We start from the raw sequence: 57,671 nt of genomic DNA on the forward strand, positions 1-57,671 counted from the left end.
AGAGAAGATTTTCAGCCTGATACAGATTAAATTAACCGGCGATAAGCGGGTTAATAAACAGAATTTGCCTGGCGGCTGTAGCGCGGTGGTCCCACCTGACCCCATGCCGAACTCAGAAGTGAAACGCCGTAGCGCCGATGGTAGTGTGGGGTTTCCCCATGCGAGAGTAGGGAACTGCCAGGCATCAAATTTAGCGTGCTGATATGGCTCAGTTGGTAGAGCGCACCCTTGGTAAGGGTGAGGTCCCCAGTTCGACTCTGGGTATCAGCACCACTTTTTAGGTTAAAGTTCGGCAGATTAGAAAAGAATTTGTCTGGCGGCAGTAGCGCGGTGGTCCCACCTGACCCCATGCCGAACTCAGAAGTGAAACGCCGTAGCGCCGATGGTAGTGTGGGGTCTCCCCATGCGAGAGTAGGGAACTGCCAGACATCAAATCAAGCGAAAGGCCATCCGAAAGGATGGCCTTTTTGCGTTTCGAATCCATGTACAACTTAATGGATAACCTGCGATAAAAATGCCCTCGTACGCTCCGATTTAGGATGCGCAAAAAATTCATCCGGTGCAGCTTGCTCCACGATTTCTCCGCGATCCATAAAAATCACTCGATCAGCGACAGTTCGCGCAAATCCCATTTCATGTGTTACGCACAGCATCGTCATGCCTGACTGCGCCAGCCCAATCATCGTATCCAGCACTTCTTTTACCATCTCCGGATCGAGCGCCGACGTAGGTTCATCAAACAGCATGATCTTTGGTTTCATACAAAGTGAACGTGCTATGGCAACGCGTTGCTGCTGACCACCAGAAATCTGCCCGGGAAACTTCTGTGCATGTTCGGCAATTCTCACCCGCTCAAGGTAATGCATCGCCAAAGCTTCAGCTTCTTTCTTCGGCATTTTACGCACCCAAATCGGCGCCAGGGTACAGTTCTGTAAAACGGTCAAATGTGGGAATAGATTGAAATGCTGAAAGACCATTCCCACTTCCTGCCTGACGCGCTCAATATTGCGAATATCTTCGTTAAGCTCGATGCCATCCACCACGATCCGTCCCTGTTGGTGTTCTTCCAGATGATTAATACAACGAATGGTTGTCGATTTCCCGGAACCAGAAGGTCCACACAGTACTATTCGTTCTCCCGGTTGCACGGTTAAATTTATATTTTTCAGAACATGGAATTGCCCATACCATTTATTGACGTTTTCCAGCGTAATCATCGCGTTAGCAGGTTGCGGTAAAATTTGGCTCATAGTGTCCTCAATGCGGTGTACGCCCGGTGTTAAAACGTTTTTCCAGATGTTGGCTATAACGTGACATGCTGAAGCAGAAGATCCAGTAGATCAGTGCGGCGAAAACATACCCTTCCGTCGACATACCCAGCCAGGCGGGGTCAACGGTTGCCTGCTGCACGCTACTGAAAAGATCGAACAACCCGATGATGATCACCAGACTTGTGTCTTTGAATAGCGCGATGATGGTATTTACCAGCCCTGGAATCACCAGCTTCAGTGCCTGGGGCAGAATAACCAGCCCTTGAGTTTTCCAGTAACCCAACGCCAGCGACTCTGCCGCTTCGTATTGCCCTTTGGGCAGCGCCTGTAATCCGCCTCGCACGACTTCCGCAACGTATGCTGACTGAAACAGGATCACGCCGACCAACGCACGAATCAGTTTGTCGATACTGGTGCCTTCCGCCATAAAGAGCGGCAGCATGACCGAAGACATAAACAGTACGGTAATCAGCGGTACGCCACGCCAAAACTCGATAAAAATGACCGATAAGATACGCACAATCGGCATATGGGAGCGGCGGCCTAATGCCAGTAATATCCCCCACGGCAGCGCCCCAGCAATCCCAACAGATGCGATAATCAACGTCAGTGTCAGCCCGCCCCATTGCCGGGTTTCAACCCGCTCCAGACCAAGAAAACCGCCATACATCAGCCACCAGACAATCAGTGGGTAGATAACCGCCCATACCGCAATATAGCGACCGCGATGCGGGAGTATTTTCCAGAACATTGGTGCGATAGAAACAAGGCCAATCAGTAATGCCAGGTTAATTCGCCAGCGCTGGTCGTGCGGGTAAAGCCCATACATAAACTGGCCGAATCGTTCGTGGATGAAGACCCAACAGGCACCGGCTTTTGTGCAGTCGGTACGCGTTGAACCAACCCAGTTTGCCTGTAAAAAAGCCCAGTTCAGCAGCGGTGGAATCAGTTCCCACATCAACCATAAGCAGCCAATAGTCAGCAGGCTATTGCTCCAGCTGGAGAACAGGTTTTTGCGCACCCACACCATAGCGCGGCTTGAGTTATGGCTCGCCGGGCGCGGGGGATGAGACAGCAATACTTTTGTCATCATGACTCCTTAGCGTTCAACGATCGCGATACGGCGGTTATAGACATTCATCAGCAGCGAGATAGTCAGGCTGATAATCAGATAGACCGACATCGTCATGGCAATCGTCTCGATGGCTTGCCCCGTCTGGTTCAGCACGGTGCCAGCAAACAGCGAAACCATATCGGGATAGCCGATAGCGGCGGCAAGAGAGGAGTTTTTGACGATGTTGAGATACTGGCTGGTTAACGGCGGAATAATCACTCGCAGCGCCTGGGGAATAATGACCTGGCGTAGCGTAACTGGCTTGGGCAATCCCAGCGAGCGGGCAGCTTCATGTTGACCATAAGGCACTGCCTGGATCCCGGCGCGAATAATCTCGGCGATAAATGCAGATGTATAAACTGAAAGCGCCAACGTTAAAGCTGCCAGCTCAGGGATAAGCACCATCCCGCCGCGGAAGTTAAACCCTTGTAGCGCCGGAACATCCCAGTGCAGTGCCGCACCAAAAAGCCATTGCGCCAGTAAAGGTAAACCAGTGAGCAACACAACGGCGCAAGGCCAGGTACGGCGCAGTTGTCCGGTCTTTATCTGGTGCGTTTTATTAAAACGGAATAGTCCAACAGAAATGGCTATAGCAATAACAACAGTCAGGATAAACGCAATAAATCCATCTCCCAGCTGCGGCGACGGAATATAGAGCCCACGATTGCTCAAAAAGGCGAGATCAAACGCACTCACTGCCTGCCGCGGTCCGGGCAAATTGCGCAACACGGCAAAGTACCAGAAGAAGATTTGCAGTAGCGGGGGAATATTACGGAAGATCTCAATATAAATTGTGGAAAGCTTTCGTAGCAGCCAGTTATCCGAAAGTCGCGCCAGACCGATAAAGAAGCCCAGGACAGATGCGAATACGATACACAATGCTGAAACCAGTAGCGTATTGAGTAAGCCGACAATAAAAACGCGTCCGTAGGTATCGCCCTGCTGGTAATCGATCAAATGCTGGACGATCCCGAAGCCTGCGCCGCGATCCAGAAAGGCAAATCCTGATGTAATGCCGCGATTGTTTAGATTCGTCACGGTGTTGTGAAATAACCAACCAACAATGCCGACGACGGCAACAACGGCGAGGATCTGGAATAACCAGGCGCGAACCGTAGGGTTGGTAAAGGAGAGTGAGCCTTTAACGGTTGAGCGGCGATGGGGCATATAAACCTCGGAAACCATAACGCTGAAGAGAGCGCCGCCGTAGCGACGCCCGTTACCTCACACCGACTTAACGCACGGGCGGCGCGTACTGAATACCGCCGTTATTCCAGAGATTATTTTGCCCACGTTTAATTTTCAGCGGGCTTTCTGAACCTACATTACGCTCAAAAATTTCCGAGTAGTTACCCACCTGTTTGATGATGTTGTAAGCCCATTTATTATCCAGCTTCAGATCCTTGCCGTAATCGCCCTCTTTACCCAGCAGATGCGCCATATCAGGCGTAGCTGGATTAGCCGCTTTTTCATCAACGTTTTGCGAGTTAACGCCCATCTCTTCAGCATTCAGCATGGCGAAAAGCGTCCAGCGCACAATAGAGAACCATTCATCATCGCCACGACGGACTACCGGACCAAGCGGTTCTTTAGAGATAACTTCTGGCAGGACAATCCATTCGGCAGGATTACTTAATTTGATCCGCAGGGCATACAGTTGCGACTGATCCGAGGCCAGCGTATCGCAGCGGCCAGATTCCAGAGCCTTCGCTGATTCGTCTGAGCGATCGAAGGTTACTGGCGTGTACTTCATATTGTTTGCCTTGAAGTAATCGGCGACGTTAAGTTCGGTATCAGTCCCCGCCTGAATACAGACGGTTGCGCCATCCAGTTCTTTCGCGCTTTTTAATCCCGCTTTATCGTGCGTCAGGAAGCCAATGCCGTCGTAATAAGTGACGCCAGTAAATACCATTCCCATTCCTGCGTCGCGGGATGAAGTCCAGGTCGTATTACGGGAGAGCAAATCCACTTCTCCTGACTGTAAAGCGGTGAAGCGTTCTTTTGCTGTGAGTGGGGTATATTTCACTTTCGTGTCGTCGCCAAATACAGCAGCGGCAACACCACGACAAACATCTACATCAATACCTGAAAACTTACCGTCTGCATCGGCATAAGAGAACCCAGGTAATCCGTCACTGATCCCACATTGAACAAACCCTTTATTCTTTACGGCATCAAGTGTCGCGCCAGCATGCGCCTGATTTGCAACGGCAAGCAGCACGCTGGCGGCAGCCAGTGTGGCTATCATCATCTTTTTCATAATGCTTCCTGTGAGGCGAAAATTATCGTTATAGGACGTTTGGGAAACGTCTTTTACCTGTCTGTGGCCATCCTTTTATAAGCAAAAGTAGTGCCAGTTTTTGCGCACGATTCCGTGTCGCAATAAGCTGAGTGTAGACAGGAAATAATAAAAACATCGCCCCGCAATGGTGCGAAAATGAAACATACGCCACATTTTAGCGCAAAATATTTATTCGCATTTTACTAAGCAGGATAATGATTGTTAGCGTGAGCATGTGTTTTAAATGAGGGGAAAAACTAATGGATGTGTTATTTCGACGGTTCGAAATAAAATGCTAAATTAAAAGGGAATAAGCTAGCCGAATATAGTTGTATTTTATCTTACGGTGAGATTCTGTACCGTTAAACAGAGCGCGGAACTCCGCGCTCTGTTCAGTTATTTCGACAGAGCGATGATCCCCATCGTCAGGCCAGCAACAGCCGCTGCCCCGCCAGCAATAGCCCCGGCAGTTTCCCAGTTATCCTGAGTCGTACCTTTCATACAGGTATTGGTGTGAACCAGACGGCCCTGATCGTCATAAACCGGAACGCAGGGTGAATCGTGAGCGCAGCCCGCCAGCAATGCGGTGAGCAATGCGACAGGAATTAATCTTTTCATGGTGTTACCTCAGTAATAACGCTACCGCTTAATAAGCTAACTTTCTTATTAACGTACTGAATTCCATTTTATCACCGGGAGTTATAATTCTTGCGAGATGAATAATGACAAATTATGTTAATTGTAAAAATAATGAAGGGAGAAAGAATGAATGCACTCAATTCAAAAGTTAGTGAATCATTAACTCATTAATTTTTATAGTTTTAACTGCAAATTAAAAAGGCGTCCGAAGACGCCTTTGTGTTTTAAATTTACCCTTTAAAGCAACGGCGGATCACCACAAAGAACACAGGGACGAAGAAGATTGCCAGTAATGTTGCGGAAATCATGCCGCCCATGACTCCAATCCCTACCGCGTTCTGCGCGCCGCTTCCCGCACCATTACTGATAGCCAGCGGCAATACGCCGAGAATAAAGGCGAGTGATGTCATCAGAATCGGACGAAGACGCATACGTACGGCCATCAGCGTTGCTTCAATAACACCTTTCCCCTCTTTCTCCATCAGGTCTTTGGCGAACTCAACAATCAAAATAGCGTTTTTAGCTGATAAGCCAATTGTCGTTAACAAGCCCACCATAAAATAAACGTCATTTTTTTGATTAAAGAGTGTCGCCGCCAGCAGCACGCCGACAATCCCTAACGGCACGACCAACATAACCGAGACAGGAATTGACCAGCTTTCATAGAGCGCTGCAAGGCACAGGAAAACGACCACGAATGAAATGGCTACCAGAGCAGGGGCCTGGTTGCCTGACAAGCGTTCCTGATACGACATCCCCGTCCAGTCATAACCGATTCCGTTAGGTAGTTGTGAGGCGAGGCTTTCCATTAGAGACATCGCATCGCCGGAACTGGTGCCTGGCGCAGCTTCCCCCTGAATCTCCATCGAGGGTAGACCGTTGTAGCGTTCCAGACGCGGAGAACCATATACCCAATGTGAAGTGGTAAAGGTGGAGAATGGCACCATTTCGCCGTTGGCACTGCGGACATAAAGTTTATCGACATCTTCTGGCAGCATACGGAATTTGGCATCCGCCTGAACATATACTTTTTTCACGCGGCCACGGTCGATGAAGTCGTTGACATACGTCCCGCCTAACGCCGTAGAAATGGTCTGATTAATGTCAGAAAGCGAAACGCCTAATGCCTGTGCTTTTTCCTGGTCAACTTCAAGTTTGAACTGCGCAGTATCTTCCAGGCCATTGGGGCGCACACTGACTAAGCTTTCAGGATGTTGCGCCGCCATGCCAAGCAATTGGTTGCGGGCATGGGTTAAGGCATCGTGACCAAGACCCGCCTGATCGATTAACTCAAAGTCGAAACCTGTTGCCGTACCCAGTTCAACAATGGCTGGCATATTGAATGGAATGACAAAACCGTCGCGGATTTTACTCAGTTCCATTTTGGCACGTTGGATTACCGCTTCCGCGCTATTTTCTTCGCCACTGCGCTCTTCCCACGGTTTAAGGCTGACAAAGGCCATCCCGGCGTTTTGCGCCTGACCGCTGAAGCTAAATCCATTGACTGTAAAGACACTTTCAACGTTCGCCTTCTCGTTCTTCAGATAGTAATCCGTCACTTCATCCAGTACTTTTTGTGTCCGCTCTTGCGTCGCTCCAGCGGGCAGTTGGATCATGGTCAGGAAGACACCCTGATCTTCTTCCGGCAAGAAAGAAGAAGGGAGGCGTAAAAACAGCACTACCATTCCGGCGACAATCAGCGCATAGATCAGTAAATATCGCCCTGTGGAACCGAGGATTTTGCCAACGCTATTGGTGTAGTGATTAACGCTATGATCGAAAGTGGTGTTAAACCAGCCGAAGAAACCACCCTTATTTTCGTGATGCTCGGCAGAGACTGGTTTCAGCAATGTTGCACATAACGCGGGGGTGAGAATCAGCGCAACCAGTACTGAAAGCGCCATTGCTGAAACAATAGTGATAGAGAACTGTCGATAAATTGCCCCTGTTGAGCCACCGAAGAATGCCATCGGAATAAACACCGCCGACAGTACCATCGCGATACCTACCAGCGCACCCTGGATTTGCGACATCGATTTTTCCGTCGCTTCTCTGGGGGGGAGTTTATCCTCCATCATTACGCGCTCGACGTTCTCTACAACGACTATCGCATCATCAACAAGAAGCCCGATGGCAAGTACCATCCCGAACATCGTTAGCGTATTGATGGAGTAACCAAAAGCGGCGAGTATGGCAAACGTCCCTAACAACACGACAGGTACAGCAATGGTGGGTATCAATGTCGCCCGCATGTTCTGCAAGAACAGATACATCACCAGGAATACCAGGATAATGGCTTCGAACAGCGTTTTCACCACTTCCTGGATAGAAAGCTGGACGAAAGGCGTGGTGTCATAAGGGTAAAGAACCTTCATTCCCTGTGGGAAGAACGGCTGCAATTCTGCCAGTTTGGCCTTGATGGCTTTTGCGGTATCAAGTGCGTTAGCTCCCGTTGCCAGTTTAATACCGAGGCCAGCCGCGGGTTTGCCGTTGATACGGGCGATAACGTTATAGTTTTCACCACCGAGTTCAATCCGTGCGACATCTTTCAGCCGCACTACCGAACCGTCGCTGTTCACGCGCAGGGTGACTTTGCCGAACTCTTCCGGATCTTTTAACCGTGTCTGGGCAATAATCGACGCGTTTAGCTGCTGTCCTGGTAATGCCGGCGTGCCGCCTAACTGACCGGCCGCAATCTGGTCGTTCTGTACTTTCAACTGGTTAATAACATCAACCGATGTGAGTTTATATTTGTTCAGCAGATCGGCATCGAGCCAGATACGCATAGCGTACTGAGCACCGAACAGTTGTACGTCGCCAACGCCGTTCAGACGGCTAATGGTATCTTTGACGTTAGAGGCGATGTAGTCGGAAATATCGTCTTGTGTGGTACTTGGGTTATCAGAAACAAAACCAGCCACCATCAAAAAGCTGCTACTTGATTTCTCGACACTTATCCCCTGTTGCTGGACTTCCTGCGGCAGCAACGGTGTGGCGAGTTGAAGTTTGTTTTGTACCTGCACTTGCGCGATGTCTGGATCGGTCCCGGACTGGAAGGTGAGGGTAATTGTCACGCTACCGGCAGAATCGCTGGTGGAGGACATATACATCAGATTATCGATGCCGTTCATATTCTGTTCGATAACCTGTGTCACCGTATCCTGCACGGTTTGCGCATCAGCGCCCGGATAGTTTGCCGACACAGAAACAGCAGGCGGGGCAATGGTTGGATACTGGGCGACGGGCAATTGTAGGATCGCCAGTACGCCCGCCATCATCAGAATAATGGCCAGCACCCATGCAAATATTGGTCGTCGAATAAAAAAGTTTGCCATATCAGATTGCCTTACTTCGACGCAGTATCTGCGGGGGTATCGGTAGTGGCTTTAACCTGCTCTCCCGGGCGTGCTTTTTGCAGGCCGCTGACAATGACCTGATCACCCGCTTTTAGTCCTTCGCTAATCAGCCATTTATCGCCAATGGCCAGGCTGGCGACAACAGGACGCGCCTCTACCTGGCTTTTATCATTAACAATCATGACGGTAGCGTCACCACGCGGCGTGCGGCTAACTCCCTGTTGCGGGATAAGAATAGCGTCAGGTTGTACACCTTCATCAATCCGTGCGCGCACAAACATACCTGGCAGAAGCGTGTGTTGCGGGTTAGGGAAAACCGCGCGCAGGGTAATGGAGCCGGTGCTTTCATCAACGGTTACATCAGAGAATTGCAGCGTGCCTTTCAGGGGATAGGTTTGACCGTTTTCCATGACCAGCTCTACGTTGCTGGTGGCGTTTTCCTTATGCAAACTACCTTGCTCTACGGACTGCTTGAGTCTCATGAAGTCGTTGCTGGATTGGGTCACATCGACATAGATAGGATCGAGTTGCTGGACAGTCGCCAGTTCGGTCGTTTGCCCGTTAGTGACGAGAGCACCTTCGGTCACCGAAGATTTGCCGATACGCCCGCTAATTGGCGCAGTCACTTTGGTATAAGCGAGATTGATGCGGGCGCTTTCGACCGTGGCTTTTGCGGCTATGACGGTAGCATCGGCCTGACGAGCATCAGCAATCGCCTGATCGTACTCCTGCTGGCTGATGTATTTCGTACCCACAAGCGGAACATAACGTTTTACCGTCAAATGCGCGATGGATGCGGCAGCTTCGCTTTTCGCCAGGTCGCCTTTCGCGCTGTCATAACTTGCCTGATAAGTGGCTGGATCGATCTGGTACAGGGACTGGCCAGCTTGCACATCGCTGCCTTCAGTGAAATTACGATTCAGCACTATCCCGCTAACCTGTGGGCGAACCTCGGCAATACGGAAAGTATTAGTACGGCCTGGTAATTCAGTTTTAACTTCTAACGGGGCAGTATTCACAACATGAACGGTAACCTGCGGTTCACCGACGTGAGCTTTCTCTTCTCCCTTATCGTTACAACCCGCAATTAACGCTGCGGAGATCATGATAAAGGAGGGCAGGAGGAAAAACCTGGCATGTTTCGTCATTACTATTCCTCAAAAAACCAAAAGCGCGTTATTAGCCAGAAAAAGGCAACGCGTTAACTCGCAGAAATAAAAATACAGTTCGCTATCCTACAAATTATCGTCCTGCGATGTAAGGAATAGTTATGAATAGTCGCTATTCAAGGCACGTAAACACAAAAATAGATTAATATTCTAATGTTCTCATTTGATGTGAGTTGAAAAGAATGGAAGCATTTTAACGCAAAGTGAAATATACATTTATTAAGTAAATGTATTATCGTCAAACAATAGACTTTGATTATTTGACGATTGATAGCAGACGGGAATTGGTTTCTCGTATAAATAAAAATTAGGTGATACATTACTTCTCGTTGTTTCCCTTATGTCGAATATATTTATTCCCTGAATGATTAATCATGGCAAAAAGAACCAAAGCTGAAGCCCTGAAGACCAGGCAAGAACTGATTGAAACCGCCATCGCCCAGTTTGCGCAGTATGGCGTAAGCAAGACGACGCTCAATGACATCGCCGACGCCGCCAACGTCACGCGTGGCGCAATCTACTGGCACTTCGAAAACAAGGCTCAACTGTTTAACGAGATGTGGCTGCAACAGCCTTCATTGCGTGAGTTAATCCAGGAACGTTTAACGGAAGGGTTAGAACATGATCCTTTCCTGCAATTGCGTGAAAAACTGATTGTTGGCTTGCAATATATTGCCGAAATTCCCCGCCAGCAGGCGTTACTGCAAATCTTATATCACAAGTGTGAATTTAGTGATGAAATGCTGGCCGAGGCAGTAATACGGGAAAAGATGGGCTTTAATCCACAGATTTTGCGTGAAGTATTACAAGCATGTCAGCAACAGGGGGATATAGCTAAAAGCCTCGACTTAGACGTCGTAATGATTATTATTGATGGCGCCTTCAGCGGTATTGTTCAAAACTGGTTAATGAATATAGCGGGTTACGATCTTTATAAACAAGCACCCGCATTAGTCGATAATGTATTAAGAATGTTTATGCCAGATGAAAACATAACGAAATTAATTCATAAAACAAATGAATTAGGTATCGTATAAAGTTACATTCTATTGTGAAAATCCAGTTCGTCACAGTTAACCAGTTTTAGCGGATTAACCGAGTTCATATTGCGACATTTGTCTGTTTCTGTTGCCAGTAGTTCAATCCACTGCATCAGTAAGGTATCAAACAGAAAAACGGAGACAGCGAAAACGACGAGCCACCAATACTTGCGAATCATTACCTGAGCCTGTGCATGTTTAACCAAGTCTGGCAGGAAATATACACGAAATGAATAATCTGAAAACCAGGCTTACACTTCCTTTACTTTGCAATGAGATCGGGGTCAACTTCGCTGATCCGGCTTCGTTTTGACAGGTTGCCGGTCTTTCTTTTTTTCACTTTCGCCAGCTCTTCCATGGAGTAATGTGACGCGACTTCCAGTCGGCGTAGCCCCATCTTGATGTACTCGCTGTTAATCTCAATACCAATGAATTTTCGCCCGGTCGCGATGGCGACGGCTCCGGTGGTGAAGCTACCAGCAAACGGATCGAGAACGACATCGCCAGGGTTAGAAGAGGCGAGAATAATGCGCTTCAGTAAAGCTTCAGGCTTTTGCGTCGGATGGTTTTCATATTCATCCATCAAATAACGTACGCGTGGAAAATCCCAGACGTTACCTGGCACTTTTTGATGATTGTAAGGTTGTGGGGGATTTTTGCGATAGTCGATTAATGCACGCTGTGCTCCGGTTTTGGCTTCTACCAGAATAGCATCGCTGTTAAATGTGTAGTTCTTTGCGTCTTTCACCATCATCAGGATGGGTTCATACATGGAGCCGTAATATTTTTTTGCCTGAACGCCGGAGCTGTCATACGACCAGACGATGCGACTTTTGATGGTAAAAAGCTGGCGGCACTGGAGGTCAATAAAGGGCATGTTTTCCGTGCTGTTCATGATGTACATGCTGCCCTGTTTTTTCAGAACGCGGTGGCACTCTGTAATCACTTCAAATAGCCAGTTAATAAACAGATCTTCTTTCCACGCTTCGATCAGGCCATCGAAATTTTTACCGATGTTATAAGGCGGGTCAGCAAAGATTAGATCGACACTTTCTGCGGGTATCTTTTTAAGTTCAGCTAATGCATCACCGTGGATAATGGTCTTTGTATTGTCGCCAAACCTGGTGGGTTCACATCCTGTTCTCATGGTCACTCCCTTTGCGACACCTATAAAAAAGGCGCTTCCCCATGCCGAGTAGCGCCTTTTAATCAAGCAATTAGCTAACCTGAATTAGTTCATGCCGTACTTTTTCAATTTTTTACGCAGCGTACCACGGTTGATGCCCATCATCAGCGCAGCACGGGTCTGGTTACCACGGGTGTATTGCATCACCATGTCCAACAGGGGCTGTTCTACTTCAGCCAGTACCAGCTCATAGAGGTCATTAACATCCTGACCGTTCAGTTGAGCAAAATAGTTCTTCAGTGCCTGTTTAACCGAGTCACGCAGGGGTTTTTGGGTTACCTGATCCTGAGAGTTAACGGTAGAAACGGTCAGTACGTCAGAATTTACGCGTTGTTCGAACATAGTTCTGTCAGCTCTTTATTTCTGTTTACGCAAAATTTTCGAAGTATGCCTCCAACGCCTCCAGCTGTTCGCTGGCATCCTCAATGGCGTTGAATGTGCGCCGAAACTGGTCATTTGGAGCGTGTTCCTGGAGATACCAGGAAACGTGTTTACGTGCAATTCGGTACCCTTTTGCCGGACCATAAAAGTCATGCAGTTCCCGAACGTGCGCGCAAAGCAAGCGCTTAACCTCTGCCAAAGGCAGCGGGGGCAGCAACTCCCCAGTGTCCAGATAATGCTGGATTTCCCGAAAGATCCAGGGTCTTCCCTGAGCTGCGCGGCCTATCATCAGAGCATCCGCCCCTGTATAGTCGAGCACAGCTCTGGCTTTAAGCGGGTCAGTAATGTCGCCATTCGCGATAACCGGAATGGAAACTTTCTGCTTAACTGCCCGAATACTGTCGTATTCAGCTTCTCCATTGAACAAACAGGCGCGTGTACGGCCATGAATGGTCAGAGCCTGAATGCCACAGTCTTCAGCCAGTTGGGCAATCTCTTCGCAGTTACGGTGTTCCGGCGCCCAGCCTGTGCGAATCTTCAGGGTAACAGGAACGTCCACTGCATTAACGACCTCGGTAAGGATCGATTTAACGACATCCGGGTACTGCAAGAGGGCTGAACCTGCAAGCTTGCGATTCACTTTTTTAGCCGGGCAACCCATATTGATATCAATAATCTGGGCACCGCTTTCCACGTTAATACGTGCTGCATCTGCCATTTCTTTCGGATCGCTACCGGCAATTTGCACGGTGCGAATACCGGGTTCATCAATGTGCACCATCCGTAAACGAGATTTGTCGCTTTCCCAAACCTGAGGGTTAGAAGACATCATCTCGGATACTGTCAATCCGGCTCCCATCTCGTAGCACAACGTCCGAAAAGGTCTGTCTGTAATGCCAGCCATGGGCGCTGCGATCAGGCGATTTCTGAGCTGATATTGTCCGATGCGCATGAGTTAAGAAATGACCATACTGTGACTGCAAGGCGGCGTATATTACGCATTTTTTGCACGAGATGAAAGGCCAAACTTTGACCAATCCTCTGAGATGGATCAAAGAATTGCATTTAAAATGAACTCGGCGGAATAATTAATCATAAAAATCATCACATTAGAAATAAGTGATTAAAATTCGCACTCAAAGAAATTTGAGTAAGTTCTCAATTTTTCTTTATGAATGAAAATTTTGGCACGCAAATTTGCCTAAATAATCAGCAAAATTACGTGCCTTTTGTGACGTTGCTCGCAATTCTCTCTACATCACTATGCCGCATTCTGGCGGTTAATTCTTACGACCAGTAATGCGACACCACTCTTCTTTTTCCACGACCGGGTCCAGAACGAAGCTGTCGGCATAAGCTTCACAAACGCTCTCCGCCTGGCTTGCCAGAATACCGGAAAGGCCCAGCAAGCCGCCTGAAACCGGCAGGACGCTGATTAACGGTGCCAGTTCACGTAACGGGCCTGCGAGGATGTTAGCGACCACCACGTCGGCTTTCATCGCTTCAGGCTGATCTTTGGGTAAGTAGAGTTCCAGACGCTCAGAAACGCCATTACGTTCGGCGTTGTCGCGGCTGGCCTGAATGGCCTGCGGATCGATATCAATACCAATGGCTTTTGCTGCGCCCAGTTTCAGCGCCGCGATTGCCAGAATGCCGGATCCACAGCCAAAATCGATGACCGTTTTACCGGTTAAATCGAGGCTGTCGAGCCATTGCAGGCACAGAGAGGTGGTTGGATGAGTCCCCGTACCAAACGCCAGGCCCGGGTCTAACATCACGTTGACGGCGTTTTCGTCTGGCACATCACGCCAGCTTGGGCAGATCCACAGACGTTCGCCAAAGCGCATTGGGTGGAAATTATCCATCCATTCGCGCTCCCAGTCTTTATCTTCCAGTTGTTCGATTTTGTGCGCGAAGCCTGCGCCGAGCAGCGGATGATCCTCCAGAATCGCCACGACTTCATTCATGTCGGTTTCAGCATCGAACAGACCAATCACATCGGTGTCGCCCCACAGGCGCGTTTCGCCCGGCAGCGGCTCAAACACCGGCGTATCGTGGGTATCCTGAAAAGTAATGGACACGGCACCCGCTTCCATCAGCGCATCGCTAAGATCTTCAGCGTTCGCGCCGGTGGTGTTCAGTTTCAGTTGGATCCAAGGCATGGCAAAACTCTTTATTTATCAGTAGTCAAAACGGTAGCTTGCGAGACGGAAGTACCGAAACGGTTTCCGACCAGGAAAGCCAGCAAACTTAGCAGTAACGAGGGCACGATAGGGTGGAAGCCCAGGTACTGAATATTCAGGGTCGCGAGCACGGCATACAGCACGCCGCCAACGATCATCGCACTTAGCGCACCTTTGGCGTTGGCGCGTTCCCAGTAAAGACCCAGCACCAGCGGCCACAGGAAAACGGCTTCCAGCCCACCGAAGGCCAGCAAATTCAGCCAGATGATCATTTCTGGCGGCTTCCAGGCGGCAAGCAGCAGCAACGCGCCGAGAATCAACGTAATCACCGCCGACATCCGCTTCAGACGCGTCTCGTTTTGCATTTGATCCGGACGGATATTCAGATAGAGATCTTTAATGATCGTAGCGGAACTTTGCAGCAACTGGGCGTTGATCGTCGACATGATCGCGGCCATCGGTGCAGCCAGGAAGATCCCGGCTGCAAACGGTGGCAGCACTTTTACCATTAACGTCGGGATCACCAGATCCGGTACGGTGAGATCGGGGAGCACCGCCCGACCTAACGCTCCGGCCAGGTGCATACCGAACATCAGGACTGCGACTACAATCGTCCCGATGATGATCCCCCGATGCACTGCTTTGCTGTCTTTATAAGAGATACAGCGCACCGCAGTATGCGGCAGGCCAATAACGCCAAAGCACACCAGTACCCAGAACGATGTCATAAAGGCAGGTGACAGAATATCGTCAGCACCTTGTGGCGTAACCAGCTGTGGATCGATGGTTTGCAGCGTCTCTACCGCGTTGCTTAAGCCGCCAGCGGCATGTACCACGCCGACCAGCAGCACAATGGTGCCAACCAGCATCACCAGACCTTGCATGGTGTCGTTCAGCACACTGGCGCGAAAGCCGCCAAAGGCGGTATATAACGCAATACTGATACCGAAAATCAGCAGCCCGGTTTCATAAGGAATACCCGCCGCGGTTTCCAGCAGACGCGCACCGCCGATAAACTGCACGGTCATCGCACCAACGAACGCAACCAGCAAACTCAAACTCGCCAGCCACACCAGAAGACGACTCTGGTAGCGGGCAAACAGCATATCGTTCAGCGTCACCGCATTGTAGCGGCGCGCAAGAATCGCGAACTTCTTGCCGAGTATACCGAGCGAAAGCCAGACTGCAGGCAGCTGAATCATCGCCAGCAATACCCAACCCAGGCCGTATTTATAAGCAGCGCCTGGCCCGCCGATAAACGAACTGGCACTGATATAGGTCGCGGTGAGCGTCATCGCCAGCACAATACCGCCCATGGAACGGCTGCCGAGGAAATACTCATTGAGGAAGGTGCCGGTGCTCCGTTTACGCATCGCATAAACAGAGATACCGAACACCACCACCAGATAGGCGACCAGCGGTAGAATCACTTCAAGCTGCATCGTCATCCTCCAACGGGATATCGCGATAGATAAATTTCACCATCGCCCAGCACAGTCCAATAAACAGCAGCGGCGTCAGGATGCAGGCCATCTCAAACCAGCGCGGAAAACCGGTAAAACCGGGGGCAACGCCAGGTAAGTAAGCAGCTACTAACCATACCGCCAGATACAAAAGGGTCAGCCCCAGCGCCCAGCGCGCCTCTTTATGGGCCTGAACAAAACGAGTGTCCATTTTTTGTCCCTGATGGGTGAAGAAAGCGGGGATTGTACCTTATGGGGGTTGTCGATCCCCAGTAATAAAAAAGGCCGGAAAATCCGGCCTTTTGACGCTTTTGCAGTCTTATTTTTCCTGAAGACCGAGTTTTTTCTCCAGATAGTGGATGTTAGTGCCACCATGCTGGAAGTTCTCGTCATTCATGATGCGGATCTGCAGATCAACGTTGGTTTTGATACCATCGATGATCAGCTCCTGCAACGCATTCTTCATGCGTGCAATTGCCACGTCACGGTTTTCACCGTAGCAAATCAGCTTACCGATCATTGAGTCATAGTACGGCGGCACGGTGTAGCCCGCGTAGATATGAGACTCCCAACGTACGCCAAAACCGCCTGGTGCGTGGAAACGGGTGATTTTGCCCGGGCTTGGCAGGAAGGTGTTCGGATCTTCGGCGTTAATACGGCATTCCACCGCATGGCCGCGAACGTGAACTTCTTCTTGCTTGATCGACAGCGGTTGACCGGCAGCGATACGCAGCTGTTCTTTGATCAGGTCAACGCCGGTGATCATTTCGGTAACCGGGTGTTCTACCTGAATACGGGTGTTCATTTCGATGAAATAGAACTCGCCGTTTTCGAACAGGAACTCGAATGTACCTGCACCGCGATAGCCGATATCAACACACGCTTTAGCGCAACGTTCGCCGATGTAGCGACGCAGTTCCGGGGTAATGCCCGGTGCTGGCGCTTCTTCGACCACTTTCTGGTGGCGGCGCTGCATGGAGCAGTCACGTTCCGCCAGATAGATAGCGTTGCCCTGACCGTCAGCCAGCACCTGAATCTCGACGTGGCGAGGATTTTCCAGGTATTTCTCCATGTAAACCATATCGTTGCTGAAAGCAGCTTTCGCTTCCGCACGAGTCATGGAGATAGATTGCGCCAGTTCAGCATCGCCGCGCACTACGCGCATACCACGACCACCGCCGCCGCCGGAGGCTTTGATAATTACCGGATAACCAATGCGTTTAGCAATGGCACGGTTTTTATCCATATCGTCGCCCAGCGGACCGTCAGAACCCGGTACGCAAGGAACGCCAGCTTTTTTCATCGCGGCGATTGCGGATACTTTGTCGCCCATCAGGCGAATGGTTTCTGCTTTCGGGCCGATGAAGATAAAGCCGGAGCGTTCAACCTGCTCGGCAAAGTTGGCGTTCTCGGAAAGGAAGCCGTAACCCGGATGGATTGCTACTGCGCCGGTGATTTCAGCGGCGCTGATGATTGCCGGGATGTTCAGATAACTTTTTACTGACGGAGCAGGACCGATACAGACCGTTTCATCTGCCAGTAATACGTGTTTTAGATCGCGATCCGCGCTGGAGTGCACAGCGACAGTCTTGATGCCCAGTTCTTTACAGGCACGAAGAATACGCAATGCAATCTCGCCGCGGTTGGCAATAACAATTTTATCCAGCATGTTCGCCTCGTTACTCGATGACGACCAGCGGCTCGTCAAATTCTACCGGTTGTCCACTTTCGACCAGAATTGCTTTCACAGTACCGGATTTGTCTGCTTCGATCTGGTTCATCATTTTCATGGCTTCAACGATGCACAGGGTATCGCCCACGTTCACTTTCTGACCCACTTCGATGAACGCTTTCGCGTCCGGGCTTGGGGTGCGGTAGAAAGTACCAACCATTGGGGAACGTACGATGTGACCACTGATTTCCGCTGCTGCTGGCGCTTCCATGGAAGGAACGGTCGCCGGAGCGGCTGCGTTAGATTGAGCTGGCTGCTGCATCATTGGTGCAGCGTAAGCTTGTTGCATCATCGGGAAACTTGCGGCAGGTGCTGCACGGCTGATGCGTACTGACTCTTCGCCTTCAGAAATTTCCAGTTCAGAGATGCCTGATTCTTCAACCAGCTCGATCAGTTTTTTAATCTTACGAATATCCATGAGTGGGTTCCGTACTCTTTGTTTAGTGTGATTGTGACAGGCGTTTCACCGCCGTCTGTAAAGCGTATGCCCCGACAGCTGTATGCATAGCGGTAAATTCCAGCAGGCCGGGACGCCGGTCTATTTTGCCCCAGAGTGTCAATGTGAGACTTGACGGACATTGTGCAGCGATTTGCTGCTATCCTCCGGCAAAAAACAAAATATACCTTCGTTGCGCCATTGTCACCTTTTCAGCAGTTTAAAAGCTGCCTCAGGGAGAACGAGGTCGCACATTATAACGATTTCGTAGCAAATGGCAGCTAAATACTGGTCTTATCAGGGAAGATAATCAACAGCTAACATGTAAATAACTTTCAACGTCGCGTAATTTGCAATAAGCCGCACAGTTCACGAAATTAACGCCACCATTGACGGAACTTCTTATAACGTAAGGCTAAAAGCAATAATGCCAGCCCGGCGTAGATGAGCGGCTGCGGTGAGATAACCTTCACTGACCACAGATAATGTATGGGGGCCAGGATCGCGACAAGATAGACGAAGTTATGCAACTGTTGCCAGTGTTTGCCTAGTTTTCGCTGCATCGCTTGTGTAGACGTGAATGCTAAAGCAAGCAAAATCAACCAACTGATAATACCCAGGGTTAAATAAGGTCGGGTGATTAATTCCTGACCGAATAGCGCCAGGTTGTTCACGCCAAGTTCCAGTAATGCATAACTGGTTAAGTGCAGCGTCGCCCAGGTGAAACACCATAAACCTAACAGGCGGCGGGTGCGTATCAATAATGGCTGCTTAGCGTAGCGCGCCAGCGGGGTAATTAACAACGTCGCCAATAAAAATTTCAGCGCAGTCCGACCGGTAAAATGCTGAATATCTTTCACCGGGTCGGCACTTAGCCCGCCATGATTGATTGCCCAAACCAGCCAGACAAACGGCAAAAATCCGGCAAGATGCAGGCAAAATTTCAGCCAGGTAACCTGTTTTGCAGTCAAACGCACTTAGAAGTTCTCCCGTAGATCCAGTCCGCGATAAAGTGACGCGACTTCATCGGCGTAGCCGTTAAATAGCAGTGTCGGCTGGCGTTGCACATCCAGGATGCCACCTGAACCAATAAATCGCTCAGTGGCCTGCGACCAGCGAGGGTGATCAACATGCGGATTAACGTTGGCGTAAAAGCCGTATTCGTTGGGGGCCGAAAGATTCCAGGTGGTTGGTGGGCGTTCTCGGGTCAGCTTAATGCTCACTATCGACTTGATGCCTTTAAAGCCATATTTCCATGGCACAATCAGGCGTATCGGCGCGCCATTTTGCGGCGGTAGCGCCTTGCCGTAGACGCCGACGGTCATCAGTGTGAGCGGATGCATTGCTTCGTCGAGACGTAATCCTTCTACATAGGGATATTTCAGACCGCCGCCGATAAACCTGTCCTGCTGGCCGGGCATTTGTTCCGGTGCATAAATTGTTTCGAAAGCGACGTACTTCGCGTTGCTGGTCGGCTCTGCCAGCGCCAGCAGTTTATGCAGCGGAAAACCAATCCACGGCACCACCATCGACCACGCTTCCACGCAGCGCATCCGGTAAATCCGCTCTTCTAACGGGAATCGACGGGTTAGCGCATCGTGGTCGAGGGTTAACGGTTTACTGACTTCACCACTGATTTTCAACGTCCACGGATCGGTTTTCAGGCTGCCAGCATTCGCGGCGGGATCTGCTTTATCCAACCCAAATTCATAGAAATTGTTGTAGCCGGAAACTTTATCTTCCGGTGTCAGTGGCAGGTTATTTTGCCAGGCAGCAGGCTTGCTGAACTCCAGGGGTTTTCCGGCAGGCGCGGGCGGGCGATCGTTCCCTTTGAACCAGCCAAGTAAATCCGCGTGGGCGGCATTTGGTATAGAGAGGGCGGCGGCGCTGATGCCTAATGCTTTCAGGATCTGGCGCCGTTGCATAAAAAAAGCCGATTCGGCAGTGACATCGGCTTCTGTAAGTTGACGAATTTTTTTCATAACAGACTCCCGGTATGCTCATGATTACTATGGCAGGGAGAATGTCAAAGTGCTGCTAAAATTCGTTAACGATATGTAAATTATTTTATGCTAACGCTTAGTTAATTTTTACCAGCGTACGGCCCTGGATCTGATTGTTAATAATGGCCTCGGCAAATTTTGGTGCGTCAGCCAGTGAAATCTCTTTTGCCGCCTGGGTATAGAATGATTCCGGTAAATCGGCAACCAGACGCTGCCAGGCTTGTGCGCGGCGTGCTGGTGGCGTCATCACCGAATCCACGCCCTGCAGGCGAACATTACGCAGAATAAATGGCATGACCGTGGTTGGCAGAGTAAAACCACCCGCCAGACCACAGGCCGCCACGCAGCCGCCGTAATTCATTTGCGCCAGCACTTTCGCCAGCACTTTGTCGCCCACAGTGTCTATCGCCCCGGCCCAAAGCTGTTTTTCAAGTGGACGGGATTCAGCAAATTCATCACGCGGCAGAATTCGGCTGGCACCTAAACTGTTCAGATATTCATGGGTACTTTCGCGACCGGAAACAGCAACCACCTGATAACCTAACTTATGCAACAGCGCCACGGCAGTGCTACCAACGCCGCCGCTGGCGCCCGTTACCACAATTTCGCCATCTTGTGGACGAATACCGGCATCTTCCAGGGCCAGCACGCACAGCATGGCGGTAAACCCAGCAGTACCAATAATCATCGCTTTACGCGCGTCCAGACCTTGCGGCATGGCAACCAACCAGTCGCCTTTTACGCGCGCTTGTTCTGCCAGCCCGCCCCAATGATTTTCACCAACACCCCAGCCCGTGAGTAACACTTCTTGACCAGCATGAAAACGAGGATCTTCACTGTCGCGTACGGTTCCGGCGAAGTCGATGCCAGGAATCATCGGAAAATTGCGGATTATTTTTCCTTTACCGGTTATTGCCAGCGCATCTTTATAATTCAGGCTCGACCAGTGGACATCGACCGTCACATCGCCTTCCGGCAGGCGACTTGCGTCCAGAGTCTGTACAGATGCGAGGGTTTTGCCGTCCTGCTGTTCTAAAAGTAACGCCTGCATAAGAAGTCCTCATGTGCATGATGGATTGGAAAATAATTTCTGAAGACTATACTCGCTAATTGAAAAGCAAAGTCGATGAAGCGCAATAAATTGCGAGATAAATCTGATTTGCTAGTATGCCCGCTTCCTCACTATCGGAGTTAACACAAGGATGAGATTAACGACGAAATTTTCGGCCTTTGTCACGCTGCTCACCGGGTTAACGATCTTTGTGACTTTGATGGGCTGCTCGTTAAGTTTCTATAACGCGATTCAGTATAAGTTTAGCCATCGCGTTCAGGCGGTGGCGACGGCGATCGATACGCATCTGGTGTCGTCTGATTTCAGCTCGCTGAGGCCACAAATCAGTGAACTGATGATGTCAGCAGATATCGTTCGCGTGGACCTGTTACACAATAACAAACAGGTTTATACCCTTTCCCGCCAGGGGAGTTACCGCCCTGTTGGCACCAGCGATCTGTTTCGCGAACTAACCGTTCCGTTAGTTAAACATCCAGGAATGTCGCTACATCTGGTTTATCAGGACCCGATGGGAAACTATTTTCACTCGCTGATGACCACCGCGCCGCTCACTGGGGCAATTGGTTTTATTATTATTATGCTCTTCCTTGCAGTACGCTGGTTGCAGCGGCAACTTGCCGGGCAAGAACTACTGGAAACTCGCTCGGCGCGTATCTTAAACGGGGAGCGTGGGCCGAATGTGCTTGGCTCCATCTATGAATGGCCGCCAGGAACCAGCAGTGCGCTGGATATGCTGCTTTCAGAAATTCAGAATGCGCGTGAACAGCACAGCCGTCTTGATACGCTGATTCGCTCTTACGCCGCGCAGGACATCAAAACCGGCCTCAATAACCGTCTCTTTTTCGACAACCAGTTGGCTACATTGCTGGAAGATCAAGAGAAGGTAGGGACTCACGGGATCGTGATGATGATCCGTCTACCTGATTTCAATATGTTGAGCGACACGTGGGGACACAGCCAGGCCGAAGAACAATTCTTCACTCTGACGAATCTGCTGTCGACATTTATGATGCGCTATCCAGGTGCACTGCTGGCGCGCTATCACCGTAGCGATTTTGCCGCGCTGTTGCCGCATCGGACTTTAAAAGAGGCGGAGAGCATTGCCGGGCAGTTGATCAAAGCGGTTGATACCTTACCGAGCAATAAAATGCTCGATCGTGAAGATATGATTCATATCGGCATCTGTGCCTGGCGTAGCGGCCAGGAAACAGAACAAGTGATGGACCATGCCGAATCCGCCACGCGTAATGCGGGATTACAGGGGGGTAATAGCTGGGCGATTTACGATGACTCATTACCAGAAAAAGGGCGCGGCAACGTTCGCTGGCGTACGCTAATCGAACAAATGTTGAGTCGTGGCGGTCCCAGGCTTTATCAAAAACCTGCGGTCACCCGGGAAGGGCAGGTTCATCATCGCGAAATTATGTGTCGCATCTTTGATGGTAATGAAGAGGTAAGCTCGGCGGAATATATGCCGATGGTGTTGCAGTTTGGTTTATCGGAAGAGTATGACCGCCTGCAAATCAGTCGTCTCATCCCGCTGTTACGCTATTGGCCGCAAGAAAATCTGGCGATTCAGGTGACCGTTGAGTCGTTGATCCGCCCGCGTTTCCAGCGTTGGCTGCGCGATACGTTGATGCAGTGTGAAAAATCACAACGAAAACGCATAATTATTGAACTTGCAGAGGCTGATGTTGGTCAACATATCGGTCGCTTGCAATCTGTCATTCGTTTGGTGAATGCTTTAGGGGTTCGAGTTGCCGTTAACCAGGCTGGATTGACGCTGGTAAGTACCAGTTGGATCAAAGAACTGAATGTCGAATTACTCAAGCTTCATCCGGGGCTGGTAAGAAATATTGAGAAGCGAACGGAAAACCAATTGTTGGTTCAGAGCATGGTAGAAGCCTGTTCCGGGACCAACACCCAGGTTTACGCGACTGGCGTACGTTCGCGAAGCGAGTGGCAGACCCTGATTCAGCGCGGGGTTTTGGGTGGCCAGGGGGATTTTTTCGCGTCCTCACAGCCACTTGATACTAACGTGAAAAAATATTCACAAAGATACTCGGTTTAACCTGCCGTTTGATCCGTTTTCACGTAGAATAACGCGCGCTGCGTTTCGTGGGAGTGTGCTTATCTGCTCGCCAGATTGTTGCAGCACATATGCAGATGAATGACCTTACGCAGTTGCAAACAGGCGAGGAATGCTGTTGACGCATTTAGCCTTATCTGGACTCAGGCAGAGATTTGTAACAAAGGAAACGAACTGCACTAATTTTCACCGTAGCAGATGATTTTTGCGCCTTGTCGCTGCTGCGTGTGGTTGGTAAAGTAAGCGGATTTTCTTTTCCGCCCCAGCTTTCAGGATTATCCCTTAGTATGTTGAAAAAATTTCGTGGCATGTTTTCCAATGACTTGTCCATTGACTTGGGTACTGCGAATACCCTCATTTATGTAAAAGGACAAGGCATCGTATTGAATGAGCCTTCCGTTGTGGCCATTCGTCAGGATCGTGCCGGTTCACCAAAAAGCGTGGCTGCAGTAGGTCATGACGCGAAGCAGATGCTGGGCCGTACGCCGGGCAATATTGCTGCTATTCGCCCAATGAAAGATGGCGTAATCGCTGACTTCTTCGTGACTGAAAAAATGCTCCAGCACTTCATTAAGCAAGTGCACAGCAACAGCTTTATGCGTCCAAGCCCGCGCGTTCTGGTCTGTGTGCCGGTTGGCGCAACCCAGGTTGAACGCCGCGCAATTCGTGAATCCGCGCAGGGCGCTGGCGCCCGTGAAGTGTTCCTGATTGAAGAGCCGATGGCCGCGGCAATTGGCGCCGGTCTGCCGGTTTCTGAAGCGACCGGTTCCATGGTGGTTGATATCGGCGGTGGTACTACTGAAGTTGCCGTAATCTCGCTGAATGGCGTGGTTTACTCCTCTTCTGTACGCATCGGCGGTGACCGCTTCGACGAAGCCATTATCAACTATGTTCGTCGTAACTACGGTTCCTTGATCGGTGAAGCGACAGCAGAGCGTATTAAACACGAAATCGGTTCGGCTTATCCGGGCGATGAAGTGCGTGAAATTGAAGTTCGTGGTCGTAACCTGGCTGAAGGTGTTCCACGCGGCTTTACGCTGAACTCCAACGAAATCCTCGAAGCGCTACAAGAGCCGCTGACCGGCATCGTTAGCGCAGTGATGGTTGCGCTGGAACAGTGTCCGCCGGAACTGGCTTCCGACATCTCTGAGCGCGGAATGGTGCTCACTGGCGGTGGCGCATTGCTGCGTAACCTTGACCGTTTATTAATGGAAGAAACCGGCATTCCAGTCGTTGTTGCTGAAGATCCGCTGACCTGTGTGGCGCGCGGTGGCGGCAAGGCGCTGGAAATGATCGACATGCACGGCGGCGACCTGTTCAGCGAAGAGTAATCGGATGCAGGCAGGGGAAGCGTTTGTTTATCCTGCCTGGTCTGATACGAGAATACGCATAACTTATGAAGCCAATTTTTAGCCGTGGCCCGTCGCTACAGATTCGCCTTATTCTGGCGGTGCTGGTGGCGCTCGGCATTATTATTGCCGACAGCCGCCTGGGGACTTTCAGTCAAATCCGTACCTATATGGATACCGCTGTCAGTCCTTTCTACTTTATTTCCAATGCTCCTCGTGAATTGCTGGATGGCGTATCGCAGACGCTGGCCTCGCGTGACCAACTAGAACTTGAAAACCGGGCGTTACGTCAGGAGTTGCTGCTGAAAAACAGCGATCTGCTGATGCTGGGACAATATAAACAGGAGAACGCGCGCTTGCGTGAGCTTCTGGGTTCTCCGCTGCGTCAGGACGAACAGAAGATGGTGACCCAGGTTATCTCTACTGTTAACGATCCGTACAGCGATCAGGTTGTTATTGACAAAGGCAGTGTCAACGGTGTTTACGAAGGCCAGCCAGTCATTAGCGATAAAGGTGTGGTCGGCCAGGTGGTGGCGGTCGCAAAATTGACCAGCCGCGTACTGCTGATCTGCGACGCGACCCATGCGCTGCCGATTCAGGTGCTGCGTAATGATATCCGCGTTATCGCGGCGGGTAATGGCTGTACTGATGATTTACAGCTTGAGCACCTACCGGCGAATACTGACATTCGTGTTGGTGATGTATTGGTGACTTCAGGTCTGGGCGGTCGTTTCCCGGAAGGTTATCCGGTGGCGGTTGTCTCTTCCGTGAAACTCGATACCCAGCGCGCATATACCGTGATTCAGGCGCGTCCGACTGCGGGACTGCAACGTTTACGTTATCTGCTTCTGTTGTGGGGGGCGGATCGTAACGGGGCCAACCCGATGACGCCGGAAGAGGTGCATCGCGTTGCTAATGAACGCCTGATGCAAATGATGCCGCAGGTGTTGCCTTCGCCAGATGCAATGGGGCCAAAACTGCCTGAACCGGCAACGGGAATTACCCAGCCAAGCCCGCAGCAACCTGCAACAGGTACTGCCGCTGACCGCTCTCCACAAAGGGCTACGCCGCCGCAGAGTGGTACTCAACCACCTGCGCGTACGCCAGGAGGGCAATAGTGGCGAGCTATCGTAGCCAGGGGCGCTGGGTTATCTGGCTCTCTTTCCTCATTGCGTTATTACTGCAAATTATGCCCTGGCCGGATAATCTTATCGTTTTCCGGCCTAACTGGGTTTTGCTCATCTTATTGTATTGGAGCCTCGCCTTGCCCCATCGCGTAAATGTGGGCACAGGTTTTGTGATGGGTGCCATACTGGATCTGATCAGTGGCTCCACGCTCGGTGTACGGGCGTTGTCGATGAGTATCATTGCTTATCTGGTCGCGCTGAAATTCCAGCTTTTCCGTAATCTGGCATTGTGGCAGCAGGCGCTGGTCGTCATGTTGCTTTCGTTGGTTGTGGATATTATTGTTTTCTGGGCAGAGTTTTTAGTGATCAACGTCTCTTTCAGACCGGAAGTGTTCTGGAGTAGTGTTGTCAATGGCGTGCTCTGGCCGTGGATTTTCATGCTGATGCGCAAAATTCGTCAGCAGTTTGCAGTGCAATAAAGGTTTCTATGACTTCTCTGTATTTAGCTTCCGGTTCTCCGCGTCGGCAGGAGTTACTTGCGCAACTTGGCGTTTCCTTTGAACGTATCGTTACGGGCATTGAGGAGCAACGCTTTCCGCAGGAGAGCGCGCAGCAATACGTTGTGCGTCTGGCGCGCGAGAAAGCTCAGGCGGGCGTCGCGCAAGCCGCGCAGGATCTCCCGGTGCTGGGTGCGGATACCATTGTGATTCTGAACGGCGAAGTACTGGAGAAACCGCGCGATGCCGATCATGCGGTGCAGATGTTGCGCAAATTATCGGGGCAGACCCATCAGGTAATGACGGCAGTGGCGATGGCCGACAGCCAGTACATTCTCGATTGCCTGGTGGTGACCGATGTGACTTTCAGAACGTTAACAGATGAAGATATCGCGGGCTATGTCGCCAGCGGTGAACCGTTAGATAAAGCAGGTGCATACGGTATTCAGGGGCTTGGTGGTTGTTTTGTCAGGAAGATAAATGGCAGCTATCACGCCGTAGTCGGCTTACCGCTGGTTGAAACGTGTGAATTATTGAGTAATTTTAACGCACTGCGTGAGAAAAGGGATAAACATGACGGCTGAATTGTTGGTAAACGTAACGCCTTCGGAAACACGAGTGGCGTATATTGATGGTGGTATTCTGCAGGAAATTCATATTGAACGTGAGGCGCGACGCGGAATAGTAGGCAATATCTACAAGGGTCGTGTAAGCCGCGTACTTCCGGGTATGCAGGCGGCTTTTGTAGATATTGGGCTGGATAAAGCTGCGTTTCTACACGCTTCTGACATCATGCCGCACACCGAATGTGTGGCAGGTGAGGAACAAAAACAATTTACGGTGCGTGACATCTCGGAACTGGTCCGTCAGGGGCAAGATCTGATGGTACAGGTGGTGAAAGATCCGCTTGGTACCAAAGGCGCGCGCCTGACCACGGATATCACGCTGCCATCTCGCTATCTGGTGTTTATGCCAGGAGCGTCTCATGTTGGGGTTTCCCAACGTATCGAAAGTGAATCCGAACGTGAACGCCTGAAAAAAGTGGTCGCCGAGTATTGCGACGAGCAGGGCGGATTTATCATCCGTACCGCGGCAGAAGGTGTAGGCGAAGCTGAACTAGCTTCCGATGCCGCTTATCTGAAGCGTGTCTGGACCAAAGTCATGGAGCGTAAAAAGCGCCCACAGACGCGTTATCAACTGTACGGTGAACTGGCGCTGGCGCAGCGTGTGCTGCGTGATTTTGCCGATGCCGAGTTGGACCGCATTCGCGTTGATTCACGGCTGACTTACGAAGCATTACTTGAGTTCACCTCGGAATACATCCCCGAGATGACCAGCAAGCTGGAGCATTACACGGGGCGCCAGCCGATTTTCGATCTCTTTGACGTCGAAAACGAGATTCAGCGAGCGTTGGAACGCAAAGTTGAGTTGAAGTCTGGCGGTTATCTGATTATCGACCAGACCGAAGCGATGACCACCGTGGACATCAATACCGGGGCGTTTGTCGGTCATCGCAATCTGGACGACACCATCTTCAATACTAATATTGAAGCGACGCAGGCCATTGCTCGCCAGTTACGGTTGCGTAACCTGGGCGGAATTATCATCATTGATTTCATCGACATGAATAATGAGGATCACCGTCGCCGCGTACTGCATTCGCTGGAACAGGCGCTGAGCAAAGACCGGGTGAAAACCAGCGTTAACGGCTTCTCGGCGCTGGGGCTGGTGGAAATGACGCGTAAACGCACCCGCGAAAGCATTGAGCACGTACTGTGTAACGAATGCCCAACTTGCCACGGTCGCGGAACGGTGAAAACCGTGGAAACAGTATGCTATGAAATCATGCGCGAGATTGTTCGCGTGCACCATGCTTACGACTCCGACCGTTTCCTGGTCTATGCTTCTCCGGCAGTTGCCGAGGCCTTGAAAGGTGAAGAGTCGCACTCGCTGGCGGAAGTGGAAATTTTTGTGGGTAAGCAGGTTAAAGTACAAATCGAACCGCTCTACAACCAGGAGCAGTTTGACGTCGTCATGATGTAAACAAATGCTGGGCCGCCATCCGGCAAAGTTTTTTGAGTCACATTTTTAGCAGACAAGGAGTGACGGGTGAGGCGATTGCCGGGGATTTTACTGCTTACTGGAGCCGCGCTCGTTGTGATCGCTGCGCTGCTGGTCAGCGGCCTGCGTATTGCTTTGCCGCATCTTGATGCCTGGCGTCCAGAAATCCTCAATAAAATTGAATCTGCTACCGGCATGCCGGTAGAAGCCAGCCAGCTTTCCGCCAGCTGGCAGAATTTTGGCCCCACGCTTGAAGCGCGCGACATTCGCGCGGAGCTGAAAGATGGCGGTGAGTTTTCTGTCAAACGCGTTACTCTGGCGCTGGATGTCTGGCAGAGCCTGCTGCATATGCGCTGGCAGTTTCGCGATCTGACTTTCTGGCAACTGCGTTTCCGCACCAATACGCCCATCACCAGCGGTGGTGGTAATGATGGTCTGGAAGCCAGCCACATCAGCGACCTGTTTCTTCGTCAGTTTGATCACTTCGATCTCCGCGACAGCGAAGTCAGTTTCCTCACGCCATCCGGTCAGCGCGCCGAACTGGCGATCCCGCAACTCACCTGGCTTAACAATCCGCGTCGACACCGTGCGGAAGGCCAGGTAAGTCTCTCCAGCCTCACCGGGCAGCACGGCGTGATGCAAGTTCGCATGGATTTGCGTGATGACGAAGGGCTGTTAAGCAACGGTCGCGTCTGGTTGCAGGCTGATGATATTGACCTGAAGCCGTGGCTGGGCAAATGGATGCAGGACAACATTGCGCTGGAAACGGCGCAGTTCTCCCTCGAAGGCTGGATGACGATCGACAAAGGCGATGTAACCGGCGGTGACGTCTGGCTGAAACAGGGCGGTGCCAGCTGGTTGGGCGAGAAGCAAACGCATTCACTGGCGGTCGATAATCTCACCGCACACATTACGCGTGAACATCCCGGCTGGCAGTTTTCTATTCCTGATACCCGCATCACGATGGATGGCAAACGCTGGCCGAGTGGGGCATTGACGCTGGCCTGGATACCGGAACAGGATGTTGGTGGAAAGAATAATAAACGCAGTGACGAACTGCGGATTCGCGCCAGCAATCTGGAACTGGCGGGGCTGGAAGGTATTCGTCCGCTGGCAGCAAAACTTTCACCTGCGCTGGGCGACATCTGGCGGTCTACGCAACCGAGCGGCAAGATCAACACCCTGGCGCTGGATATCCCGCTTCAGGCAGCAGACAAGACTCGCTTTCAGGCATCGTGGAGCGATCTGGCCTGGAAGCAATGGAAATTACTGCCGGGCGCGGAACATTTCTCCGGGACGCTTTCCGGTAGTGTAGAAAATGGTTTACTGACCGCGTCCATGAAACAGGCGAAAATGCCTTACGAAACAGTTTTCCGCGCACCGCTGGAAATTGCTGACGGTAAGGCGACCCTAAGCTGGCTGAATAACGACAAAGGTTTCCAGCTTGATGGCCGCAATATTGATGTTAAAGCCAAAGCCGTCCATGCACGCGGCGGTTTCCGCTACCTGCAACCGACTAATGATGAACCCTGGCTGGGCATTCTGGCGGGTATCAGTACCGATGATGGTTCACAAGCGTGGCGCTATTTCCCAGAAAATCTGATGGGGAAAGAGTTAGTCGATTACTTAAGTGGCGCAATTCAGGGCGGTGAAGCGGATAACGCGACGCTGGTTTATGGCGGCAATCCGCAACTCTTCCCCTATAAACACAACGAAGGTCAGTTTGAGGTGCTGGTGCCGCTGCGTAACGCGAAGTTTGCCTTCCAGCCGGACTGGCCTGCGTTAACTAACCTCGATATTGAACTGGACTTCATAAACGACGGTTTATGGATGAAAACCGATGGCGTAAATCTGGGCGGCGTGCGCGCGAGTAATCTCACCGCAGTGATCCCTGACTACTCGAAAGAAAAATTGCTGATTGATGCTGACATTAAAGGTCCGGGCAAAGCGGTTGGTCCTTACTTTGATGAGACGCCGCTGAAAGACTCTCTGGGAGCAACCCTGCAAGAACTCCAGCTCGACGGCGATGTGAATGCTCGCTTACATCTCGATATCCCATTGAACGGCGAACTGGTTACAGCGAAAGGCGAAGTGACGCTGCGTAATAACAGTCTGTTTATCAAACCACTTGATAGCACACTGAAAAATTTGAGCGGTAAATTCAGCTTTATCAATGGCGATCTGCAAAGCGAACCACTGACAGCAAGTTGGTTTAATCAGCCACTGAACGTGGATTTTTCCACCAAAGAAGGGGCGAAAGCCTACCAGGTCGCGGTGAATCTCAACGGTAACTGGCAGCCAGCGAAAACTGACGTTCTGCCTGAAGCGGTGAATGAAGCGTTAAGCGGCAGCGTGGCCTGGGATGGCAAAGTGGGCATTGAGCTGCCTTATCATGCTGGCGCAACGTATAACGTAGAACTGAACGGTGATCTGAAGAATGTGAGCAGTCACTTACCATCGCCGTTAGCCAAACCCGCTGGCGAATCGCTGCCGGTTAACATTAAGGTCGATGGCAACCTCAATAGCTTTGAATTAACCGGACAGGCTGGCGCGGATAACCATTTCAACAGCCGCTGGTTGCTCGGTCAAAAGCTGACGCTCGATCGCGCTATCTGGGCGGCAGACAGTAAAACGCTTCCGCCGTTACCGGAACAAAGCGGTGTTGAGTTAAATATGCCATCGATGGATGGTGCCGAGTGGCTGGCGCTTTTCCAGAAAGGCGCGACGGATAAAGTCGGTAGTGCGGTGAGTTTTCCCCAGCACATTACGTTGCGTACGCCAGCGTTGTCGTTGGGAAATCAGCAATGGAATAACCTGAGTATTGTTTCGCAACCGATGGCAAATGGCACTCAGGTCGAGGCGCAAGGACGTGAAATCAACGCTACGCTGGCAATGCGCAATAACGCGCCGTGGCTGGCGACGATTAAATATCTCTATTACAACCCCAGCGTGGCGAAAACCAGTGGTGACTCCACGCCGTCGTCACCTTTCCCAACTACGGAGCGCATTAGCTTCCGTGGTTGGCCGGATGCGCAAATACGTTGCGCAGAGTGCTGGTTCTGGGGGCAAAAATTCGGTCGCATCGACAGCGATATCACCATTTCTGGCGATACGTTAACGCTGGCTAATGGACTGATTGATACCGGTTTCTCGCGGCTTACTGCCGAGGGTGAATGGGTTAACAATCCGGGGAATGAACGTACCTCGCTGAAAGGAAAATTACGCGGGCAGAAAATTGATGCCGCTGCTGAATTTTTTGGTGTCACGACGCCAATACGCCAGTCGTCATTTAATGTGGATTACGATTTACACTGGCGGAAAACGCCGTGGCAGCCGGATGAGGCAACGTTGAATGGCATCATCCATACTCAACTGGGCAAAGGTGAAATTACCGACATCAGCACTGGACATGCCGGGCAATTGCTGCGCTTATTGAGCGTCGATGCTCTGATGCGAAAGCTGCGCTTTGATTTCAGGGATACCTTTGGCGAAGGTTTCTATTTTGACTCCATTCGCAGCACGGCGTGGATTAAAGACGGTGTTATGCACACTGATGACACGCTGGTGGATGGCCTGGAAGCGGATATCGCCATGAAAGGGTCGGTAAATCTGGTACGCCGCGATCTGAATATGGAGGCGGTTGTCGCACCAGAAATTTCCGCGACGGTGGGTGTGGCTGCGGCCTTTGCGGTTAACCCCATTGTCGGTGCGGCGGTGTTTGCTGCCAGTAAAGTGCTGGGGCCGCTGTGGAGCAAAGTCTCCATTTTGCGCTACCACATTTCTGGTCCGCTGGACGCTCCGCAAATCAACGAAGTATTGCGCCAACCGCGTAAAGAAAAAGCGCAATGATTTGACGATGGCGCGTAATTGCCCCAATCTCATTAGATAATCGTTGCCAAAGGCCAACGAGCCGGAACATAACCGCAGGTCGGATAAGGCGTTCACGCCGCATCCGACAGCCGTAAAAAATCCTCTACCGAAGTAACTAACGAGTAACAAAAACGATGAGTCTGAACCTGGTAAGTGAACAATTGCTAGCGGCGAACGGCCTGAAACATCAGGATTTGTTCGCGATTCTCGGTCAACTGGCCGAACGTCGCCTCGATTACGGCGATCTCTATTTTCAGTCGAGCTATCACGAATCCTGGGTTTTAGAAGACCGCATTATCAAAGATGGTTCTTACAACATCGATCAGGGCGTTGGCGTGCGTGCAGTCAGCGGTGAAAAAACCGGTTTTGCTTACGCCGACCAAATCAGCCTGCTGGCCCTGGAACAGAGCGCACAAGCGGCGCGTACCATTGTCCGTGACAGTGGTGATGGCAAAGTACAGACGTTGGGCGCGGTAGAGCATAGCCCGCTGTATACCTCGCTTGATCCGCTGCAAAGCATGAGCCGCGAGGAGAAACTGGATATTTTACGTCGCGTCGATAAAGTTGCCCGTGAAGCCGACAAACGCGTACAGGAAGTGACTGCCAGCCTCAGTGGCGTCTATGAATTAATTCTGGTTGCGGCCACCGACGGCACCCTGGCGGCAGATGTCCGCCCACTGGTGCGCCTCTCAGTAAGCGTTCTGGTCGAAGAAGACGGTAAACGCGAACGCGGCGCCAGCGGCGGCGGCGGTCGTTTTGGTTATGAATTTTTCCTTGCCGATCTCGACGGTGAAGTCCGTGCGGATGCATGGGCGAAAGAAGCTGTGCGTATGGCGCTGGTCAATCTTTCTGCCGTTGCCGCGCCTGCGGGCACCATGCCGGTAGTACTTGGCGCAGGCTGGCCGGGCGTGCTGTTACATGAAGCGGTAGGTCACGGTCTGGAAGGCGACTTTAACCGCCGTGGCACTTCGGTCTTTAGTGGCCAGGTCGGCGAACTGGTAGCATCTGAACTGTGTACGGTAGTGGATGATGGCACGATGGTTGATCGCCGTGGTTCGGTGGCGATTGATGACGAAGGTACGCCGGGTCAGTACAACGTGCTGATTGAAAATGGGATCCTGAAAGGTTACATGCAGGATAAACTCAACGCTCGCTTAATGGGTATGGCGCCGACCGGTAATGGTCGTCGTGAATCCTATGCACACCTGCCCATGCCGCGTATGACCAACACCTACATGCTGCCGGGTAAATCGACGCCGCAGGAAATCATTGAATCCGTCGAGTATGGCATCTATGCGCCAAACTTCGGCGGCGGTCAGGTGGATATCACCTCCGGCAAATTTGTCTTCTCCACCTCAGAAGCGTATCTGATTGAAAACGGCAAAGTGACGAAACCGGTGAAAGGCGCAACGCTGATTGGTTCCGGTATCGAAACCATGCAGCAAATTTCGATGGTGGGCAACGACCTGAAACTGGATAACGGCGTGGGTGTCTGTGGTAAAGAAGGGCAGAGTTTGCCAGTTGGCGTGGGCCAGCCGACGCTCAAAGTCGACAACCTGACCGTTGGCGGTACCGCGTAATCTATCCTGGCCGGTAAGCGTCGCATCAGGCATTGGTTGCCGGATGCGGCGTAAACGCCTTATCCGGCACGCACATGAATTACTTCTCTTTCCCGCGCCCGTGCATCTCCTGAAACAACTTACCGACCTCGACAAAATAATCCGTCAGTGAGTTGATCACGACCTGCACCTTCAGTGGCAGCTTATCTTTTTCGGTATACAGTGCATAAACCGGGCGTGGATCCGACTGATAACGCGGCAGCAGGATCTCCAGCTCCCCACGATTGATCTCATTGATCACCCACATCAGCGGTACATACGCGATCCCAGCGCCTGCCGTTAACCAGCGCACCAGCGTCATTGGATCATTAGTGACAAACCGTCCTTGTGGGATGAGGCGAGTCGAGATCCCTTCTGGCGCGATCAGTTCAAATTCATTGTCCGGACGCACGCTGTACTCAAGCCATGAATGGCTACTTAGATCGGCGGGTTTTTCCGGTACGCCATACTGTGTGAGATAGCTTTTAGCGGCGCACACCACCATCGGCATCGCCCCCAGACGGCGGGAAAATAGGCTGGAATCCTGCAACGCGCCGACGCGGATCACGACATCCAGACCGTCGGCAATCAGGTCGGGTGCAGGAATTCCGGTAACCAGATTGACGCTTAAACCAGGGTACTCTTTCAACATTTTTGCCGTCAGCCCAGCGAGAACATTTTGAGCCATAGTTGAAGAACAGCCAATGCGCAGCGTCCCGATAGGCGTGTTATTGAAGGCGTACAGTTGCTCATGGACATCCTGCACTTCATGGAGCATCCGACGGCAGCCCTGGTAGTAAATTCTACCTGCTTCGGTCAGGCCAATGCTGCGTGTGCTGCGGTTTAACAACTTTACCTGCAACTCATCTTCCAGTTTAGACACCGTCTGACTGATGGATGAAACGCTCATTTGAAGCTGTCTGGCGGCGGCGGTAAACGAACCAAATTCAACCACTTTGGCGAAAACCGACATGCGTTTTAGTCGTTCCATTATTCACTCTGACTTAAAAGTGATTTAGATCACATAATATAGATAACAGCATAACAGTTACGCTAATATATTAAATATCAATCTACAGCAATGTTGCTCTCGCCCGGCTTTCTATGCCCTTCTCTGCGGCGACAGATGCTGAAAATAATAACACCTGCTCTCTCTATACAACCAAGGTCAACATGAGTCTGTTTCCCGTTATCGTGGTGTTTGGGCTGTCCTTCCCACCGATATTTTTCGAATTGCTTTTATCACTGGCGATTTTCTGGCTGGTGCGCCGGGTCCTTGTGCCAACAGGTATCTACGACTTCGTCTGGCATCCGGCGCTGTTCAACACCGCGCTCTATTGCTGTTTGTTTTATTTGATATCGCGACTGTTCGTTTGAGGTTGAAGTGAAAACACTAATAAGAAAATTCTCCCGTACGGCCATCACGGTCGTATTAGTCATTCTGGCCTTCATCGCAATTTTTAATGCCTGGGTCTATTACACCGAATCTCCGTGGACCCGTGACGCGCGCTTTAGCGCCGATGTGGTCGCGATTGCGCCGGATGTCTCCGGACTCATCACCCAAGTGAATGTTCATGATAACCAGCTGGTGAAAAAAGGACAGGTACTGTTCACCATCGACCAGCCACGCTACCAAAAGGCCCTCGAAGAAGCGGAAGCTGATGTTGCCTATTATCAGGTACTGGCGCAGGAAAAACGCCAGGAAGCTGGACGTCGCAACCGTCTCGGCATACAGGCGATGTCTCGCGAAGAGATAGACCAGGCCAATAACGTTCTGCAAACGGTCCTGCATCAGTTAGCGAAAGCTCAGGCAACCCGCGATCTGGCAAAACTGGATCTTGAACGTACCGTGATCCGCGCGCCAGCAGATGGCTGGGTGACCAACCTCAACGTCTATACCGGTGAATTTATTACGCGTGGTTCAACGGCTGTAGCGCTGGTGAAACAGAACTCCTTCTATGTGCTGGCCTATATGGAAGAAACCAAGCTGGAAGGGGTACGTTCTGGGTATCGCGCAGAAATTACGCCGCTTGGTAGCAATAAAGTGCTGAAAGGGACTGTCGATAGTGTTGCCGCTGGGGTCACTAACGCCAGCAGTACGCGTGACGACAAAGGGATGGCGACCATCGATTCCAACCTTGAATGGGTGCGTCTGGCGCAACGTGTCCCGGTACGTATTCGTCTCGACAACCAGCAAGATAACATCTGGCCTGCGGGGACTACCGCTACTGTGGTGGTTACGGGTAAACAAGATCGCGATGAAAGTCAGGATTCGTTCTTCCGTAAAATGGCCCATCGCCTGCGTGAGTTTGGTTAATCACGATGGGTATTTTCTCCATTGCTAACCAACATATTCGCTTCGCGGTAAAACTGGCGACCGCCATTGTGCTGGCGCTGTTTGTTGGCTTTCATTTTCAGCTTGAAACACCACGCTGGGCTGTTCTGACTGCGGCGATTGTTGCCGCCGGTCCTGCCTTTGCCGCCGGTGGCGAACCGTACTCTGGTGCCATCCGCTATCGCGGCTTTTTGCGCATCATCGGTACATTTATCGGTTGTATTGCCGGGCTGGTGATCATTATTGCGATGATCCGTGCACCATTGTTGATGATTCTGGTGTGCTGTATCTGGGCCGGTTTTTGTACCTGGCTCTCCTCGCTGGTACGAGTAGAGAACTCCTATGCGTGGGGGCTTGCCGGTTATACAGCGCTGATAATTGTGATCACCATTCAGCCAGAACCGCTGCTGACGCCGCAGTTTGCCGTTGAACGTTGTAGTGAAATCGTCATTGGTATTGTGTGTGCTATTGTGGCGGATCTGCTCTTTTCTCCACGATCGATCAAACAAGAAGTGGATCGAGAGCTGGAAAGTTTGCTGGTGGCGCAATATCAACTAATGCAATTATGCATCAAACATGGTGATGGCGAGATTGTTGATAAGGCCTGGGGCGACCTGGTTCGCCGCACCACGGCGCTGCAAGGGATGCGTAGCAATCTGAACATGGAATCTTCCCGCTGGGCGCGTGCCAATCGGCGTTTAAAAGCGATCAACACGTTGTCGCTGACGCTGGTAACCCAGTCCTGCGAAACTTATCTTATTCAGAATACGCGCCCGGAATTGATCACTGATACTTTCCGCGAATTTTTTGACACGCCGGTAGAAACTGCGCAGGACGTCCACAAGCAGCTCAAACGCCTGCGGAGAGTTATCGCCTGGACCGGGGAACGGGAAACGCCTGTCACCATTTATAGCTGGGTCGCGGCGGCAACGCGTTATCAGCTTCTCAAGCGCGGCGTTATCAGTAACACAAAAATCAACGCCACCGAAGAAGAGATCCTGCAAGGCGAACCGGAAGTAAAAGTAGAGTCAGCCGAACGTCATCATGCAATGGTTAACTTCTGGCGAACCACACTTTCTTGCATTCTGGGCACGCTTTTCTGGCTGTGGACCGGATGGACCTCCGGCAGTGGCGCAATGGTGATGATTGCCGTCGTAACGTCGCTGGCAATGCGTTTACCTAATCCACGCATGGTGGCGATCGACTTTATCTACGGCACGGTAGCTGCGCTACCGTTAGGACTGCTCTATTTTTTGGTGATTATCCCCAATACCCAACAGAGTATGTTGCTGCTGTGCCTTAGCCTGGCGGTGCTGGGATTTTTCCTTGGTATTGAAGTGCAGAAACGGCGGTTGGGATCGATGGGCGCGCTGGCCAGTACGATTAATATTATCGTGTTGGATAACCCGATGACCTTTCAGTTCAGTCAGTTTCTCGATAGCGCGCTGGGGCAAATCGTGGGCTGTGTGCTGGCGTTCATCGTCATTCTACTGGTGCGGGATAAATCGCGCGACAGGACAGGACGCGTGCTGCTTAATCAGTTTGTTTCTGCCGCTGTTTCCGCGATGACCACCAATGTCGCCCGGCGTAAAGAGAACCATCTGCCAGCGCTTTATCAGCAGTTGTTTTTGCTGATGAATAAATTTCCCGGCGATTTGCCGAAGTTTCGCCTGGCGTTAACGATGATTATCGCTCACCAGCGATTGCGTGATGCGCCGATACCCGTGAATGATGATTTATCGGCATTTCACCGACAAATGCGCCGCACAGCGGACCATGTGATTTCTGCCCGCAGCGATGACAAACGCCGTCGTTACTTCGGTCAGTTGCTGGAAGAACTGGATATCTACCAGGAAAAACTACGCATCTGGCAAGCGCCGCCGCAGGTCACGGAACCGGTGCATCGGCTTACCGGTATGCTGCATAAATACCAGCACGCGCTAACCGATAATTAAGTCAAAGCCGACGCCTAAAGGTGTCGGTTGAGATTGCTGACATACTCCAAATTGTCTGATGCGCTACGCTTATCAGGCCTATATTGAATTTGCACCCCTTGGTAGGCCGAATAAGGCGTTCACGCCGCATCCGGCATGAACAAAGTGCACTTTGTCAGTAATCAGAAACCGATGCCAAAAGCGTCGATTTTTTCATGTCTATACTTAGCGATGAACGGCAGAACTCGCCGCGAAACGTGACGGTGGCAACAGATGAATATCTATAGCTTTGATTTTGATGAGATTGAGAGTCAGGAGGACTTTTATCGCGACTTTCGCCAAACCTTTGGTCTGGCGAAAGATAAGGTGCGCGATCTCGACTCACTGTGGGATGTATTAATGAACGATGTTCTGCCGCTACCGCTGGAGATCGAATTTGTTCATCTGGGAGAAAAAACGCGTCGGCGTTTTGGCGCGTTAATATTGCTGTTTGATGAGGCGGAGGAAGAGCTGGAAGGGCATTTGCGTTTTAATGTTCGTCACTAGCGCAAAAAAGCCCCCAAACCGGGGGCAATGTCGTCGGACAAGACGATGAGGGTTTATTTGTACAGTTCAGCTGTGGCGTGCCAGGTATCGCCGCTACGCGCTTCGGTAATCTGGTAAGCAGTCGCGCCTTTCTCTTCCGCTTTTTTGTTCAGCATTTCACGCATATCCATTGGAGAAGATGCTACACCGCTGACGGACACGGTGCCGATGGCTTCACGATTTTGTGCTTGTGCAGCATCAATGGAATCGGCAGCGAAAGCACCGAAAGAGAGAACAGAGAGCACACTTAATGCAGCAACAGTGGTTTTGATTTTCATGATTTTTACCTCGACATAATCTTTTAGCTGGGCCTTTGTTTCGTGACCCATATCACAAAATTAAGTATACACTAATTATTGAGCTAATTAATACCACGCTAACTGTTTCTATTGAGGGAGAATTGTTAAAAAGATTAATTTTTATAACAAAAGTGAATTAAAAATACGGGTGTTTAGTGGAAATTGCATTTATTTCAATAAGATATGTGTTTTTGCAAAATGTGCGTTTTTTGCTCTGTGTATTCTCTGTGTATTCGTTGTGTGAATGTTTTGTCGCTATAAAACGCACTATTCGTTAAATGAATGGCATGGGGAAGCAGGGCGATGAATGGAGAATGCAATATTTTCCCCGCCGCCAGAAGCGACGGGGCAGAGATTAAAGCTCCTGGTCGAACAGCTCTAAAATCGCTTCGTACAGGTCTTTGACGGTGAAACCTTTAGCAGGGGTGGTAAAGATGGTGTCATCACCTGCGATGGTGCCAAGAATACCTTCTGCTTTGCCCAGAGAGTCCAGCAGACGCGCAATCAACTGCGCCGCGCCAGGACTGGTATGTATTACAACAACAGCGTCGTTGTAGTCGATATCCAGCACCAGATTCTTCAACGGACTGGAGGTGGTTGGTACGCCCAGTTCAGCTGGCAGGCAGTAAACCATTTCCATCTTTGCATTGCGGGTACGTACAGCACCAAATTTGGTCAACATCCGCGAGACTTTAGACTGATTAATATTGTCAAAGCCTTGCTCCTGCAATGCGGCGACGATTTCGCCCTGGGAGCTAAATTTCTCTTCTTTAAGTAACGCTTTAAACGCTTTAACTAATTCTTCTTGCTTAGACGAGCTTCGCATAAGTCACCCGATATGGTGGTTGATACAACATTATTGTGCATACAGATGAATTTTTATGCAAACAGTCTGCCCTGGAGAAGGCTGAAATAATGTTATGAAAGAGCGGGATTTTATCAAATTTCGTGATTGAGAAACATGCCTGCGTCACGGCGCGCAAATTCCGCTTAAAAGTAAATTAATTGTTATCAAATTGATGTTGTTTTGGCTGAACGGTAGGGTATATTGTCACCACCTGTTGGAATGTTGCTCTGATGCATAAGCGGCTGTTAATTACGTAAGTTAGGTTCCTGATTACGTCAATTAAATGCATAAACGCCAAATTTGCGTGACTACACATTCTTGAGAAGTGGTCATTGTAAACTGTTAATTTGTGGATTAAGGTCGCGGCAGCGGAGCAACATATCTTAGTTTATCAATATAATAAGGAGTTTAGGATGAAAGTCGCAGTCCTCGGCGCTGCTGGCGGTATTGGCCAGGCGCTTGCATTACTGTTAAAAACCCAACTGCCTTCAGGTTCAGAACTCTCCCTGTATGATATCGCTCCAGTCACTCCCGGTGTGGCCGTCGACCTGAGCCATATCCCTACTGCTGTGAAAATCAAAGGTTTTTCTGGTGAAGATGCGACCCCTGCGTTGGAAGGCGCTGATGTGGTTCTAATCTCCGCAGGTGTAGCGCGTAAACCCGGGATGGATCGTTCCGACCTGTTTAACGTTAACGCCGGTATCGTGAAGAATCTGGTACAGCAAATTGCGACAACCTGCCCGAAAGCGTGCATCGGTATCATTACAAACCCGGTAAACACCACGGTAGCAATCGCTGCGGAAGTGCTGAAGAAAGCGGGTGTGTATGACAAGAATAAACTGTTTGGCGTCACCACGCTGGATATCATCCGTTCTAATACGTTTGTCGCTGAACTGAAAGGCAAACAGCCGGGTGAAGTTGAAGTTCCGGTTATTGGCGGTCACTCTGGCGTTACCATTCTGCCGCTGCTGTCTCAAGTTCCTGGCGTAAGCTTTACCGAGCAGGAAGTTGCTGATCTGACCAAACGTATCCAGAACGCGGGTACGGAAGTGGTTGAAGCGAAAGCCGGTGGCGGGTCTGCAACCCTGTCCATGGGCCAGGCAGCTGCACGCTTCGGCCTGTCTCTGGTTCGTGCGTTGCAAGGCGAAAAAGGTGTCGTTGAATGTGCCTACGTTGAAGGTGACGGCCAGTATGCTCGTTTCTTCTCTCAACCGCTTCTGCTGGGTAAAAATGGCGTAGAAGAGCGTAAATCCATCGGTACTCTGAGCGCATTTGAACAGAACGCGCTGGAAGGAATGCTGGATACGCTGAAGAAAGATATCGCCCTGGGCGAAGAGTTCGTTAATAAGTAATTGATTAACGAATAATAAAAAACCGGAGCAACGTCTCCGGTTTTTTGTTTTGAGCGCACGACTTAATTGGTCGCTGGATATTCCTGAATAGTGACCTGCAATGTCAGTTTTTTATCGTCACGCATCACCACCACCGGAATCACCGAACCTGGTCGAATTTCTGCCACTTGATCCATTGTCTCCAGAGCGGAGATTGCAGGTTTGTTGTCCACCGAGATAATCAGATCGTTGACTTGGATACCGGCATTAGCCGCCGGGCCATCAGGTGACACTTCATTAACCACAATCCCTTGCAGTTGATCGATACCACCACCTTGCGCGTGTAATGGTGCGATTTCGCGGCCGCCAATACCGATATAGCCACGAATAACACGTCCATCGCGGATTAGCTTATCCATAATTTTGGTTGCCAACTGGAAGGGAATGGCAAAACCGATGCCTTCTGGAGTTTCGCCATCGTTACTCTTATCAAACGACAGTGTGTTGATGCCCATCAGTTCGCCCAGCGAGTTCACCAGTGCACCGCCGGAGTTGCCGTGGTTAATGGATGCATCGGTTTGCAGAAAGTTTTGCCGCCCGGTCGGGTTCAGGCCGATGCGACCCGTGGCGCTGATAATCCCCTGGGTAATAGTTTGCCCGAGGTTGTACGGGTTACCGATCGCCAGCACTACATCGCCAATGTGCGGTATGCGACGAGAATTGATTGGAATGGTGGGTAAACCGCCAGTGGCATTAATTTTGAGCACCGCCAGATCGGTCAGTGAATCAGAGCCAACCAGCAGCGCTTCAAATACACGACCATCCTGTAAGGCGACTATGATCTGATCGGCGTCGTTGATTACATGTTTATTGGTAATGATATAACCACGTTGATCCATGATCACACCTGACCCTAGCGTACGGATCTCAAGCTGGTTGTGTGAGGATGTGTTCAAACCACGGTTATAGACATTTACCACCGCTGGCGCGGCGCGGCGGACCGCCAGATTATAACTGGCAGGCGTCTCGTCGGCACTGTCGAATTGCGGTGTGGAAAGCGGGTTAATGCTGCGCAGCGAAGGCATGGCAACCAGCAAAATAGCGCCGACAATTAATCCAATCGCAACGGATCGTAAGAGCTTCACAAACATGATGGAGGCGTCATTAAAAAAGGGAACGGCAGCAGCATATCACGAGTTAACCGGACATCACACGTCAGCCTGATGCCCGGTTTATGACATTAACGCATTAGCAGGTAAATGCTCTCATTACCGCGCATGATTTGCAGGGCAATAATTGCCGGTTTGGTTGCCAGTACTTTGCGCATCTCAGCAATCGAGTTCACCCGATTGCGGTTCACGCCAATAATTACATCATCTTTCTGTAAACCTGCCTGAGCGGCGGGGCTGTCTTTGACAACTTCGTCGATCTTAATGCCTTTTCCGCCATCTTTTAGCTGACTGTCACTCAACGTTGCGCCTTCCAGCGCCGGTGTAATCATCTCTGCACTGGCTGAAGACGATGTGCTGGTATCAAGCGTCACTTCCACTTCCAGCGGCTTGCCGTTACGTAACAGGCCAAGCTTCACTTTAGTACCAGGTTCAGTGGTGGCGATGCGGGAACGCAATTCGGCGAAGCTATTGAGCGGTTTACCGTTGAGGCTGGTAATAATATCGCCTGCTTTTACGCCCGCTTTCGCCGAGCCAGAACCAGGCAGTACTTCACTGACAAACGCGCCACGTTGCACATCTAAATTAAACGCTTTGGCGATATCGGCACTCATTTCGGTACCTTTAATGCCTAACAGACCGCGTTTAATTTCACCAAAGTCGATAAGTTGCTGCGCCAGGGTACGCGCCATATTGCTGGGGATAGCAAAGCCAATCCCGACGCTACCGCCGCCAGGGGCAAGAATTGCGGTGTTAATACCAATCAACTCGCCGTTAAGGTTTAACAGCGCACCGCCGGAGTTACCCCGGTTAATGGAAGCATCGGTCTGGATAAAGTTTTCCAGACCTTCGAGATTTAACCCGCTGCGACCTAATGCGGAAACAATGCCTGAAGTCGCGGTTTGCCCAAGGCCAAACGGGTTACCGACCGCGACGGCAAAATCACCGACGCGTAGTTTGTCGGAGTCGGCAATGGCGATTTGCGTTAATTTGCTCGGATTCTGAATTTGTAGCAGGGCGATATCGCTCTGGTCGTCGCTGCCAATCAACTTCGCATCAAACTCGCGTCCGTCATTGAGCTGAATACTGATTTTCTGTGCCTGATTGATGACGTGATTGTTGGTCAGCACATAACCTTTATTGGCATTGATGATGACACCGGAGCCTAAACCTTCAAAGGGTTGCGCAGGTTGATCCGGTAAATCATCGCCAAAAAATTTTTTGAATTCTTCCGGGATTTTCTGTTCCTGGCTGGCAGTCCCTTCAACTCGCACGCTTACCACCGCGGGAAGCACTTTTTCCAGCATCGGGGCCAGGCTGGGCAATGGCGCCTGACCGGCAACCTGGCCGGGAATCGACGCGACAGCCTGAAATGGCGCCGAGAGAGTTAACCCGACACTTAACGCTAATGCACTCAACAGCTGGGTTTGTTTTTTCATTATTCCTGCTCTCGTACCTGAATGATAAGAAAAAGAGATTCAAAACAGTTTGATGTTATTGAATTTTCAGACGGCTAACAATGAGACACCAGATTAAATGATAGTCGGGGAGGGAGAGAAGAGGAGGGCGCAATGGCTGCGCCCGCAAAATAAATTAGTCGCGCTTTGCGCCAGTGCGCAGCAGGCCAGATGCGCCTTCAGAATAGTCGCGTGGCATCTGCACCGGTGCCTGATCGTTGCTGGCTTCAGACTCAGCCAGACGATTACGGAACGGGTTTGCTTCTGCGGACAGTTCCGGCAGCAGGCTGCTGGAGCTTTTCGCCATGTGTTGATACAACTGGCGATAGTCATGCGCCATGGTATCCAGTAATTCCGCGCTGCGGGCAAAGTGGTTAACCAACTCTTCGCGATACTCGTCCAGTTCAGCTTTATTTTTTTCCAGTTCGTACTGCAACGCCTGTTGCTGGCGTAGTTTACGATTACCAAAACGCATGGCCACAGCACCAATAATGATGCCGACGACTAACCCAATTAGCGCATATTCCCAGGTCATGAACATCTCCCGTTGTCTTTTGTTTCCGTAGGGTGTTGGCTTCAGGCTCCATGCCTGCGGCTGATTATGCCACTATAACCGTTAATTCCACAGAAGTGGAATCCCGACTGCATATCGCGTAGTGTAGAACGGCCTTTTTTTCGTCAACCGTGAACAACGGCACACCGATTATTCAAGGAATAACAAGAACATCATGCAAAGCGTTACCCCGACATCGCAATACCTGAAGGCGCTCAATGAGGGCAGCCATCAACCTGACGACGTACAAAAAGAGGCCGTCAGTCGGCTGGAGATTATCTACCAGGAATTAATCAACAGCACGCCGCCCACTGCGAGGGCGAGTGGGTTAATGGCGCGAGTCGGTAAACTGTGGGGTAAGCGCGAAGAGGCAAGCAGTGCGCCGGTGCGTGGCTTATATATGTGGGGCGGTGTAGGACGCGGGAAAACCTGGCTGATGGACCTTTTCTATCAAAGTTTGCCGGGTGAGCGGAAACAGCGCCTGCACTTTCACCGTTTTATGCTGCGCGTGCATGAAGAACTGACTGCATTACAGGGGCAGACTGACCCGCTGGAAATTATTGCCGATCGCTTCAAAGCAGAAACCGATGTCCTCTGTTTTGATGAATTTTTTGTTTCGGATATTACCGATGCCATGTTGCTTGGCGGTTTAATGAAAGCCCTGTTCGCTCGCGGAATAACGCTGGTCGCAACGTCAAATATTCCGCCTGATGAGCTTTATCGTAATGGCCTGCAACGAGCGCGTTTTCTACCGGCTATCGACGCCATTAAACAGTATTGCGATGTAATGAATGTCGATGCAGGCGTCGATTATCGACTACGAACGCTTACCCAGGCGCATTTATGGCTGTCGCCGCTCAACGATGAAACCCGTGCGCAAATGGATAAACTTTGGTTGGTGCTGGCGGGGGCGAAACGAGAAAATTCACCGACGTTAGAAATCAACCATCGCCCGCTGGCGACAATGGGCGTTGAGAATCAGACGCTTGCCGTCTCTTTTACCACCTTGTGTGTCGATGCCCGCAGCCAGCATGACTATATAGCGCTCTCACGCCTCTTTCACACAGTGATGTTGTTTGATGTGCCAGTCATGACGCGGTTGATGGAGAGCGAAGCGCGACGTTTTATTGCGCTGGTGGATGAGTTTTACGAGCGCCATGTCAAATTAGTGGTGAGCGCAGAAGTGCCTTTGTATGAAATTTATCAGGGCGAGCGACTGAAGTTTGAGTTCCAGCGTTGCCTGTCACGTCTACAAGAGATGCAGAGCGAAGAGTATTTGAAGCGCGAGCATTTGGCGGGGTAAAACCTGCCATAAATCACAAAAAGGGGTCGATCTTTGACCCCGACTTCTCTATAATCCTGCGACCCCACGTTACAAGAAAGTTTTTTTTCCCGAAACTTTTTGTGTGCTGGCATAGGCTATTCGAAGGGGTAGGTTTGCCGGACTTTGTCGTGTGAACCTCAACAATTGAAGACGTTTGGGTGTTCACCAACGTGTAACTATTTATTGGGTAAGCTTTTAATGAAAACTTTTACAGCTAAACCAGAAACCGTAAAACGCGACTGGTATGTTGTTGACGCGACCGGTAAAACTCTGGGCCGTCTGGCTACTGAACTGGCTCGTCGCCTGCGCGGTAAGCACAAAGCGGAATACACTCCGCACGTAGATACCGGTGATTACATCATCGTTCTGAACGCTGACAAAGTTGCTGTAACCGGCAACAAGCGTACTGACAAAGTGTACTATCACCACACCGGTCACATCGGTGGTATCAAACAAGCGACCTTTGAAGAGATGATTGCTCGCCGTCCTGAGCGTGTGATTGAAATCGCGGTTAAAGGCATGTTGCCAAAAGGCCCGCTGGGTCGTGCTATGTTCCGTAAACTGAAAGTTTACGCGGGTAACGAGCACAACCACGCGGCACAGCAACCGCAAGTTCTTGACATCTAATCGGGATTATAGGCAATGGCTGAAAATCAATACTACGGCACTGGTCGCCGCAAAAGTTCCGCAGCTCGCGTTTTCATCAAACCGGGCAACGGTAAAATCGTTATCAACCAACGTTCTCTGGAACAGTACTTCGGTCGTGAAACTGCCCGCATGGTAGTTCGTCAGCCGCTGGAACTGGTCGACATGGTTGAGAAACTGGATCTGTACATCACTGTTAAAGGTGGTGGTATCTCTGGTCAGGCTGGTGCGATCCGTCACGGTATCACCCGCGCTCTGATGGAGTACGACGAATCCCTGCGTTCTGAACTGCGTAAAGCTGGCTTCGTTACTCGTGACGCTCGTCAGGTTGAACGTAAGAAAGTCGGTCTGCGTAAAGCACGTCGTCGTCCGCAGTTCTCCAAACGTTAATTGCTTTCTGCTTCGGCAGAATACAATTTGCGAAAAAAACCCGCTTCGGCGGGTTTTTTTATGGCTAAAGTCCGATTCCAGCCTCTTTTCCCTCTCTCTTCAGCATTATTCTCTTTTTAATAGTATTTTCCACGTACTGTAGAAAAGGATATCGCGATGGGATTATTTAATGCATTGTTTAACAAGAAAGAATCTTTAACGTTGTCGAATAAATGGGAGTTCTTTATTACAACAGTGGATGACCATGTCACGGGCATACGTGTTGATATCGGCGCCGTTCAGGATGAAAGATTTGATCGACTTAACCACACATGGTTCTTTCGTGTGCGTTATACCCATTGTTATGAAAACGGTTTACCGCAGCCTGATGAAACACAACGTTTAAATCGTATAGAGGACTGGCTTGAGGAGAGGGGCAAGGCATTACCGATTTGGTTGGTGGGGGTGGTAACACAAGAGGGCTGGCGCGATTTTGTTTTCCAGTCGGAAAAAGATCTGGACTGGGAAAGAACGCTGGATAAATTGCTCGCGGGTGGCCCGGAAGTCTCTTGCAGCTATAGTATGAGTAAAAACGATAACGGAAATTACTATCGCCAGTTCCTGTACCCGTCGAAATATGACTGGAACTGGATACACGATTCCCGCGTATGCCGTGGGCTGCTGGAACATGGTGACGATTTGACTCTTCCACGCACCATTGATTACTACGCGACATTGCCGACAGAAGCTGCTGCCCGTGCCTTTGCGGAGGACGTGACGGAATTGCCATATGGCATTGCGCTGGTGAGCATTCGGATGAACGACCAACAACCAGGGTATATGGCGTCATTTACGAACACTGATGCTCCTGAACAATGGCAGATGACCGAAATTACATGTCAGCTTACCGATTTGGCTGAAAAGCATGGCGGTAGTTTTGATGGCTGGGGCGCACCGATAGCAACGGCGTAAAAGAGATAGACAACATTTCTGGTGGGGATTAAGTCAAGCATTTCAGACTAAGGAACATCTCTTTTTCCCCATTTCCGGCATCGACTCACCACAAAGGTCGCAAAATCTGGTAAACTATCATCCAATTTTCTGCCCAAATGTCGGGTATTGCTCATTTTTTGTTTGTTTTTCGAACAAAGAGAGTCGTTCCTTACTGGGTAACACAACTTCTGACTGGCCACCTGGTGGCTGGTAGCAGTAAAAATTCTGACTATACCTGGAGGTTTTCATGGCTGTCGCTGCCAACAAACGTTCGGTAATGACGCTGTTTTCCGGTCCTACTGACATCTATAGCCATCAGGTCCGCATCGTGCTGGCTGAAAAAGGTGTAAGTTTCGAGATCGAACACGTGGAAAAGGACAATCCGCCTCAGGATCTGATTGACCTCAACCCGAATCAGAGCGTTCCGACCCTGGTGGATCGTGAGCTGACCCTGTGGGAATCTCGCATCATTATGGAATACCTGGATGAGCGTTTCCCGCATCCGCCACTGATGCCTGTTTACCCGGTAGCTCGCGGTGAAAGCCGCCTGTACATGCACCGCATCGAAAAAGACTGGTACACGCTGATGAACACCATCATCAACGGTTCAGCCTCTGAAGCGGATGCCGCTCGTAAGCAACTGCGCGAAGAACTGCTGGCTATTGCGCCGGTCTTCGGTCAGAAGCCGTACTTCCTGAGCGATGAGTTCAGCCTGGTCGATTGCTACCTTGCTCCGCTGCTGTGGCGTCTGCCGCAACTGGGCATCGAGTTCAGCGGCCCGGGTGCGAAAGAGCTGAAAGGCTATATGACCCGCGTCTTTGAGCGTGACTCTTTCCTTGCTTCCTTAACCGAAGCTGAACGTGAAATGCGTCTGGGCCGGAGTTAATCTGTATGGATTTGTCACAGCTAACACCACGTCGTCCCTATCTGCTGCGTGCATTCTATGAGTGGTTGCTGGATAACCAGCTCACGCCGCACCTGGTGGTGGATGTGACGCTCCCTGGCGTGCAGGTTCCTATGGAATATGCACGTGACGGGCAAATCGTACTCAACATTGCTCCGCGTGCGGTCGGCAACCTGGAACTGGCGAATGATGAAGTGCGCTTTAACGCGCGCTTTGGCGGTATCCCGCGGCAAGTTTCAGTACCGCTGGCTGCTGTGCTGGCTATCTACGCCCGTGAAAATGGCGCAGGCACGATGTTCGAGCCTGAAGCTGCTTACGACGAAGATGCCAGCATCATGAATGATGAAGATGTATCGGCAGATAATGAAACCGTTATGTCGGTCATTGATGGCGATAAGCCAGATCGCGATGATGATAATCATCCTGATGATGAACCGCCGCAACCGCCACGTGGTGGTCGCCCGGCATTACGCGTTGTGAAGTAAAACAAAAACAGGCCCAGGTGGCCTGTTTTGTCGTTTTAAGGGCTTAATAAAATAGCGTAATTGTGGCAATCATATTCACCACGAATCCGACTGCCATTGGGATCGCAGTCCGCTTCACCACTTCAAAGGGCGAAACGCCTGCTATTCCTGAAGTTACTACCACTACCGCAGTAATCGGCGAAACCGCACGCGCCAGCGTTGTGGCAAAGTGCATCGGCATAATCATCACTACCGCAGGTACGTGCAGTCCAGCAGCGATATTCGGAATAAGGCTGGCAAATGACATAAATGGCGCATTGCCGGAGCCCATCACAATGGCACAAATGGCAATTACCAGCGCCATAATAATCATCACGCCAATGCCACCAAGGCCAGAATGCTCTGCGCCTTTGATAACCGCATCAACGGTGCCAATCGTCGTTAAGCCTTTCGCAAATATTTCACCCGCGACCACCAGCGTTACCACGTTGGCAAACTGCGTACCCATGCCGTCAAAAAACGCCTGCACATCGTCCATTGTTTCGCGCAAGTTATGCTTGCGGAAGAACTCAACAAACATCGTCACCGTCAAACTCAGTAACATCACCACTACCAGATGCAGTTCTGACTGCATCAGCCCGACGTGGGCGAGGAACAGCGAGCCGAGCATCAGGATTAACGGCATCACCGGTAAAATGGCGTAATAGAGCGGTGGAACATTGTTGAGATCCTTTTGCTCCGCCTGTTCGTGATTGATATTTTTATCTTTTTTGTCAAAAGCGCGTTGCACGAAAAAGTGGGAGATTGCCACTGAGAGAATGACACAAGAGGCGACCGGTAGCTGATAGTGGAAGAAGTAAGTGGCGATTTTCATTCCCGCTACCTGGGAGGCAAAAATGGAGTTCGTTTCCAGAATTCCCCATTCAATAGACATGGTGGTCGCGATAACCGCCACCGCAGAGAGGCGACTTACTCCCAGACTCACCAGCGTCGGAAATAACGTGACCATCAGCAACATACCCAGACCGGAGGCGCTGGTAATAAACTGCGCCATGATTTGACCGATGACGTAAGTTGCCGACAGTATGAGATACGGTGAGCGAATGAGCTTTAACGGGCGGCTTAACAAGCTCACCATCGCCCGACTGGCTCCTATGCGCTCCATATAGCGGGCATAACCGCCCACCGCCATAATCGACAGCCCCAACCCGGCAATGCGGTTGGACAGCATGCGCAGGATTTCATTATAAATATCAACAATCAAATAGCCGCTGCTTTTGGCGGGGTCGAGTACACCCCCAAACCCTAACCAGGCACCACACATCATCAGGAAGATACCCGCTGTGGCCAGCACCACCTGTGGTTTGTAATTTTTAAGGATCAAATAGCCCATCGTTATTAACACGATGACAGAAATAATTATGCCGAACATTGTTCAACTCCGTGTCAAAAGAATATGGTCAATCCCAGTAACGGCAGATTGAAAACAATGATGTTATATTTTTTACAAGGCTATTTATGGTGTTGGTGTCGAATTTTTTAATCGTAATAAAGAGGATTTTTCATTATAAAATATACATTTATGATTATTTCGCAAGAACACATTCATAATATTCATAATGTCTATGAATATTCTTGTAAATAATTTGGCTGGGATGTTTTTATCTGCGTTATATTTATTTTTCGCAAAAATTAATTATTAAATTAATTACGATAATGATGGTGTACGAAGAGTAAAACCCTTCGTTTCACCCTGCTTTCATTCCTGTGATAGGATGTCATTGATGATGTTAATCACACTGACCTTAAAGAATGGGCCTTATGAACGCATTTGATTCGCAAAACGAAGATTCTTCACCTGCAATTGGTCGCAACTTGCGTAGCCGTCCGCTGGCGCGTAAAAAACTCTCCGAAATGGTGGAAGAAGAGCTGGAGCAGATGATCCGCCGCCGCGAGTTTGGCGAAGGGGAGCAGTTGCCGTCTGAGCGCGAACTCATGGCGTTCTTTAACGTCGGGCGTCCTTCGGTGCGTGAAGCGCTGGCGGCGTTAAAGCGTAAAGGTCTGGTGCAAATAAATAACGGTGAGCGCGCTCGCGTCTCGCGTCCTTCTGCGGACACTATCATCGGCGAGCTGTCCGGTATGGCGAAAGATTTCCTTTCTCATCCAGGAGGGATAGCCCATTTCGAACAGTTACGTCTGTTCTTTGAGTCCAGCCTGGTGCGCTATGCGGCTGAACATGCCACCGATGAACAAATTGATTTGCTGGCAAAAGCCCTGGAAATCAACAGTCAGTCGCTGGATAACAATGCCGCGTTCATTCGTTCAGACGTTGATTTCCACCGCGTACTGGCGGAGATCCCGGGTAATCCGATCTTTAAGGCAATCCACGTTGCCTTGCTCGACTGGTTGATCGCCGCGCGCCCAACGGTCGCCGATCAGGCATTGCATGAGCATAATAACGTCAGCTATCAACAACATATTGCGATCGTTGACGCGATCCGCCGCCACGATCCCGACGAAGCCGATCGCGCGTTGCAATCGCATCTCAACAGCGTTTCTGCCACCTGGCACGCCTTCGGCCAAACCATCCACAAAAAGAAATAATGCCACTTTAGTGAAGCAGATCGCATTATAAGCGTTCTGTATGATGTGTTGCTTATTTGATCTGGTATAACAGGTATAAAGGTATATCGTTTCAACAGACAAGCATCACTTCAGAGGTATTTATGGCAACGAATTTACGTGGCGTGATGGCCGCACTCCTGACTCCTTTTGACCAACAACAAGCACTGGACAAAGCGAGTCTGCGCCGCCTGGTTCAGTTCAATATTCAGCAGGGCATCGACGGTTTGTACGTGGGGGGGTCGACAGGCGAAGCCTTTGTGCAGAGCATTTCCGAGCGTGAACAGGTACTGGAAATCGTCGCCGAAGAGGCGAAAGGCAAGATTAAATTAATCGCTCACGTAGGTTGCGTCAGTACTGCTGAAAGCCAACAGCTTGCGGCTTCAGCCAAACGTTATGGCTTCGATGCCGTCTCCGCCGTTACGCCGTTCTACTATCCTTTCAGCTTTGAAGAACACTGCGATCACTATCGGGCAATCATTGACTCGGCGGATGGTTTGCCGATGGTGGTGTACAACATTCCGGCATTGAGCGGGGTAAAACTGACTCTGGATCAGATCAATACACTGGTTACGTTACCTGGCGTAGGTGCACTGAAACAGACCTCTGGCGATCTCTATCAGATGGAGCAGATCCGTCGCGAGCATCCGGATCTGGTGCTCTATAACGGTTACGACGAAATCTTCGCTTCCGGCCTGCTGGCGGGCGCAGACGGCGGTATCGGCAGTACTTACAACATTATGGGCTGGCGCTATCAGGGTATCGTGAAGGCGCTGAAAGAAGGTGATATCCAGACCGCGCAGAAACTGCAAACTGAGTGCAACAAAGTCATTGATTTGCTGATTAAAACTGGCGTATTCCGTGGCCTGAAAACCGTCCTGCACTATATGGATGTGGTGTCTGTTCCGCTGTGCCGTAAACCGTTTGGTCCGGTTGATGAAAAATATCTGCCAGAACTGAAGGCGCTTGCCCAGCAGTTGATGCAAGAGCGCGGGTGAGTTCTTTCCCCTCGCTCGCCCCTACCGGGTGAGGGGAAATAAGCGCATCTGTACCCTACAATTTTCATACCAAAGCGTGTGGGCATCGCCCACCGCGGGAGACTCACAATGAGTACTACAACCCAGAATATCCCGTGGTATCGCCATCTCAATCGTGCGCAATGGCGGGCATTTTCCGCTGCCTGGTTGGGATATCTGCTTGATGGTTTTGATTTCGTTTTAATTGCCCTGGTACTCACTGAAGTACAAGGTGAATTCGGGCTGACAACGGTACAGGCGGCAAGTCTGATCTCCGCAGCCTTCATCTCTCGTTGGTTCGGCGGCCTGATGCTTGGCGCTATGGGCGACCGCTACGGGCGTCGTCTGGCAATGGTCACCAGTATCGTTCTCTTCTCGGTCGGGACGCTGGCCTGCGGCTTCGCGCCTGGCTACATCACTATGTTTATCGCTCGTCTGGTGATAGGCATGGGAATGGCGGGTGAGTACGGTTCCAGCGCCACCTATGTCATTGAAAGCTGGCCAAAACACTTGCGTAATAAAGCCAGTGGTTTTCTGATTTCCGGCTTCTCTGTGGGGGCTGTCGTTGCCGCCCAGGTCTATAGTCTGGTAGTCCCGGTCTGGGGCTGGCGTGCACTGTTCTTTATCGGCATCTTACCGATCATCTTTGCTCTCTGGTTGCGGAAAAACATCCCGGAAGCGGAAGACTGGAAAGAGAAACACGGGGGCAAAGCACCGGTGCGCACGATGGTGGATATTCTCTACCGTGGTGAACATCGCATCGCCAATATCGTGATGACGCTGGCGGCGGCTACTGCGCTGTGGTTCTGCTTCGCCGGTAACCTGCAAAATGCCGCAATCGTCGCTGTTCTCGGGCTGTTATGCGCCGCAATCTTTATCAGCTTTATGGTACAGAGTACGGGCAAACGCTGGCCAACAGGCGTAATGCTGATGGTGGTTGTGTTATTTGCTTTCCTCTACTCGTGGCCGATTCAGGCACTGCTGCCAACATATCTGAAAACCGATCTTGCTTATGACCCGCATACTGTCGCCAATGTGCTGTTCTTTAGCGGTTTTGGGGCGGCGGTGGGTTGCTGTGTCGGCGGCTTCCTCGGTGACTGGCTGGGAACACGCAAAGCCTATGTTTGTAGCCTGTTAGCTTCGCAATTGCTGATTATTCCGGTATTTGCGATTGGCGGCGCAAACGTCTGGGTACTTGGTCTGTTACTGTTCTTCCAGCAAATGCTCGGTCAGGGGATCTCCGGGATCTTACCGAAACTGATTGGCGGTTATTTCGATACCGACCAGCGTGCAGCGGGCCTGGGCTTTACCTATAACGTTGGCGCACTTGGCGGCGCACTGGCGCCGATCATTGGTGCGCTGATTGCTCAACGCCTGGATCTGGGGACGGCACTGGGATCGCTTTCGTTCAGTCTGACGTTCGTGGTGATCCTGCTGATTGGGCTGGATATGCCTTCTCGCGTTCAGCGTTGGTTGCGCCCGGAAGCGTTACGTACTCATGACGCTATCGACGGCAAACCATTCAGCGGTGCCGTGCCGTTTGGCGGTGCCAAAAACGATTTAGTCAAAACCAAAAGTTAATCCTGTTGCCCGGCCATGTGCCGGGCCTTTTGCTAAGGGAAGAAGTATGTCGTTACTTGCACAACTGGATCAAAAAATCGCTGCCAACGGTGGCCTGATTGTCTCCTGCCAGCCGGTGCCTGACAGCCCACTCGATAAACCGGAAATCGTCGCTGCCATGGCATTAGCGGCAGAGCAGGCGGGTGCGGTTGCCATTCGCATTGAAGGTGTGGCAAATCTGCAAGCCACGCGTGCGGTGGTGAGCGTGCCGATTATCGGGATTGTGAAACGCGATCTGGAGGATTCTCCGGTACGCATCACGGCCTATATTGAAGATGTTGATGCGCTGGCGCAGGCGGGCGCAGACATTATCGCGATTGACGGCACCGACCGACCGCGTCCGGTGCCTGTTGAAACGCTGCTGGCACGTATTCACCATCACGGTTTACTGGCGATGACCGACTGCTCAACGCCGGAAGACGCCCTGGCATGCCAAAAGCTGGGTGCCGAGATTATTGGTACTACGCTTTCTGGCTATACCACGCCTGAAACGCCAGAAGAGCCGGATCTGGCGCTGGTGAAAACATTGAGCGACGCCGGATGTCGGGTGATTGCCGAAGGGCGTTACAACACGCCTGCTCAGGCGGCGGATGCGATGCGCCACGGCGCGTGGGCGGTGACGGTCGGTTCTGCAATCACACGTCTTGAACACATTTGTCAGTGGTACAACACAGCGATGAAAAAGGCGGTGCTATGACCACTCTGGCGATTGATATCGGCGGTACTAAACTTGCCGCTGCGCTGATTGGCGCTGACGGGCAGATCCGCGATCGCCGAGAACTTCCTACGCCTGCCAGCCAGACGCCGCAGGCGCTGCGTGATGCCTTATCCGCATTAGTCTCCCCGTTACACGCTCATGCGCAACAAGTTGCCATCGCTTCAACCGGAATTATTCGCGACGGCAGCTTATTGGCGCTGAATCCGCATAATCTCGGTGGATTGCTACACTTTCCGTTAGTCAAAACGCTGGAGCAACTTACTGATTTGCCGACCATTGCCATTAATGATGCGCAGGCCGCAGCATGGGCGGAGTATCAGGCGCTGGAAGGCGATGTAACCGAGATGGTGTTTATCACCGTTTCCACTGGCGTCGGCGGCGGTGTGGTCTGTGGCGGCAAGTTGCTGACCGGCCCTGGTGGTCTGGCGGGGCATATCGGGCATACGCTGGCCGATCCACACGGTCCAGTCTGCGGCTGTGGACGCACAGGTTGCGTGGAAGCGATTGCTTCTGGTCGCGGCATTGCAGCGGCAGCGCAGGGTGAACTCATGGGCGCGGATGCGAAAACCATTTTCACGCGCGCCGGGCAGGGCGACGAACAGGCGCAGCAACTGATTCACCGCTCCGCACGTACGCTTGCAAGGCTGATCGCTGATATTAAAGCCACAACTGATTGCCAGTGTGTAGTGGTCGGTGGCAGCGTTGGTCTGGCAGAAGGGTATCTGGCGTTAGTGGAAACGTATCTGGCGCAGGAGCCAGCGGCATTTCATGTTGATTTACTGGCGGCGCACTACCGCCATGATGCAGGTTTACTTGGGGCTGCGCTGTTGGCCCAGGGAGAAAAATTATGATGATGGGTGAAGTACAGTCATTACCGTCTGCCGGATTACATCCTGCATTACAGGACGCGTTAACGCTGGCATTAGCTGCCAGACCGCAAGAAAAAACACCGGGTCGTTACGAATTACAGGGCGACAATATCTTTATGAATGTCATGACGTTTAACACTCAATCGCCCGTCGAGAAAAAAGCGGAATTGCACCAACAGTACATTGATATCCAGCTGTTATTAAACGGTGAGGAACGGATTCTGTTTGGCATGGCAGGCACTGCGCGCCAGTGTGAAGAGTTCCATCATGAGGATGATTACCAACTTTGCAGCGCCATTGAGAACGAGCAAACCATCATCCTGAAACCGGGAATGTTCGCCGTGTTTATGCCAGGAGAACCGCATAAACCGGGATGCGTTGTTGGTGAACCTGGTGAGATTAAAAAGGTTGTGGTGAAGGTTAAGGCTGATTTAATGGCTTAAAACTTAGTTCGTTTTAAAGATTCTGCAGACACCGTCTGCAGAATTCGAAACCGCTGAAATTAACGGCGTCTATAGCCTTCCTCCAGCACCGCCTGTGTTCGAACGAGTTCATCCGCGAGTCGCTTTTCATCAGGTAGTTGCATCTTATATTCACTTGCCAGAACGGTGTTAGGCAAACCTGCCAGAGCATAATGTGCTTCTCCGGCTCCTTTCTCTGCACAGAGAACCAGACCGATGGGCGGATTTTCATCCGGTAGCGTCCAGTGCTCTTTGGCATAGTTGAGATACATATTCATTTGTCCGGCATCGCTATAGCTAAATTTGCCCACTTTTAGATCCACGATTAGCAGGCAGCGTAAACGGCGGTGGAAAAACAACAGATCGACCCGAAACCAGTTGTCATCAATGCGTAACCTTCGTTGTCGACCGACAAAGGCAAAATCATCCCCAAGTTCCAGCATGAAATCCATCAGGTGGTTGATCAGCGCCTCCTCAAAATCGGATTCTGAGTATTCATCTTTTAATTCCAGAAATTCGAGCACAAAGGGATCGCGTATCGCCTGCTGCGGAAGAATATGCGTCTCGGCAGGAGCGTGTTGTTGCAGCATGGCTGATTTGTCATATGACAGTAGTGTCCGCTCATAAAACTGGGTCGCAATTTGTCGTTCGAGCTGACGAGCAGACCAGCCACAGCGGAGTGTCTCTTTCTCATAAAAGCTGCGAGCATCAGCTTTTTTAACAGAAAGCAAACGGACGTAAGTGGACCAGGGCAGGGGGAAGGATTTGGCGAGTTGCGCTAAATGGCAAGATTCTCCAGACACAGTCTGGAGAATTGTGGGGGTGAATTGTGCAGACAGTGTCTGCACAATTTCAATTCTTTGAAAACAAATATAAAAATTCTTAAACTGCCATAAATTCCTGGTGGAAAATCCACGCTTATACCTTAGGCTTAGATCCTTTGATAGTCGCTTGATTAACTGCGCACCATACGCGGCCCGAGCCTCACCACCTTGTTCAAATTCGACTATCCGTCGGCCAATTTCCCAATACGTCGCGGTCATTAACGCGTTAACACTACGTACCGTTTCCGTCCGGGCACTATCGACCAGGTGAATAATGCCGTCGTGGATTTGCTGATAGCCTGCGGTGGTTTGAAATGAGAGCGATTCCATTATCTTTCCCTTTATATGGAGCTGTGTTGAATAATGGAATCAGCTATACGCCGGGCATCTGCCGGTAACAATCCAGGTGTGCGTA

53 protein-coding genes, 1 tRNA gene and 2 rRNA genes are annotated in these 57,671 nt (G+C 50.9%); 29 read left to right on the plus strand and 27 right to left on the minus strand.

The window, feature by feature from the left end:
- Positions 1-67 precede the first annotated feature (67 nt).
- The 3 genes from rrf (AACS80_RS07350) to rrf (AACS80_RS07360) all read left to right on the plus strand — a co-directional run bounded on the left by rrf (AACS80_RS07350) (position 68) and on the right by rrf (AACS80_RS07360) (position 428).
- Positions 68-183 (plus strand): 5S ribosomal RNA (rrf, locus tag AACS80_RS07350).
- Between the two features lie 14 nt (positions 184-197).
- Positions 198-273, plus strand: a tRNA-Thr gene (locus tag AACS80_RS07355).
- A 39-nt stretch (positions 274-312) separates the two neighbouring features.
- A 5S ribosomal RNA gene (rrf, locus tag AACS80_RS07360) occupies positions 313-428 on the plus strand.
- Positions 429-491: 63 nt separating this feature from the next.
- On the opposite strand, the gene AACS80_RS07365 is transcribed toward rrf (AACS80_RS07360), so the two are convergent.
- The 7 genes from AACS80_RS07365 to acrE form a co-directional block, all read right to left on the minus strand.
- Positions 492-1,250 (minus strand): amino acid ABC transporter ATP-binding protein, encoded by a 759-nt coding sequence (locus tag AACS80_RS07365; protein WP_135410519.1) that lies wholly within the window; start codon positions 1,248-1,250, stop codon positions 492-494.
- Between the two features lie 7 nt (positions 1,251-1,257).
- The gene (locus AACS80_RS07370) at positions 1,258-2,361 is read right to left on the minus strand and encodes an amino acid ABC transporter permease (RefSeq protein WP_131160937.1); all 1,104 of its coding nucleotides are present in this window, start codon (positions 2,359-2,361) and stop codon (positions 1,258-1,260) included.
- Between the two features lie 9 nt (positions 2,362-2,370).
- The gene (locus AACS80_RS07375; protein ID WP_138183732.1) at positions 2,371-3,552 is read right to left on the minus strand and encodes an amino acid ABC transporter permease; all 1,182 of its coding nucleotides are present in this window, start codon (positions 3,550-3,552) and stop codon (positions 2,371-2,373) included.
- A 67-nt stretch (positions 3,553-3,619) separates the two neighbouring features.
- Positions 3,620-4,645, minus strand: coding sequence for an amino acid ABC transporter substrate-binding protein (locus tag AACS80_RS07380; RefSeq protein WP_130204494.1), 1,026 nt, complete (start codon positions 4,643-4,645; stop codon positions 3,620-3,622).
- 417 nt (positions 4,646-5,062) lie between these two features.
- Positions 5,063-5,284: a membrane protein gene (locus AACS80_RS07385; RefSeq protein WP_000825639.1), complete on the minus strand. Its 222-nt coding sequence runs from the start codon at positions 5,282-5,284 to the stop codon at positions 5,063-5,065.
- A 251-nt stretch (positions 5,285-5,535) separates the two neighbouring features.
- Positions 5,536-8,640, minus strand: a complete 3,105-nt coding sequence (gene acrF / locus AACS80_RS07390) for a multidrug efflux RND transporter permease subunit AcrF (protein WP_130204496.1) — start codon at positions 8,638-8,640, stop codon at positions 5,536-5,538.
- A gap of 11 nt (positions 8,641-8,651) precedes the next feature.
- Positions 8,652-9,809, minus strand: a complete 1,158-nt coding sequence (gene acrE, locus AACS80_RS07395; protein WP_135410517.1) for a multidrug efflux RND transporter periplasmic adaptor subunit AcrE — start codon at positions 9,807-9,809, stop codon at positions 8,652-8,654.
- Between the two features lie 395 nt (positions 9,810-10,204).
- Here acrE and envR point away from each other — a divergent pair, with 395 nt between their 5' ends.
- Positions 10,205-10,867 (plus strand): acrEF/envCD operon transcriptional regulator, encoded by a 663-nt coding sequence (envR, locus tag AACS80_RS07400; RefSeq protein ID WP_130204500.1) that lies wholly within the window; start codon positions 10,205-10,207, stop codon positions 10,865-10,867.
- Between the two features lie 2 nt (positions 10,868-10,869).
- On the opposite strand, the gene AACS80_RS07405 is transcribed toward envR, so the two are convergent.
- The 12 genes from AACS80_RS07405 to acuI form a co-directional block, all read right to left on the minus strand.
- Positions 10,870-11,049: a DUF2556 family protein gene (locus tag AACS80_RS07405; RefSeq protein ID WP_010345321.1), complete on the minus strand. Its 180-nt coding sequence runs from the start codon at positions 11,047-11,049 to the stop codon at positions 10,870-10,872.
- Positions 11,050-11,132: 83 nt separating this feature from the next.
- Positions 11,133-12,017 (minus strand): adenine-specific DNA-methyltransferase, encoded by an 885-nt coding sequence (yhdJ, locus tag AACS80_RS07410; RefSeq protein ID WP_131160894.1) that lies wholly within the window; start codon positions 12,015-12,017, stop codon positions 11,133-11,135.
- Positions 12,018-12,101: 84 nt separating this feature from the next.
- Complete coding sequence (fis, locus tag AACS80_RS07415) at positions 12,102-12,398, minus strand: DNA-binding transcriptional regulator Fis (RefSeq protein ID WP_000462905.1); 297 nt, start codon at positions 12,396-12,398, stop codon at positions 12,102-12,104.
- 25 nt (positions 12,399-12,423) lie between these two features.
- The gene (dusB, locus tag AACS80_RS07420; RefSeq protein WP_001219652.1) at positions 12,424-13,389 is read right to left on the minus strand and encodes a tRNA dihydrouridine synthase DusB; all 966 of its coding nucleotides are present in this window, start codon (positions 13,387-13,389) and stop codon (positions 12,424-12,426) included.
- 328 nt (positions 13,390-13,717) lie between these two features.
- A complete protein-coding gene (gene prmA / locus AACS80_RS07425; RefSeq protein WP_135410516.1) occupies positions 13,718-14,599 on the minus strand; it encodes a 50S ribosomal protein L11 methyltransferase in 882 nt (293 codons plus the stop codon).
- Positions 14,600-14,610: 11 nt separating this feature from the next.
- Positions 14,611-16,062, minus strand: coding sequence for a sodium/pantothenate symporter (gene panF, locus AACS80_RS07430; protein WP_135410515.1), 1,452 nt, complete (start codon positions 16,060-16,062; stop codon positions 14,611-14,613).
- Complete coding sequence (locus AACS80_RS07435) at positions 16,052-16,294, minus strand: YhdT family protein (RefSeq protein WP_000381170.1); 243 nt, start codon at positions 16,292-16,294, stop codon at positions 16,052-16,054. Before AACS80_RS07435 ends, panF begins: the two co-directional genes overlap by 11 nt.
- Before the next feature lie 108 nt (positions 16,295-16,402).
- A complete protein-coding gene (gene accC / locus AACS80_RS07440) occupies positions 16,403-17,752 on the minus strand; it encodes an acetyl-CoA carboxylase biotin carboxylase subunit (RefSeq protein ID WP_000884639.1) in 1,350 nt (449 codons plus the stop codon).
- Between the two features lie 10 nt (positions 17,753-17,762).
- Positions 17,763-18,233, minus strand: coding sequence for an acetyl-CoA carboxylase biotin carboxyl carrier protein (accB, locus tag AACS80_RS07445; protein ID WP_000354618.1), 471 nt, complete (start codon positions 18,231-18,233; stop codon positions 17,763-17,765).
- Between the two features lie 395 nt (positions 18,234-18,628).
- Positions 18,629-19,228, minus strand: coding sequence for a protein-methionine-sulfoxide reductase heme-binding subunit MsrQ (gene msrQ / locus AACS80_RS07450; protein ID WP_130260189.1), 600 nt, complete (start codon positions 19,226-19,228; stop codon positions 18,629-18,631).
- Entirely contained in the window at positions 19,229-20,233 is a 1,005-nt protein-coding gene (gene msrP, locus AACS80_RS07455) for a protein-methionine-sulfoxide reductase catalytic subunit MsrP (RefSeq protein WP_131160895.1), read from the minus strand.
- A gap of 97 nt (positions 20,234-20,330) precedes the next feature.
- On the minus strand, positions 20,331-21,305 hold the full coding sequence (gene acuI / locus AACS80_RS07460) for an acrylyl-CoA reductase (NADPH) (RefSeq protein ID WP_135410514.1): 975 nt from the start codon (positions 21,303-21,305) through the stop codon (positions 20,331-20,333).
- Positions 21,306-21,456: 151 nt separating this feature from the next.
- Here acuI and csrD point away from each other — a divergent pair, with 151 nt between their 5' ends.
- The 8 genes from csrD (at position 21,457) to tldD (ending at position 33,899) form a co-directional block, all read left to right on the plus strand.
- Positions 21,457-23,397, plus strand: a complete 1,941-nt coding sequence (gene csrD / locus AACS80_RS07465) for an RNase E specificity factor CsrD (RefSeq protein WP_130204514.1) — start codon at positions 21,457-21,459, stop codon at positions 23,395-23,397.
- Between the two features lie 305 nt (positions 23,398-23,702).
- Positions 23,703-24,746 carry a rod shape-determining protein MreB gene (gene mreB, locus AACS80_RS07470; RefSeq protein ID WP_000913396.1) on the plus strand — a complete coding sequence of 348 codons (1,044 nt, stop codon included), beginning with the start codon at positions 23,703-23,705 and terminating at the stop codon, positions 24,744-24,746.
- 65 nt (positions 24,747-24,811) lie between these two features.
- Positions 24,812-25,882 (plus strand): rod shape-determining protein MreC, encoded by a 1,071-nt coding sequence (gene mreC / locus AACS80_RS07475; RefSeq protein WP_130204516.1) that lies wholly within the window; start codon positions 24,812-24,814, stop codon positions 25,880-25,882.
- Positions 25,882-26,370 (plus strand): rod shape-determining protein MreD, encoded by a 489-nt coding sequence (gene mreD, locus AACS80_RS07480; RefSeq protein WP_130204518.1) that lies wholly within the window; start codon positions 25,882-25,884, stop codon positions 26,368-26,370. Before mreC ends, mreD begins: the two co-directional genes overlap by 1 nt.
- Before the next feature lie 8 nt (positions 26,371-26,378).
- Positions 26,379-26,972: a nucleoside triphosphate pyrophosphatase YhdE gene (gene yhdE / locus AACS80_RS07485; protein WP_130204520.1), complete on the plus strand. Its 594-nt coding sequence runs from the start codon at positions 26,379-26,381 to the stop codon at positions 26,970-26,972.
- Entirely contained in the window at positions 26,962-28,431 is a 1,470-nt protein-coding gene (gene rng / locus AACS80_RS07490) for a ribonuclease G (RefSeq protein WP_000123197.1), read from the plus strand. The genes yhdE and rng overlap by 11 nt, the downstream gene beginning before the upstream one ends.
- Positions 28,432-28,497: 66 nt before the next feature.
- A complete protein-coding gene (gene yhdP, locus AACS80_RS07495) occupies positions 28,498-32,298 on the plus strand; it encodes an AsmA2 domain-containing protein YhdP (RefSeq protein WP_135410513.1) in 3,801 nt (1,266 codons plus the stop codon).
- A 155-nt stretch (positions 32,299-32,453) separates the two neighbouring features.
- Positions 32,454-33,899 (plus strand): metalloprotease TldD, encoded by a 1,446-nt coding sequence (gene tldD / locus AACS80_RS07500; RefSeq protein WP_130204524.1) that lies wholly within the window; start codon positions 32,454-32,456, stop codon positions 33,897-33,899.
- Between the two features lie 79 nt (positions 33,900-33,978).
- Here the strand turns inward: tldD and aaeR are convergent, their stop codons facing one another.
- A complete protein-coding gene (aaeR, locus tag AACS80_RS07505; RefSeq protein ID WP_130204526.1) occupies positions 33,979-34,908 on the minus strand; it encodes an HTH-type transcriptional activator AaeR in 930 nt (309 codons plus the stop codon).
- Positions 34,909-35,090: 182 nt separating this feature from the next.
- Between aaeR and aaeX the strand changes: the two genes are divergently transcribed.
- From aaeX to AACS80_RS07525, 4 genes are all read left to right on the plus strand, one after another.
- Positions 35,091-35,294 (plus strand): p-hydroxybenzoic acid efflux pump operon protein AaeX, encoded by a 204-nt coding sequence (gene aaeX / locus AACS80_RS07510; protein WP_000051841.1) that lies wholly within the window; start codon positions 35,091-35,093, stop codon positions 35,292-35,294.
- A gap of 7 nt (positions 35,295-35,301) precedes the next feature.
- Complete coding sequence (aaeA, locus tag AACS80_RS07515; protein WP_130223742.1) at positions 35,302-36,234, plus strand: p-hydroxybenzoic acid efflux pump subunit AaeA; 933 nt, start codon at positions 35,302-35,304, stop codon at positions 36,232-36,234.
- Positions 36,235-36,239: 5 nt separating this feature from the next.
- Positions 36,240-38,207 carry a p-hydroxybenzoic acid efflux pump subunit AaeB gene (gene aaeB / locus AACS80_RS07520; RefSeq protein ID WP_135410512.1) on the plus strand — a complete coding sequence of 656 codons (1,968 nt, stop codon included), beginning with the start codon at positions 36,240-36,242 and terminating at the stop codon, positions 38,205-38,207.
- A gap of 252 nt (positions 38,208-38,459) precedes the next feature.
- Positions 38,460-38,732, plus strand: a complete 273-nt coding sequence (locus tag AACS80_RS07525) for a barstar family protein (protein ID WP_001028998.1) — start codon at positions 38,460-38,462, stop codon at positions 38,730-38,732.
- Between the two features lie 53 nt (positions 38,733-38,785).
- Here the strand turns inward: AACS80_RS07525 and yhcN are convergent, their stop codons facing one another.
- Together yhcN and argR are read right to left on the minus strand one after the other, a co-directional pair.
- Positions 38,786-39,049, minus strand: coding sequence for a peroxide/acid stress response protein YhcN (gene yhcN / locus AACS80_RS07530; RefSeq protein WP_000695690.1), 264 nt, complete (start codon positions 39,047-39,049; stop codon positions 38,786-38,788).
- A gap of 376 nt (positions 39,050-39,425) precedes the next feature.
- The gene (argR, locus tag AACS80_RS07535) at positions 39,426-39,896 is read right to left on the minus strand and encodes a transcriptional regulator ArgR (RefSeq protein WP_064529494.1); all 471 of its coding nucleotides are present in this window, start codon (positions 39,894-39,896) and stop codon (positions 39,426-39,428) included.
- A 434-nt stretch (positions 39,897-40,330) separates the two neighbouring features.
- On the opposite strand from argR, the gene mdh reads away from it, so the two are divergent.
- Positions 40,331-41,269, plus strand: coding sequence for a malate dehydrogenase (gene mdh, locus AACS80_RS07540; protein WP_064529495.1), 939 nt, complete (start codon positions 40,331-40,333; stop codon positions 41,267-41,269).
- Between the two features lie 62 nt (positions 41,270-41,331).
- On the opposite strand, the gene degS is transcribed toward mdh, so the two are convergent.
- The 3 genes from degS to zapG all read right to left on the minus strand — a co-directional run bounded on the left by degS (position 41,332) and on the right by zapG (position 44,409).
- Positions 41,332-42,399, minus strand: coding sequence for an outer membrane-stress sensor serine endopeptidase DegS (gene degS, locus AACS80_RS07545; protein WP_064529496.1), 1,068 nt, complete (start codon positions 42,397-42,399; stop codon positions 41,332-41,334).
- A gap of 89 nt (positions 42,400-42,488) precedes the next feature.
- On the minus strand, positions 42,489-43,856 hold the full coding sequence (gene degQ, locus AACS80_RS07550) for a serine endoprotease DegQ (protein ID WP_130204532.1): 1,368 nt from the start codon (positions 43,854-43,856) through the stop codon (positions 42,489-42,491).
- A gap of 154 nt (positions 43,857-44,010) precedes the next feature.
- The gene (gene zapG, locus AACS80_RS07555) at positions 44,011-44,409 is read right to left on the minus strand and encodes a Z-ring associated protein ZapG (protein WP_010345273.1); all 399 of its coding nucleotides are present in this window, start codon (positions 44,407-44,409) and stop codon (positions 44,011-44,013) included.
- 193 nt (positions 44,410-44,602) lie between these two features.
- Between zapG and zapE the strand changes: the two genes are divergently transcribed.
- The 6 genes from zapE (at position 44,603) to sspB (ending at position 49,147) form a co-directional block, all read left to right on the plus strand.
- Entirely contained in the window at positions 44,603-45,730 is a 1,128-nt protein-coding gene (gene zapE / locus AACS80_RS07560; protein WP_135410511.1) for a cell division protein ZapE, read from the plus strand.
- Between the two features lie 219 nt (positions 45,731-45,949).
- Positions 45,950-46,378 carry a 50S ribosomal protein L13 gene (gene rplM, locus AACS80_RS07565; protein ID WP_000847559.1) on the plus strand — a complete coding sequence of 143 codons (429 nt, stop codon included), beginning with the start codon at positions 45,950-45,952 and terminating at the stop codon, positions 46,376-46,378.
- A gap of 15 nt (positions 46,379-46,393) precedes the next feature.
- Positions 46,394-46,786 (plus strand): 30S ribosomal protein S9, encoded by a 393-nt coding sequence (rpsI, locus tag AACS80_RS07570; protein WP_000829818.1) that lies wholly within the window; start codon positions 46,394-46,396, stop codon positions 46,784-46,786.
- A 156-nt stretch (positions 46,787-46,942) separates the two neighbouring features.
- Positions 46,943-47,737 carry a DUF695 domain-containing protein gene (locus AACS80_RS07575; protein WP_135410510.1) on the plus strand — a complete coding sequence of 265 codons (795 nt, stop codon included), beginning with the start codon at positions 46,943-46,945 and terminating at the stop codon, positions 47,735-47,737.
- Positions 47,738-48,005: 268 nt separating this feature from the next.
- The gene (sspA, locus tag AACS80_RS07580; RefSeq protein ID WP_000257293.1) at positions 48,006-48,644 is read left to right on the plus strand and encodes a stringent starvation protein SspA; all 639 of its coding nucleotides are present in this window, start codon (positions 48,006-48,008) and stop codon (positions 48,642-48,644) included.
- 5 nt (positions 48,645-48,649) lie between these two features.
- Entirely contained in the window at positions 48,650-49,147 is a 498-nt protein-coding gene (gene sspB, locus AACS80_RS07585) for a ClpXP protease specificity-enhancing factor (RefSeq protein ID WP_064529500.1), read from the plus strand.
- 43 nt (positions 49,148-49,190) lie between these two features.
- Here sspB and dcuC read toward each other — a convergent pair whose 3' ends face one another.
- A complete protein-coding gene (gene dcuC, locus AACS80_RS07590) occupies positions 49,191-50,558 on the minus strand; it encodes an anaerobic C4-dicarboxylate transporter DcuC (RefSeq protein ID WP_138183733.1) in 1,368 nt (455 codons plus the stop codon).
- A 380-nt stretch (positions 50,559-50,938) separates the two neighbouring features.
- Between dcuC and nanR the strand changes: the two genes are divergently transcribed.
- The 6 genes from nanR to nanQ all read left to right on the plus strand — a co-directional run bounded on the left by nanR (position 50,939) and on the right by nanQ (position 56,414).
- Positions 50,939-51,730 carry a transcriptional regulator NanR gene (gene nanR, locus AACS80_RS07595; RefSeq protein ID WP_131160901.1) on the plus strand — a complete coding sequence of 264 codons (792 nt, stop codon included), beginning with the start codon at positions 50,939-50,941 and terminating at the stop codon, positions 51,728-51,730.
- Between the two features lie 122 nt (positions 51,731-51,852).
- Positions 51,853-52,746, plus strand: a complete 894-nt coding sequence (nanA, locus tag AACS80_RS07600) for an N-acetylneuraminate lyase (RefSeq protein WP_130260181.1) — start codon at positions 51,853-51,855, stop codon at positions 52,744-52,746.
- A gap of 108 nt (positions 52,747-52,854) precedes the next feature.
- Positions 52,855-54,345 carry a sialic acid transporter NanT gene (nanT, locus tag AACS80_RS07605; RefSeq protein ID WP_130204544.1) on the plus strand — a complete coding sequence of 497 codons (1,491 nt, stop codon included), beginning with the start codon at positions 52,855-52,857 and terminating at the stop codon, positions 54,343-54,345.
- Between the two features lie 46 nt (positions 54,346-54,391).
- The gene (locus AACS80_RS07610; RefSeq protein WP_135410509.1) at positions 54,392-55,081 is read left to right on the plus strand and encodes an N-acetylmannosamine-6-phosphate 2-epimerase; all 690 of its coding nucleotides are present in this window, start codon (positions 54,392-54,394) and stop codon (positions 55,079-55,081) included.
- The gene (gene nanK, locus AACS80_RS07615; protein WP_135410508.1) at positions 55,078-55,953 is read left to right on the plus strand and encodes an N-acetylmannosamine kinase; all 876 of its coding nucleotides are present in this window, start codon (positions 55,078-55,080) and stop codon (positions 55,951-55,953) included. Before AACS80_RS07610 ends, nanK begins: the two co-directional genes overlap by 4 nt.
- On the plus strand, positions 55,950-56,414 hold the full coding sequence (gene nanQ / locus AACS80_RS07620) for an N-acetylneuraminate anomerase (protein WP_138183734.1): 465 nt from the start codon (positions 55,950-55,952) through the stop codon (positions 56,412-56,414). Before nanK ends, nanQ begins: the two co-directional genes overlap by 4 nt.
- 59 nt (positions 56,415-56,473) lie before the next feature.
- On the opposite strand, the gene AACS80_RS07625 is transcribed toward nanQ, so the two are convergent.
- On the minus strand, positions 56,474-57,586 hold the full coding sequence (locus AACS80_RS07625) for a PDDEXK nuclease domain-containing protein (protein WP_135410507.1): 1,113 nt from the start codon (positions 57,584-57,586) through the stop codon (positions 56,474-56,476).
- Between the last annotated feature and the right edge of the window lie 85 nt (positions 57,587-57,671).

Source organism: Escherichia sp. E4385, assembly GCF_963883145.1.
Classification (GTDB): Bacteria; Pseudomonadota; Gammaproteobacteria; order Enterobacterales; family Enterobacteriaceae; genus Escherichia.

Coding starts and splice junctions, on each gene's coding strand:
- AACS80_RS07365 (WP_135410519.1), bottom strand. CDS start 1,250: ATGAGCCAAATTTTACCGCAACCTGCTAACGCGATGATTACGCTGGAA.
- AACS80_RS07370 (WP_131160937.1), bottom strand. CDS start 2,361: ATGACAAAAGTATTGCTGTCTCATCCCCCGCGCCCGGCGAGCCATAAC.
- AACS80_RS07375 (WP_138183732.1), bottom strand. CDS start 3,552: ATGCCCCATCGCCGCTCAACCGTTAAAGGCTCACTCTCCTTTACCAAC.
- AACS80_RS07380 (WP_130204494.1), bottom strand. CDS start 4,645: ATGAAAAAGATGATGATAGCCACACTGGCTGCCGCCAGCGTGCTGCTT.
- AACS80_RS07385 (WP_000825639.1), bottom strand. CDS start 5,284: ATGAAAAGATTAATTCCTGTCGCATTGCTCACCGCATTGCTGGCGGGC.
- acrF (WP_130204496.1), bottom strand. CDS start 8,640: ATGGCAAACTTTTTTATTCGACGACCAATATTTGCATGGGTGCTGGCC.
- acrE (WP_135410517.1), bottom strand. CDS start 9,809: ATGACGAAACATGCCAGGTTTTTCCTCCTGCCCTCCTTTATCATGATC.
- envR (WP_130204500.1), top strand. CDS start 10,205: ATGGCAAAAAGAACCAAAGCTGAAGCCCTGAAGACCAGGCAAGAACTG.
- AACS80_RS07405 (WP_010345321.1), bottom strand. CDS start 11,049: ATGATTCGCAAGTATTGGTGGCTCGTCGTTTTCGCTGTCTCCGTTTTT.
- yhdJ (WP_131160894.1), bottom strand. CDS start 12,017: ATGAGAACAGGATGTGAACCCACCAGGTTTGGCGACAATACAAAGACC.
- fis (WP_000462905.1), bottom strand. CDS start 12,398: ATGTTCGAACAACGCGTAAATTCTGACGTACTGACCGTTTCTACCGTT.
- dusB (WP_001219652.1), bottom strand. CDS start 13,389: ATGCGCATCGGACAATATCAGCTCAGAAATCGCCTGATCGCAGCGCCC.
- prmA (WP_135410516.1), bottom strand. CDS start 14,599: ATGCCTTGGATCCAACTGAAACTGAACACCACCGGCGCGAACGCTGAA.
- panF (WP_135410515.1), bottom strand. CDS start 16,062: ATGCAGCTTGAAGTGATTCTACCGCTGGTCGCCTATCTGGTGGTGGTG.
- AACS80_RS07435 (WP_000381170.1), bottom strand. CDS start 16,294: ATGGACACTCGTTTTGTTCAGGCCCATAAAGAGGCGCGCTGGGCGCTG.
- accC (WP_000884639.1), bottom strand. CDS start 17,752: ATGCTGGATAAAATTGTTATTGCCAACCGCGGCGAGATTGCATTGCGT.
- accB (WP_000354618.1), bottom strand. CDS start 18,233: ATGGATATTCGTAAGATTAAAAAACTGATCGAGCTGGTTGAAGAATCA.
- msrP (WP_131160895.1), bottom strand. CDS start 20,233: ATGAAAAAAATTCGTCAACTTACAGAAGCCGATGTCACTGCCGAATCG.
- acuI (WP_135410514.1), bottom strand. CDS start 21,305: ATGCAGGCGTTACTTTTAGAACAGCAGGACGGCAAAACCCTCGCATCT.
- csrD (WP_130204514.1), top strand. CDS start 21,457: ATGAGATTAACGACGAAATTTTCGGCCTTTGTCACGCTGCTCACCGGG.
- mreB (WP_000913396.1), top strand. CDS start 23,703: ATGTTGAAAAAATTTCGTGGCATGTTTTCCAATGACTTGTCCATTGAC.
- mreC (WP_130204516.1), top strand. CDS start 24,812: ATGAAGCCAATTTTTAGCCGTGGCCCGTCGCTACAGATTCGCCTTATT.
- yhdE (WP_130204520.1), top strand. CDS start 26,379: ATGACTTCTCTGTATTTAGCTTCCGGTTCTCCGCGTCGGCAGGAGTTA.
- rng (WP_000123197.1), top strand. CDS start 26,962: ATGACGGCTGAATTGTTGGTAAACGTAACGCCTTCGGAAACACGAGTG.
- tldD (WP_130204524.1), top strand. CDS start 32,454: ATGAGTCTGAACCTGGTAAGTGAACAATTGCTAGCGGCGAACGGCCTG.
- aaeR (WP_130204526.1), bottom strand. CDS start 34,908: ATGGAACGACTAAAACGCATGTCGGTTTTCGCCAAAGTGGTTGAATTT.
- aaeX (WP_000051841.1), top strand. CDS start 35,091: ATGAGTCTGTTTCCCGTTATCGTGGTGTTTGGGCTGTCCTTCCCACCG.
- aaeB (WP_135410512.1), top strand. CDS start 36,240: ATGGGTATTTTCTCCATTGCTAACCAACATATTCGCTTCGCGGTAAAA.
- AACS80_RS07525 (WP_001028998.1), top strand. CDS start 38,460: ATGAATATCTATAGCTTTGATTTTGATGAGATTGAGAGTCAGGAGGAC.
- yhcN (WP_000695690.1), bottom strand. CDS start 39,049: ATGAAAATCAAAACCACTGTTGCTGCATTAAGTGTGCTCTCTGTTCTC.
- argR (WP_064529494.1), bottom strand. CDS start 39,896: ATGCGAAGCTCGTCTAAGCAAGAAGAATTAGTTAAAGCGTTTAAAGCG.
- mdh (WP_064529495.1), top strand. CDS start 40,331: ATGAAAGTCGCAGTCCTCGGCGCTGCTGGCGGTATTGGCCAGGCGCTT.
- degS (WP_064529496.1), bottom strand. CDS start 42,399: ATGTTTGTGAAGCTCTTACGATCCGTTGCGATTGGATTAATTGTCGGC.
- degQ (WP_130204532.1), bottom strand. CDS start 43,856: ATGAAAAAACAAACCCAGCTGTTGAGTGCATTAGCGTTAAGTGTCGGG.
- zapG (WP_010345273.1), bottom strand. CDS start 44,409: ATGACCTGGGAATATGCGCTAATTGGGTTAGTCGTCGGCATCATTATT.
- zapE (WP_135410511.1), top strand. CDS start 44,603: ATGCAAAGCGTTACCCCGACATCGCAATACCTGAAGGCGCTCAATGAG.
- rplM (WP_000847559.1), top strand. CDS start 45,950: ATGAAAACTTTTACAGCTAAACCAGAAACCGTAAAACGCGACTGGTAT.
- rpsI (WP_000829818.1), top strand. CDS start 46,394: ATGGCTGAAAATCAATACTACGGCACTGGTCGCCGCAAAAGTTCCGCA.
- AACS80_RS07575 (WP_135410510.1), top strand. CDS start 46,943: ATGGGATTATTTAATGCATTGTTTAACAAGAAAGAATCTTTAACGTTG.
- sspA (WP_000257293.1), top strand. CDS start 48,006: ATGGCTGTCGCTGCCAACAAACGTTCGGTAATGACGCTGTTTTCCGGT.
- sspB (WP_064529500.1), top strand. CDS start 48,650: ATGGATTTGTCACAGCTAACACCACGTCGTCCCTATCTGCTGCGTGCA.
- dcuC (WP_138183733.1), bottom strand. CDS start 50,558: ATGTTCGGCATAATTATTTCTGTCATCGTGTTAATAACGATGGGCTAT.
- nanR (WP_131160901.1), top strand. CDS start 50,939: ATGGGCCTTATGAACGCATTTGATTCGCAAAACGAAGATTCTTCACCT.
- nanA (WP_130260181.1), top strand. CDS start 51,853: ATGGCAACGAATTTACGTGGCGTGATGGCCGCACTCCTGACTCCTTTT.
- nanT (WP_130204544.1), top strand. CDS start 52,855: ATGAGTACTACAACCCAGAATATCCCGTGGTATCGCCATCTCAATCGT.
- AACS80_RS07610 (WP_135410509.1), top strand. CDS start 54,392: ATGTCGTTACTTGCACAACTGGATCAAAAAATCGCTGCCAACGGTGGC.
- nanK (WP_135410508.1), top strand. CDS start 55,078: ATGACCACTCTGGCGATTGATATCGGCGGTACTAAACTTGCCGCTGCG.
- nanQ (WP_138183734.1), top strand. CDS start 55,950: ATGATGATGGGTGAAGTACAGTCATTACCGTCTGCCGGATTACATCCT.
- AACS80_RS07625 (WP_135410507.1), bottom strand. CDS start 57,586: ATGGAATCGCTCTCATTTCAAACCACCGCAGGCTATCAGCAAATCCAC.